The sequence below is a fragment of the Microcystis aeruginosa NIES-2549 genome (genome assembly GCF_000981785.2).
GTDB classification, from domain to species: Bacteria; Cyanobacteriota; Cyanobacteriia; order Cyanobacteriales; family Microcystaceae; genus Microcystis; species Microcystis aeruginosa_C.
On the sequence record NZ_CP011304.1, the window covers coordinates 2,244,968 to 2,302,638 of the forward strand.

A 57,671-nucleotide genomic window follows, 5' to 3' on the forward strand; every position below is an offset into this window, starting at 1 on the left:
TTGTCGATTTAGGCTCAGAAGACCCAAAAGAATCGTATATTGATTATTTAGTGGATAAGTATCGGTGAAACGAGTCCTATTCGATAGTGATGTATTGCTAGATGTTTTGGGTAAGCGTGAACCACATTTTCCCGCATCTGTACAAGCATTAAATACAGTTAAGACAGGTAAAACTCAAGGATATATTTCCGGTCATGCCGTCACTAATATTGATTATATTTTGTCTAGAGAAAATGGAAGAGAAAGCTCAAGAAAGTTGGTGATAAGTCTTCTAGAGAATTTGCAAGTTGCTAGGGTGACAGATGCAATAATTAGGCAAGCATTGGCAAGTCAGATGAAAGATTTTGAAGATGCCGTTACCAGTGCCGTTGCTGAATCAGAAAAGCTAGAGATAATCATAACGCGAAACCTAAGAGATTTTGCAGTTTCCCCTGTTCCCGCAATGCTACCAGTAGATTTTTTATCGATTCTTTAACTAATGCTTCGGTAAACGTAAACCATCCGATCGCATGGGGATTAAAATCTGAGTTAAACTGCGTAATTGTTCGGCCGTTCCCATACAAATTAATAAATCCCCGGCCATTAATTCCGTATCGCCAGTCGGTCCCCCGATTAGCGTACCATCAGCGCGACGTATAGCCAAAACTAAGGCCCCCGATCGAGATCTTAAATGTGCTTGACTAAGACTTAAACCGACACAGGGACAAGTCCTCGGATCGATTAAAAATTCTTCCATATAAAATGATCGATCGGTTCCAGTTAAAATCCCATCGACAAAATCCATCACCTGGGGTCGTAGGGCCGCGGCCGCTAATCTTCTACCGCCGGTAATATAGGGAGATACCACCGCATCGGCCCCGGCCCGTTGTAATTTTTGTACTGCTTCCTCGGTACTAGCCCTAGCAATGGCGCGGATTTTCGGATTAAGAGTTTTAGCAGACAAAACTGTATATAAATTCTCCGCATCGGAAGTTAAAGCGGCCACAATACAAATAGCGCGTTCGACTCCTGCCATTTGTAAAGATTTATCTAAGGTAGCATCTCCTTGAACAACAATATAATTTAATTCTTTGGCCCGATTTACCTGTAGGGGGTCTGTATCAATGACTACAAAAGGAATATTTTCGGCGTAAAATTCGATCGCCACCTGTCTGCCGGTGCGACCCAAACCACAGATGATATAGTGTTCCGATAGTCGATCGATCAAGCGTTTCTCCTGTCTCTGTTTGAGTCCCTCTTGAAAATAGCCTTGAATTAAAGCTTCGGTCAAGCGATTAACAATATAACCGATGCTGACTACTCCCATGATAATCAAAACCATTGTAAACAGTCGTCCCCGTTCACCTAGGGGATTAATTTCGCCAAAACCGACGGTAGCGAGGGTACTAATCGTCATATAGGCCGAATCTAGCCAACTCCAACCCTCGATCAGATGATACCAAAGCGTACCCAGCAAAAACACCACGATCAGGGCAAAAATTCCCCCGATTAATTCCTGACGCAGACGACGATATTTATCTTCACTGATAGACAAGCAAAATTCACCCCTAACACTGTCTAGTAAATTACAATAAAATCAGTTTTTAATCTAAATAACCCGTCCTTCTCAGACGGATTTGATTATAATTTCCCCTATGTCTAATCGCGCAGGAGTTCCCCAGTGAGTCCAGAAACCCTTTTAGAACCAACCCTAGTTGATCCCACTCCCAATTTAAACCCGAATCAACCCTTCGATCCAGATAGTTTTAACAGCTATGTGATGAATACCTATGGTCGCTTTCCCATTGCGATTGCCAAGGGGTTGGGGTGTCGTCTCTGGGATACTTCCGGCAAACAATACCTTGATTTTGTCGCGGGAATTGCCACCTGTACCCTCGGTCACGCACACCCCGCTTTAATTGAAGTGGTTAGCCAGCAAATCCAAAAACTCCATCATGTCTCGAATTTATACTATATTCCCGAACAAGGGGAACTAGCTAAATGGATTGTCGATCATTCCTGCGCTGATAAAGTTTTTTTCTGTAATTCTGGTGCCGAAGCGAACGAAGCGGCAATTAAATTAGTGCGTAAATATGCCCATACGGTGCTAGATTTCCTGGAACAGCCGGTTATTTTAACCGCTCACGCTAGTTTTCACGGTCGCACTTTAGCTACCATCACCGCAACTGGTCAACCGAAGTATCAAAAAGACTTTGAACCCCTGATGCCGGGGTTTGCTTATATTCCCTATAATGATATCGAAGCGGTGGAAAATGCGATCGCTGATCTCGATGAGGGTAATCGTCGTGTGGCCGCGATTATGTTGGAACCCTTGCAGGGTGAAGGGGGAGTACGTCCGGGAGCTATCGAATATTTCCAACGTTTACGGCAAATTTGCGACGAAAATAACATTTTGCTTGTCTTTGATGAAGTACAGGTGGGAGTGGGAAGAACCGGCAAACTCTGGGGTTATGAGAATTTAGGGGTAGAACCGGATATTTTCACTTCTGCTAAGGGTTTAGCGGGGGGTATTCCCATCGGTGCGATGATGTGCAGAAAGTTCTGTGATGTGTTTGAACCGGGTAGTCATGCGAGTACCTTTGGGGGTAATCCGTTCGCTTGTGCCTCAGCTTTAACAGTATTACAAACCATTGAACGGGATCACATTCTCGAAAATGTCCAGCACCGAGGGGAACAATTACGCAGCCGTTTACGCGCGATTGCTTCTCAATATCCCCATCTATTTGTCGATGTGCGCGGTTGGGGTTTAATTAATGGTATGGAAATTAATTCAGAAAGTGAGTTAGTTTCATCTACTATTGTTAATGCAGCCTTGGCCGAGGGTTTATTAATTGCTCCCGCAGGTCCGAAGGTTCTCCGTTTTGTACCTCCTTTAATTGTCTCGGAAACAGAAGTAGATGAGGCTATGGATAAGCTAGAAGCAGCCATCGCTAAAGTGGTTTAATTTCAGTTATCAGTTATCAGTTATCAGATGTAAGTTTTAAGTTGACAGTTCCCAGTTATGAGTCAATTCTTTTTGAGCTTTATCACCCTAACTGTCACTTTTTCAATGATTACTGGTTACTGTTTACTGATAACTGATTTATGTGGCATCCTGACGCTTATCAAGCTTTAATTGCCGAGAATTATCCCCAAGTTGCGGCAATCTACGAGGAACTAATCGATAACAATCCCGAAAATATTTCTGACTATTGGTACTTGGGAGTTGCCTATCTTCTGCAAAATTTAGAAGCAGAGGCACAGGTGATGTGGCAAAATGTTTTAAGAGGAGGTAATCCGGAAGAAGTTAAGCAATGGCAAGCAGAATTAGAAGCAGTTTTAGACGCAGAAGCGCGACGACAACAAAGAAAAGGTGATCTGGCAGCTGTAGAATATTTTCGCTATCATCTACAGGAAATTGTTCCCAAGTCAATTAATAATTTATTAGCTTTATTTGACTTGGCTTTAGATTTAGAAATATTCGCTCCAGGAGAACTACTTAATTATCCTATTCAAGAGAATCTCAGATATAATCCTGATCGAGAATTGCTTTTAAATGTAGTTCTCAAAAGTCTTTTATATCCCCATGAATTAACTTTAGATTTAGCTCAAGCAAGTTTACCTTACCTAGGGGAATTAGCCGATAGTTTTATCCCGCAAGCTTTTCAGATATCAGCACGAGTCACCAACGAGCAACAAAGTCCCGCTTTTGGAGTGGAAATTATTAAACTTTGTCTGCAATTAAGACCTAATGATCTGAGTCTTTTGGAACAATTGGTTAACCTCTATATTTTAGCAGAAGACTTTGATAATTCTTTAATAACTGCCTATCAATTGCGAGAAATTTGTCTAACCCCAACCCTAAAGTTATACAGTAATTATCTAATTTTGTTAATACTTTTGCGCTGGGGAGTTTGGCAAGAAATTGATCATATCTATCAAGAATATCAGAATTTATTACAGGAATTAACCCGTCAGAAAAATATCACTTTAGAACCGATTATTAAAACTAGCTTTCTCAATATTTCTAGTCCCCTACCCTACCTAGGCGATCGAGCCTTAGCCAACCGACAATTAACTAATCGCATCGCCGAAATTTTCCTTGATAATAATAGTTTAAAAACTCCTTTAGTTACAAGCAAAAAAGCTTCAGGAAAACTAACGATTGGTTATCTTGCTAGTACCTTAAAACATCATTCTGTCGGTTGGTTAAGTCGTTGGTTAATTCGCCATCATGATCGAGAAAAATTGCAAATAGCCATCTATACTATTAACCAAGAAGAAGATGAAATTACCCGTCAATGGTTCCGGGATAGCCGAGATATTATCCGTCATTTTCCCCACGCTCAAAATCCCCTAGAAGTTGCCCAACAAATTCAACAGGATCAGATAGATATTCTAGTAGATTTAGATAGTTTAACCCATAATCTCACCAATCAGATTATGGCCCTGAAACCCGCAGCAAAACAAGTGACTTGGTTAGGTTGGGATGCTTCTGGATTAGCAACTATAGATTACTATATCGCCGATCCCTACGTTTTACCCCAGCAAGCGGAGGAATATTATCGAGAAAAAATCTATCGTTTACCAGAGACATATTTAGCAGTGGATGGTTTTGAAATCGGCACTCCCAATCTCCGTCGAGAAGATTTAGAAATTCCCCCCGATGCTACCATCTATTTTTCCGTACAAAGTGGCATGAAACGCCATCCTGATACTATTAAACTTCAGATGAAAATTCTCGCACAAGTGCCTAATAGTTATTTTCTGATTAAGGGAGTCGGTAAGACTGAAAAAATTCAAGAATTATTTACTGAAATAGCGATTCGGGAGGGAGTTAATCCCCAAAGATTGCGATTTTTACCGAGAGATATAGATGAATATACCCATCGCGCTAATTTACAGATTGCCGATGTGGTATTAGATACCTATCCCTACAATGGTGCTACCACCACCTTAGAAGTTTTATGGCAAGGAATCCCTTTAGTTACACTGGTAGGAGAACAATTTTCCGCCCGCAATAGTTATACTTTTATGATTAATGCTGGTATTGAAGCCGGAATTGGATGGAATGAGGTAGAATATATCCACTGGGGAGTAAAATTAGGACTTGATCGCTCCCTTCGTCAAGACATCAGCCATCAACTGTTAGGAAATCGTGACACAGCCCCCCTCTGGCAAGGGAAAAAATTCGCCCAAAATATGGAAAATGCCTATTTAAAAATCTGGCAGGGAAATTGACAATGAGAAAGTTATTCGCAATCAATAAAGTATCGAATCGGGGCAGGAAAAATTCAGCGTCGGGGAGTTTAAAAAGATTAGAGGATTTAATAGAACTCTTGCCAATTAATTAGGGTTTGCTGAAAAAGTTTGTTGCTGGGGTTAGGCTTCGGCCGTGAGCTCAGCGTTCGACTGAGCTCACGCCGAAGTCCGAACGGAGTCGGTCGTCGGGAGTCGAATGAAAGTGCAAGGATTTTGAGTCCCTCGGATCGATTTCTCAACGTTTATTTCTTGCACTTTTTTGACTAAAAAAGTCCCAAAAGTGTTTTCTAGTAATGCTTCCATTAATATTCAGCAAACCCTAATTACTCACCTGCAGAAATGAGATGCTCCCTCTGAACAAGCTTGATGAATTAGGAAGTTATCATTATTGCTTGTATATTTTTGCACATCCTCTGGCTAAAAAGTAGAGCGAGAGGTCAATTCATCCGGAGTCTTGCTGCTTTCTTGGGGGGATGTTGTTCTCGGCTTTAGTCATACTATATCTAACAATTTTCTCAATATATGATGCTTTCTGGAAATCTTACATACAACAGAATTTATTGATTTATTCTACAGATGGTTTGATGGGAAACGTAAATCAACTAAGCTTTTTCAGAAAAATTAACATATTTCTTGGGATGTTAAGGAGAGTGCAAGATACACAGATATTATTTTTACTAACAGCAATTGTCTTGATATTAGGAGTACCATTTCTGATATTAAAGCGTGTTTCCTTAAGCCAAAATCAAGAAAAGTACCAGACATTTTGCTTTGTCTATTACAGTTTATTTATTTGGGCAGCATCGAGTTATTCAATTATCAGACCGGGGAACGGGTTTACTCATTATTTGCTGTTTCTAATCATACCTAGTGGATTTCTCATCGGTGTTTTTATAGGTGAACTGGCACAAGTCTTACAAGTGTCAAAATTAACCCGTTCAAACTTAAATTTCTCTCTTTTAACAGGTGTAATTTTTATTACAGTTGCTAGTAGTTTTTTACAATTTGCCACAACGATAACATCAGATAATGTTTACCTTAATAATCGCCGAAGATTTGCTAGAAATTATCTTAGTCCGATTGCAAAAACTATTCTCAAGTATGCTTCTCCTGGTGAATCTATGGCGGTCTGGGGATGGGCATCAGAGCTATATGTTGACACGGGTTTGGTACCGGCGATAAGAGATAGTGTTTCTCTTTGGCAAATCAAACCAGGTTCACTGCAAGAATATTTTCTGCAAAGATACGCGGAGGATTTCATTAATTCTAATGCTAAGTTATTTGTTGATGCTGTAGCTCCAAGAATGTTTTTCTTTACCGATAGACAAACTCAGGGACACGAAGTTTTTCCTGAAATTGCTAGGGTTATCAATGAAAATTATCGGCTAGTTGATGAAGTTCAAGGAGTTCGTATTTATCTTAAAAAATAATCCTACGCTGCCTTACCTCTTGTTCTTGGTCAAGCAATCACTGGCAACCTAGAAAAGGGTAAGCGCATCTCAAACGCTGTTGACAATCGGCCAATTTTATGAGCCGATTGCTGTGTAGTCATTTCAAATGATACCAGTCAATCAGAATAGTTACGAACTCGACCTATTTGCTCGATTTCTCCTCAAATATGTCTGAATCGTGGGTAGGCGACGAAGAAAAACATGGGGCAATTAAAATCATTTCTATTCAGGGAAGTTTCTTAACTAGAAAGACTTTTAGTCTTTAGATAATATTAGGTCTAGATATCCTGTTCACCGATTACTGACCTAGGAAATTAACTTGGCACGACTACTTAATTTCTACGGGTTCTAAATTGTCGGCAGGAGTAAAACCAAAGAGACGGGAATAAAAATAAAATTCTGCATCTAATGCTCGTTTTATCGATTCAGCTTGACGAAATCCATGTTGTTCTCCCGCAAAGGGAACGTAAGCGACGGGTAAACCTTTTGCTTTTAGAGCTTCTACCATCATTTCCGCTTGATTGGGTGGAACCACCCGATCTTCTAAACCTTGGAAAAAGATCACCGGACAGGATAACTGAGCGGTAAAATGAATAGGCGAGCGCTGATAGTAAATTTCCTTTTCTTCGGGATAACGTCCCACCAATTTATCTAAATATCTCGACTCGAATTTATGGGTATCGGTGGCTAAAACCTCTAAATCACTAACTCCGTAATAACTAGCTCCTGCTTTAAAAGTATCATGAAAAGTTAGGGCTGCTAAAGTTGTATAACCACCGGCACTGCCTCCAGAAATTGCCAATCTTTCCCCATCGACTAATCCCTGATTAACCAAATATTTTGCCCCGTTGATGCAGTCTTCCACATCGACAATTCCCCAATTTCCCTGCAAACGCTGACGATATTGACGACCATAACCCGTACTACCGCCATAATTGACATCTAGATAGCCAAAACCGCGACTGGTCCAGTATTGCACCCGCAGACTTAAACTAGAGGTGGCCGCAGCCGTCGGTCCACCGTGACTTTTGACTAAAAGGGGCGGTAATTCGCCATTGGGGGCGGTATAATCGGGGTTTTTGGGCGGATAATACCAAGCATAGGCCGTTAGTCCCTGACTGGTGGGAAAAGCGAGCATTTCCGGAATCGAGAAATAATCGCTAGAAATAGTTAAATTACTGGAAGATTTGAGAATTTCTCTCGTTCCTGTGGCTAAATCCATTGAGACAACCGCCGTTACTTCCCTGAAAGAACCGCCAATAAAAACTATTTTGTTATCGCTAACTTGTAGGGAAGAAATGTTAGTATCAGCAGTAATAATTTCTCGAAATTCCCGATTAACAGTATCGATACTTCCTAAATACCAACGACCATTTTTTGTATAGCTACAAATAATCTGGGATTCCCCAGCAAAACCGTAGTTAGATAAACCAAAAACCCAATGAGGATAGGCAAATTCAGCCTCGATGGGTTCGAGAACTTGTTCTATTTGTTCATCGTATTTAAAGCAATAAAAGTTCCAGAAATCATTGCGATCGCTGGTAAAATATAACTGTTGATCGGCAGACCAGCGCGGTTCACACACCGACTCATTTTCACCACCAGCAATGACCCGAATATTACTCAAATAAAGATTATTAATATCCGCCACCCAGAGAAAAGAACTATCCCAAGGCATATTAGGATGATTCCAACTAATCCAAGCTAATCGAGAACCGTCGGCAGTTAAGCGAGGAGAGGTATAAAAATCATCGCCAGATACTAAAGTTTCTATTTCTCCTGTATCCACATCGATGCTGACAATACTATTAACCGGTTCCCGATCTTTTTGGCTATGATCTTCACAAACACAGATTAAACGATTGCGAAATTCATCGAGAATTAAATCCGCATAACGACAGGAATTTTCTGGGGTCAGAGGTTGGGGTAAACTCTCAGCAGTTTGGCGATAAATTCTTTGGTCGGCAAAATTACAAAAATAGATAATTCCAGCAACAATTAGATAGGAACCTCCCCCGTATTCATGGACACGAGTTCGCACATTAAAAGGTGCTGGGGTGATTTCTGTGGTTGTGCCGTCGGGGTTTAATTTAACTAAAACATTTCGCCCCTTTTCCTGTGGTCTGCCTTCTAACCAATAAATATCTTCTCCATCTAGAGTTACACCGCCAAGACTAATCGATGCTGCCACAATTAGATCGGAGGTAATCGGTGATTTCCAGGAACCGTAAGCTGATATTTGATGAGACATTTTCTCCTAGAGCAGTGATCCTAATGGTGAACTAACTTGATCAGAAAGGCTGATAAATTAAGAAAATTTCGAGTAAACAGGACAAAGTAGGGATTGGCTGCATCCCTACCTAACTCTCTGTTTTCCTGCAATCGGAGCGGCGGGATTCGAACCCACGACCCCTACTACCCCAAAGTAGTGCGCTACCAAGCTGCGCTACGCCCCGATATTGAACCTTAACCATCATAGCGATAATCGCGGCATTTTGCAAGCTTTTTTTTTCTTCCTTTCTCCCCCATCCCCGGAATTAGTGGCCGGCTATCTAGCTAGGGTTTGCGGCAAAAAGTTGTTCGTGGGGACAGGGTGTGGGGTGTGGGGTGTGGGGTGTGGGGTGTAGGGTGTAGAGTTTTACCAGTTTTGAGGTGGCCAATTACCTAATTTTCAGGGAAAAAGTGCCTAAATTTCCCCCCGATCACTCCCATATCTGGGACTTTTTGATTGACAAAAAGTCTAAAGGTCTTACCCAATAAGGTTTTTAGATTTATTCAGCAAGTCCTAGCTAATTGGGGAATACGTCCTTTTAGTCCCGTCATTAATTGCAGGGCAAACAATTTCAACGGGGGGAAACCGCGCATCATTGCCAATCCGAGACGACGGATGACAACGATAGGCGGCCAGTTATTGGAGAACAGGCGATCTAGAAAATCCGTGAAGCCTAAAATCGCTAAATTCTCCGATCTACGCCATTTTTCGTAGGATTTTAGGGTAGAAAGCGCTCCTATATCTTCTTGCTTTTCTACTGCTTCCTTTAATACCTGCGCTAAAGCGGCTGCGTCGCGAATGCCTAAATTTAAACCTTGACCACCGACGGGATGACAACAGTGAGCAGCATCACCAATTAAAGCCAGTCGGGGTTTAACATAAGTATCACTCTGCATTAACTGTACGGGAAAGAGAGCGCGGGAGCTAACTAATTCCAGTTTTCCCAGTAATCCCCCCGTATATGCCTCTAATTTGTCAAGAAATTCCCCTTCGGGCATTTCTTGCAGTTTTTTCGCTTCCCCATGGGGATTTGTCCAAACGATCTGACAGCGATTACCCTGGAGCGGTAAAATGCCCATCGGACCGGTGGGCCAAAATCTTTCAAAGGCGGTATCGTTGCGATCGAGTTGATGTTTAATGGTGAAAGCGACACAGGATTGCCAATACTTCCAACCTTTGGTTTTAATTTGCGCCCCTTGTCGGATAGCGGATCTGGCCCCATCGGCCCCGATGACTAATTTTGTGGTGATTTTTCGGGTTTGACCGGCTTCTTCCAGGGTGACAGTGGCTGTTTCTGCTCCGTACTCCACTTCTAAGACTTTAGCAGGGGATAACCAGTCAATGCGATCGCAATCTTGGCTGGCCTTGTGCAGGGCGGTTAAAATCACTTGATGTTCGCCCACATAGCCCAAATAATCGGTTTTTAGCTCATCGACCACAAAGGGGACAAAAATCGGGTAATCGGCATCAGAAAGGCGAATATGACGAAATTTACCGATACTGGGCGAGATTTTATCCCAGATACCCAAGCCTGTAAAAATCCGGCTCGACATCAGCGAGAGGGCATAAGCTTGACGACGGGAGGCGGCCACCTCTAGGGGACGTTCCTCGATCATAGCGATATTTAATCCTGTATTTTTTAAAGCCACCGCTAGGGTGGTCCCGACTATACCGCCCCCGACAATGATTAAATCGTAGCTGTCCCGTCCTAACATATAAATATTTTTCTCAAAGATCATCAGTGACTACAATGATCTATTCTGACACGATTTTCGGGGTTGCTGTCGGGTTTGATCGTCTTCACCCCACCTAGCCATTGATAGACTTTCAAGGGTTTTGTCCTTTGCCGAGAGTTTCGGGTTAGGGTTAAGTAAGTGTTTTGGCTCTCTGGCAAGAGCGCCCCTCGTCAACTAGGAAATCACCATGGAACTTTATCAACGAATAGCCGATTTTTATGACTCCTCTAGTGGACTATGGGAAAGGATTTGGGGCGAACATATGCACCATGGTTACTACGGTCGCGGCGGCAAGATTAAACTCGATCGCCGTCAGGCACAAATTGATTTAATAGAAGAATTATTAACTTGGGGTGCTGTCACCGGTGCTAATCAGATTCTCGATGTAGGTTGTGGTATTGGTGGCAGTAGCCTTTATCTGGCCGAAAAATTTCACAGTCAAGCGGTGGGGATTACCCTTTCCCCGGTACAAGCCGCTAGAGCCAGCCAAAGAGCGCAAGAGTTCAATTTAGAAGAACAAGTCAGTTTTTGTGTGGCTGATGCCCTAAAAACCCCTTTTCCTGACGATAATTTTGATCTGGTCTGGTCATTGGAAAGTGGCGAACATATGCCCGATAAAAGGCAATTTCTGCGGGAATGTTATCGGGTTTTGCAGCCCGGGGGGACTTTTTTGATGGCTACTTGGTGTCATCGTCCCACCACTTCCCTGGCCGGTAATTTAACGGAAGGGGAGATTAAACTATTAAACGAGATTTATCAGGTTTATTGTCTGCCCTATGTGATTTCTTTGCCAGAATACGCCGATATTGCCCGTGAAGTTGGCTTTCGAGACCTAAAAACCGATGATTGGTCCCTATCGGTGGCGGCCTTTTGGGATGTGGTGATTGATTCGGCCTTAACCACAGATGCGATCGCTGGTTTGTTAGCAAGCGGTTACACTACTATCCAAGGAGCTTTATCTTTAGGGTTAATGCGGCGCGGTTACGAGTCGGGTTTAATTCGTTTTGGCCTACTGCAAGGGAAAAAATAAAGGCTGATCTCTCCATTTCTTTTTAACAAAACTTAACAATTATTGGCAAAATTTTGCTTGCTTTTCTGGGGAGATTTTGAGATAATATTTTTAAAAGATTTTATTCATAATGGAAATATTGACAATCATCTAAATTGGCACAGATTCCCATTATAAGAAAAGCATAACGCAAACCGCCGCCTAAGTCAAGCCCTTTCCCATACTTATGGGTGCGAATTTCCAGAAATCAAAAAAAGGCTTTGGTGGGGGGCAGTGATCAGGTAGAACCTGAAAGGAGCGTTCCCAGGTAGAACCTGGGAACGAGATAAAAGTCGAATTAAATCCTGTTTTTGTTCGGCGGTGATCCCTTCTGCGCTGATCTCTCCATTTCTTTTTAACAAAACTTAACAATTATTGGCAAAATTTTGCTTGCTTTTCTGGGGAGATTTTGAGATAATATTTTTAAAAGATTTTATTCATAATGGAAATATTGACAATCACTAAAATTTGCACAGATTCCCATTATAAGAAAAGCATAGCGCAAACCGCCGCCTAAGTCAAGCCCTTTCCCATACTTATGGGTGCGAATTTCCAGAAATCAAAAAAAAGGCTTTGGTGGGGGGCAGTGATCAGGTAGAACTGGGGAACGAGATAATCTTCAAGCAAGATTCTGTATTTCTAAAATTCTACACTTAGGTTTTCCTAAAATGGCTCAGGGCAGATTTGAACTGCCGACCTTGGGCTTATGAGTCCCCTGCTCTGACCAACTGAGCTACTAAGCCGTTCTTTACACAGCTATCAATCATAACACACAGTCACCCAATTGCACAAGAGCAAAAAAGGGAAGATTTTTTCTTCCCTTTTTTGCCCTCTTTAACGTCTGCCTGGCAAGAAAGCCATGGGATTAACTGCGCCCTGGCCGGAGGGGTGAACCTCGAAATGTAGATGGGGGCCGGTGCTAAAACCGGTGCTACCCATCTGGGCGATTGGCTCGCCTTGCTCAACAGTTTGGCCGCGACGCACCAACAGACGGCTGTTATGGGCATAGAGAGTGACGCTACCATCGGGGTGACGCAGTTTCACCAGATTGCCATAACCGCCAGAATTCCAACCGGAGGAGATTACTTCACCGGCAGCCGCCGCCACAACTGGCGTACCCACTGGACCGGCGATATCGATGCCGCGATGAGGTCTGCCCCAGCGCCAACCGAAACCGGAGGTTAACACACCCCTGGTGGGCCAGATAAAGCCGGTAAAAATAGGGGCGGGATTAGGTAAATGCTCATCAGGATTAGCGAGGGGAGGAAGGGAAGGTTCTACGGTTTCGCCGACGGGGATTCGTAGGCGGTCATTATATTCTTCCACATTAGTAGGAGCCGAACCGATAATCTGGGGGGGGTTGCTTTGGTTAGAACGAGAACGAAGGGCGGTCCATTGGGGATTAGCGGTTATTTGCCGATCCTCGACAGTTTCTGGGGGATTATCGACGGGAATAGCGATACTTTTCTGGGTTTCCGAAAGGTTAGTTTCCCGCAGATTAGCCACCTCTTGGCGCAATCTTTCCCGATAGCTGCCGGTGATATTTTCGGGGAATTCTTCCGTCTCCGTGGTGACAGTTTCCGCGGGCGGATTTTGTCGATTGCTGGGGTTAAAGGACAACCTAGGGCGCTCGCCGACTAAGGGGGTAAGATTTTGATTAACTCTAGCGTTGGCAGAGCGGTCGGGAACCACTAGGGTTTGATTGACTTTAATCCGGTTGGGGTTGTCAATGCCGTTTTCCCTAGCTAATTCGGCGGGGGTGATGCCGAGAGCGCGAGCGATCGTGTTTAAGGTATCCCCGGGCCGAACCCGATAAACTTGGTTTTCTGGGGGAACTATGACCCTAGGATTGGGAACGGCGGGAATTTCAGTCACAGGAGCCGGATTTCGTAGGGCAACGCTGGGAATTTCCGGTCTGCTAGTCAAGGGAGGATTAAGGGGAATTGTGGCTATCGGGCGATCGCTTTCAGGGGTGGGAACGGGAATCGGGATCACCTGGCTAGTTGGTTGGGGGGATTCTTCGGGAGCGATAACGGGAATCTCGACGCTAGTTGGCGAATTATCGGGAACGAGAGCGGTGGTTTCAGTGACGATTACCGTTTCCCCAGAATGGGACTGATGGGGGGTTTCCTCGGTCCGTAAGGCGGCCAAACTTTCTTGGAGACGTTGACGGGTTTGACGGAGACTAGCAGAGGAACTATCCAACTGCTCAGGAGTTGCTGCCGGGGCTGCCGGGGGCAACTGCTCAGGAGTGGGTATTTTTAAAGTTTGTCCGATAATCAAATCGGAATGGGGGGAGAGATTATTGCGGGTAGCGATCGCTGTGGGGGTGGTTTGATAGGTGTCGGCTAAACTCCACAGGGATTCTCCCGGTTTTACCTGATGCTCAACCACTGATGTGGCGATGAATTTGACGGTAGCCAGTGCTTGGGATGGGATTATTTGCGGTTCTTTTAGTTCTTTACCCCCATCTTTGGCTTTTGGGGACAGATCGATCAATTCCCATTCTAAGGGTACAGAATTGGCGGCCTGGGCTGATTCCGAGGTGGAGTTGAGAATGCTAGGTACTCCCAGGGAGAGTGCTAATCCCAGTAGAGCAACTGAGTAACGGACTCGGTTAGACTCAGCGGTGTAATTCTGTTCTGGGGTAGCGGATGTCATGGTGTTGTGGATAAAAGTCTCTTTCAAACAGACCTCCTGTGGTGTAAAGAGTTAGCTAGAGCCAGTCGATTAGGTCGATGATTCTAGCTTTCAGCATTAGCCTTGAGGCTAGAGTAGAAGCTAGGCAACTCTCTTTTTAGTCAAAATACCTAAAGGTGACTTTTAGGAGAGATTAACTTAGATTTTGAAATCATGCAAGTCTCCCTCTGACCATTAGCGCCGGGATCACGGCAAGTTGGTGACATTTTGAATGTCTAGATTGACGATGCTCTATCTCAGATGTTCCAAGCTGATCAGCATTTTTCGTCCTGCCAATTTTTGCCAGTTTTTTGATAGAAAATTTTTATCTGTTTTGCCGTTTAGAAAGAAATTATTGATGATTCGCTGCTCGCAAGGAGCAATGATGGCTATTGGGGGGGGCAATAATTAGGGTTTGCGGCAAAAAGTTTTTCGTGGGGGTAGGGTGTGGGGTGTGGGGTGTGGGGTTTTACCGATTTTCAGGTGGTCAATTACCTAATTTTCAGGGAAAAAGTCAAAATTTCGCCCCGATCACTCCAATGGCTGGCATTTTTTGATCTCAAAAAAGTCTAAAAGTCTTATCCCACAAGGTTTTTAGATTTAATCAGCCAACCCTAATTAAAAAGAATACACGGCTGTTTTGATATTTTGGTAGTTATCATCTAGGTCTGATTCTAGGAGAATAATCGCAGTAATTCTTCTAGTCATCTCGCTGACTTCCTGCACTTCTGCGATAGTTAATCCCCGTCCTAATAATTTTTCCTCGCGATAACTTAGCCATTTTTTAATGACTTGATAACCCCCGATGGTATATTCCCACACCCGGACTGGTATATTTTGCCAATAGGCTCGATCGTTGAGATAAATATCATAGGTGGTTGTTCCTAATAATTTTCGCATTTCTGGACTAATTACGCTCATTTCTGCGGTTGTATATTGTCTGGCGATCGCTTTTCCTTTACCCGGCATTGTCACGCCATTTTTCCCCCCGTGTCCCCAACCGACGTTAATAATTAAATCCCCCTTATCTGGGTTTAAATTTCCCCCATCAGTGCAGGAAATCAAGGCGATTTTTTGCAGTGCAGGGGTCGGTTTTTTGGTGACTCCTATAACGGGTTTTTCTGTGTCTAAAAGAGATGCGATCACTTGTCCTAGTTCGGCAGATTTAATTAATAATTCTTGGCTATTGGGAAGGGGAATCCTTGGGAAGTCTTGACGAATACCGTCGGCATTTTCCCCAAGATACAAGGGGGAGTACCCAATCGCTAACGAGTGCAGCCAAATTAAGGAAGCATTCTCGATATTTTCATCAAGATTATTAATACCCAGTTCATTTAAGTATTGACGAGATTTTTCTGAAAGATTGGCTTTTATTGAAGGAATATTCAAGTTACTGGAATCGAATAATTTTCCTTGAGTATTATCTTCTGTCTTCACCTTCTCTGAATTTTGACGTAATCGTATAGGAAAGTGATAAGCATGACCTCTAATAAAGTCAAAGTCTCCTAAACAGTTAGTAAAATAAAATGGTATTCCTTCGGGAGAGGCAACACCAGCAGGACGACTGACTAAAAAGGAATTACCTTGAAATTGATGAATAAATAGCGAAGGTCTAGACTCATTCCAAAGCGGTCTAATTTGAGTATAATAACACCACTTAACCTCATAGGGTCTGAGCAGATAAGGTAACAGCATTTGAGGATTAAATTTTTCGCGTAACTTTAAGACTTTATCTCTTGCTTTTTTGGCATCAAATCGAGCTGCATCTTTAGTTAAACCTGTATTAAGTGATGCTAATTCTTCCCATGAAACATTTTGATCAAAGTATTTACTTATCCTTTCCGAAAGAATAGTTTTATCACTATCAATAAAACTATAGCCTCGATTCTCTTTATAACCTGTAATTGGAGCTTCATCAGATAAATCTGTTAACTTTGGCCATGCTAAATAGTGAGAAGAAACATCGGAGGGACGGAAAGAATAACGATTAGATTGTTCTGGGTTAGAGACTTGATACAAAGAATCAAAATCTTGATTATTTAAACTATCTAATAACTGTTCTCGTTTAGCAACTCCCCAGAAATGGCGAAAATAGACATCAACATTTTTATTCCTTACTTCCTTTCTTACCATTAGTCCGATAGTTGTCCCGACTCGAATTCCTTCCTTATTGTATTGAGTAGAAAAAACACTAGGATCGGGATTACCTTCAGGGGTTAACTTTCCTGTTTCGCGACTATCCCCATTGAGACAATCAAACCAAAGACGATCAAATTCTTGTAAAAATCTTTGTCGCATCACCACAAAAGAAGGATCACCGAGATAGGAAAAATTAGAAATATAACAAACAACCCCTTTACCAGTATTTTCTGAAATACATCTTTCCGCTAAACGAAAAAAGCGCACATATAACTCATCCAGATTAAACTTTTTAATCCCCCAATCGGAGATTAAACCCTGTTTATACAATTCCACTAAACCTGCTTCTTCTGCGGGACTGGTTCCAGCAAAAGCATTGTAGGGAGGATTACCGAGAATAACTAAAATCGGTTTACCGCGCTTAACTTCATCAGCTGCCTCTCGTTCCTTATTTAACTCTGGAAAACTCAATTGTAGCTGTTGAATTTTCTGTTTACTTTCCTCATCGGGAGGTTGCCAACCAGTTAAAGCATTAGTCAGATAAATCCCCACCCGTTCACTATCTTCTATTAAAGGTACACCCAAACTTTGCAGGAATAAACCTAATTGTAGATGAGCGACGACAAAAGGAGCGGTTAAAATCTCGAAACCGAAAATTCTTTCTATGGCTGCCTTTTTCACCAAAGCCATGGCTAAAGCACCCGCCCCATTTTCCTGTAAAGTATCGGTAATATAGCGCAAAACCTCGACTAAATAAGCACCAGTGCCACAGCAAGGATCGAGAATATAAACATCGGGATTAGCTAAACCGTCCTCGATATTTAATTCTTCTCGCAAAACTCGATCGACTCGCGCTACCATATAGCGAACAATTTCCGGAGGAGTGTACCAAACTCCCAATTCTTTGCGTAAATCGGGATCAAAAGCTTGCAAAAATGGTTCATAGAAATACTGTACCGCTTGTCCCTCATCGAATTGACGAAAAAATTCCTCTCGTCGCACTCGATTTAAAGCTGCACCGGTCCAATTCAAGACTTCTACTAATCCCAAAGATTTTAACTTACTCGGTGCGGCGATCTGCTCAAATAGGATCGCTAACATGGGAACATGGAGATGGTGGGCTGCGGATTTCCAATCGAACTTATCCTCTTTATCCTCGCGATTGAGGTTTTGCTTGTGCCATAATACCCAAGCGGAGAATAAACCATAAAAGAGGGTTTGCACGAGGGTAGAACGAAAAAATTTATTCCCCTGTTCCCGTTCAAATTTGATACCTAGGGCATTTTCTAAAGCTTGACGAATATTGGCCAGAGCAGGAAGATCGGAATGATGTTCTAAGCGTGCTTTTGCGTCCCGCGCATAGGAAGCAAGAAACCAAGCAACATCGGCCGGTGAGGTGATAGGAGCCGCCTGTAAAAGCACTCTCTTTAGGTATTCTAAGAGGCTATCACCGTGTTCAGCGGCAAATTTGGATGGATTTGAGGTTTTTAGCCAAAACTCGGCTTCTGACGGGGCTAAACTATAGGCTTCTAATTCTACCGGTTGACCTTGGCTATTGCGACCGATGAGCAGAAAATCGCGATAATTGCTGACTAATACTTGACCGTATTTTTGCCAGTATTTTTGTACTTGTTCGCTGGCGGCGATTTTTTTGATATCTTCTTTGGTTCCCTTAATCTCGATCGCACCTCTTTCGGGAAAAATCGCCGTAAAAGGTTCTAATTCTTGATTTTTGGGGAATTGATCGACGTTAAAAAGTCCCCCGTCCGGCAATCCCGCACCCTGATTTCTGAGGTTGATAATGCAGCGTACTCGCGGTTTTAGGGTTTTACCGATTTCGTTGAGGAGAGTTTCAAGAGTGCCGTAGTAAGAGGTTTCTTTTACTGCTGCTTGGGAGGAGTGGATTTCTTGCAGGTTGCGAAAATAATTAACGAGGGGATTCATGAGTAATAAAGTAATAGGACAAAATTAACTTCTTGGTTAGGATAGGCAAAAGGCAAAAGTATGTGTAATTAATTGTGTCTAGCTACTTAAAAAGTGTAGTCTAGATAGGGTTGGCCGAAAAAGTTTTTCGTGGGGACGGATTGTGGGGTGTCGGTCGTCGATACCCAATTAGGTTACACTTCATCTTAAGAAAGGCTGTCACCAGCGATGGTATATTTTGGCCATAGTATAGCTCGCTAGTTTAGATTTGTTCAATTGGAGAAATAAGATTAGATAAAATTTCGTTCCATTTTAATTTATGAATAGTTTGTAATTCCGAATCTATTTCAATTAGATGGGAATAGCTATTGACAAATTCTTCTGGAGATGATATCAGTCTCAGATAATATTTAATTGTCGGTATAATACCATTGGTGATTATTTGACAACCATGGTTGTTTTTGATAGTTTGAATCTCAGACATGATTAACTCCACTTCTGTGGGTTTAACATCAAACGATGATAGGATATAATATCTTCTCGGATTAAATTTAATAATTTTATCTTTGGCAATTCGGAGAATTTGTAAATCAATGTACTTACCATGCTTAATTTCAATAACTTCTACTAATTGTTTATTTTTATCAAAAATCTCAATATCTCCTGCACTACCAGAAGTTAGATCAGAAGCTGTGTGACTGCCTAGAGGTTTTAATGTGCAGGATTTGTATCTTTCTACTTCTATAATTAACCTTTGATAAATTGCATATAGTGCTAAAACAGGTAATTTGGAAGCTCCGCGAGTTTGATAATTGAAACTAAAATGATTTTCTAGGCAACTGCTCAAAGTGTTGATATCAAAAGGTTCAGGATTATCTATCTTCAAAATTTTAATCTTTTGAGTCTGGATAATCTGATTAACTTGATGAAGTAAAAGCGTTAAAATAACTTCAGCTTGTTGAGGATTAGTTTCAATAAAATCAATTAAACCCAGAAAAGCATCTTTGGTTTTTTGATTACTAATTTTACCTTGATAATCTAAAGTATAGGGAAAGGGTTGTTCTAAAGAACGAGTTAGCCAGCCACTTTCTGCCATAGCTGGTAATCCCAATTGTTTCAAGGTGGGAGTAATATACTGAGTATCAATAGTTCTTCCTGAAAATCCTCCAGGTAAATTAGTTTGATGGTATCTAATATCTTGATTAGGATAGAGAATTTTATGAACTAATAAAGTTATTAAAACCGTATAAACTCCCTTTTTTTTTGAGCAATTAGTAGCAATTTGTTGGATATAGTTTTGATAGGGTTGAGGGAGCAGTGGTTGCCGATCATCTAAATTTAAGGATTGGTCATAAATGTCTAATAACTTTTCTTTATGGTTCATAAAATCTAATCCGATAATTTCCAATTGAATATTCTGACGAGAAAAAGAAAACTCCTTTAAGGATACTCTAGAATTGTTTTCAAAAATATGTTTCTTAATGGCAATAGCCAACTCTTGAATCATGGGAATACAAACCGAATTACCCACCTGTTTATAAGACTCAGCTAAGTTAGGATGAATTTGAAAACTATCGGGAAACTTCATCAGTCGATAGCATTCTTGTATAGTTAATTTACGCACCTGATCTTGTTCGGGTATATAAATAAAAAAACGTCCAGATGTTTCCTGAGATGGTATAGTAGGATGTACTCCATCGATCGAATAAATTCGGTTAGGTTGATGATGAACCCGGGATAAATGTTCTGTATTTGGTCTGATACCTTTTTTCCAGATAGTTTTATTGCGATAACCGACAAAAATTAATCCTGATGGTTGTAAGGTAGGATTATCAATGAGAGTATATTCTTTTTTATCTAAGTATTCAAAATTGCCTTGAGGAGACAGAAAATCGCGTAACTTAGGTATTGGTGAAGTATATTTTAATGAGTTGAAATTAAATTTTTTATTTTGGGTAGCAATAATAATAATTCTTTCTCGATTTTGCGGCACACCAAAATCCTTGGCATTTAAGAGCTTATAATCAACTAAATAACCCAGTTCTTCCAAAGAATGCAAAATAATATCTAAGTTTTTGCCTTTGTCGAGGTGAATTAGGTGTTTAACATTTTCCAGAAGAATTATTTTCGGCTTTTTTAATTCTACTATTTCGCAGATGTGAAAAAATAGAGTTCCCCTTGTATCTCTAAATCCGGCTCGTTTTCCAGAAATGCTAAAGGGTTGACAGGGAAATCCTGCTGTCAACACTTCAAAATCAGGCAGGTCATGGATAGCAATTTTTCTAATATCTTGATCGGGAATTTCTTGAAAATTATTGAAATATACTTTTCGACAGTTTTCGTCTATTTCACAAGAATATACACAGTCATAACCAACGCTCTCGAAAGCTAATCTAAATCCTCCAATACCAGCAAAAAGATCGATAAATCTGAGTTTTTCGTTTGTCATTGCCAAATTATGACATCAAAGAAATTAATCAATGGGTGCGTTAACCAAGAGTAACGCACCCCGAGGAAATTACACCGAAGTTAAGGTTTTCTCCGCGCTAATTTGCGCTTCGGGACTATCCGCTTCCGAGGGAGGGACTACTTGCCAGAATTGACCGAGATAGCTATCCCAATTAGCTAAAATTAACTTACCTTTGGGGCTATTAGTGCGTTCTACATGGGCCTCAATTAAAGATTTTAACTGTTCCGCACCGGCAGCCGTGGCAACCCGTTGAATCTTGACAATTTCGGGGTTGAGTTTCTCCGGTAGGGACGGATCGAGGATATAAGCTAATCCTCCCGTCATCCCGGCGCCGACGTTGCGACCGACGGAACCAAGCACGACAATTACCCCCCCGGTCATATATTCACAGAGGTGATCCCCGGCCCCTTCGATAACCGCTTTCGCGGTGGAATTGCGGACAGCAAAGCGTTCACCAGCGCGACCATTAGCGTATAACACCCCACCGGTGGCCCCGTAGAGACAGGTATTACCGATAATAGCGTTATCTTCGGGCTGATAATTGGCGTTTTGGGGCGGTAAGATGACAATTTCGCCGCCGTAGATGCCTTTACCCACATAATCGTTAGCTTCTCCCTCTAAATGGAGATTGACACCGGGTAAATTAAAGGCTCCGAAACTTTGACCGGCCGCACCCTGGAAATTGAGCTTAATTTCGCCTTCAAAGCCGTCATTCCCGTATTTTTGGGCAATTACCCCCGCAATTCTCGCCCCGACAGAGCGATCGGTATTGACAATCCTGTAGGTTTTGCTGACGGTTCCCTGTTGCTCGATCGCTTGTTTAATCTCGCTATCGGCTAGAATATCGTCATCGAGAACAGCACCGTTACTATGTACTTCCTCGTGCTGCAACCAAGAGCGATCGCCACGGCCATCGGGTAAATTCAATAAACAATCAAGATTGAGGGATTCTGTCTTAGTTAAACGAGCATCGGAGCGCACTTTTAACAGATCTGCTCGGCCAATCACCTCATTTAAACTGTGATAGCCTAATTTCGCTAATAATTGCCGCGTTTCCTCAGCCACCAAAGTAAAGAAATTGACCACATGAGCGGGAATTCCTGGAAAACGAGCGCGGAGACGTTCCTGCTGGGTAGCGACTCCCACAGGGCAATTATTCGTGTGACAGACGCGGGCCATGATACACCCCTCGGCAATCATGGAAATGGAACCAAAACCGAATTCCTCCGCACCCATCACGGCAGCCATGAGGATATCCCAACCGGTTTTCAGTCCCCCATCTGCACGCAAAATCACCCGATGACGCAGTTGATTTTCCATTAACATCCGATGCACTTCCGTTACTCCCAATTCCCAGGGACTACCCGCGTGTTTGATCGAACTTAGGGGTGATGCACCTGTACCACCATCGTGGCCAGAAATCTGGATAATATCAGCGTTAGCTTTGGCAACTCCGGCCGCAATTGTGCCGATACCGATCTCGGCCACTAATTTGACGGAAACTTTGGCCCGGGGGTTAATTTGGTGTAAATCGTAGATTAATTGTGCTAAATCTTCGATCGAGTAGATATCGTGGTGAGGAGGGGGAGAAATCAAGGTAACACCAGGTTTTGATCGCCGTAACATGGCAATATAGGGACTAACTTTTTTCCCGGGTAATTGACCTCCTTCTCCCGGTTTTGCTCCCTGGGCCATTTTAATCTCTAGCTGTTTTCCACTCATTAAGTATTCGGGAGTGACTCCAAAACGTCCCGAAGCTATCTGTTTAATGGCAGAATTAGCTGTATCACCGTTTTTTAAGCCGTTTAGGTGGGGCATGGTCACGGAATGTCCCTCGGCATCCACATCGCTTAAGCTGGTGTAACGGATCGGATCTTCTCCCCCTTCTCCAGAATTGGACTTACCTCCGATGCGATTCATGGCGATCGCTAGGGTTTCGTGTGCTTCCCGGCCCAAGGCACCGAGGGACATTCCCCCTGTGCAGAAGCGTTGCAGGATACTTTCGATCGATTCTACTGCTTCGAGGGGAATTGAGGCTCGATCGCTGTTAAATTCTAATAAGTCGCGCAATGCAGTAACGGGTCTTTCCTGCAAGATTTGACGATAGGTTTCGTAATGGTCATATCCTTCCCCTTGGGAGTGAGCGGCCACGGCTTTATGGAGTGCTTTCGCCATTTCCGGGGAATTCATGTGGTATTCTCCCCCCGGACGGTAGTTGACAAAACCGTAGTTTTCTAGTTTTTTAGCGGTAAGATTGGGGAAAGCTTTACTGTGGAATGCGATCGCTTCTTGGGCCACCTCAGCAATGCTTAAACCCCCGACGCGACTGGTAGTACCGTTAAAAGCTAGTTTAACTAAATCTGCCGACAGACCGATCGCCTCGAAAATTTGCGCCCCATGGTAGGAAGATAGGAGAGAAATACCCATTTTCGAGAGGATTTTCAGTAATCCTGCTTCTACGGATTTGCGGTAGTTAATTAGGGCTTTTTCGAGGCTAATAGCTTCTAATTTGCCGTTTTCCATCAATTTCTGGGTTTTTGGCTCGATCCACCACTGGGCGATCGTTTCTAGGGCCAGATAGGGACAAACTGCGGAAGCGCCATAACCAATTAGACAAGCGAAGTGATGGGTACTCCAACACTGGGCCGTGTCGATCACGATCGAAGCTTTTAAACGCAAGTGTGAGCGAATCAGGTGATGATGGACGGCACCAACAGCTAATAAGGGGGGAATATAGCTAGTTTTTTCGTCAATAGGAGCAGTTCTGTCACTGAGAATTAAAATTTCTGCTCCCGATTCTACTTTCTTGGCGGCCTCAGCGCACAAATTAGCGATCGCGGTTTCTAATCCCCCCGGTCCGGTGGTCAGATCATAAAGGGTAGAAAGTTCGGCTGTTTTGTAGCTAGAGGTTTTAACTTTGGCTAATTCCGCATTATTGAGCAGGGGAGAGTCTAATTTCAGTAAATGTGCGTCATCAACCCCTAATTTAAGGATATTGCCCCGTCGTCCCAGATACATAGTCAAGGACATGACTAAACTTTCGCGTAAAGGATCGATGGGGGGGTTAGTAACTTGGGCAAAACGTTGTTTAAAGTAATCGTAGAGAAGATGGGGTTTACTGGAGAGGACTGCTAGGGGAGTGTCATCACCCATACAGAAAGTCGGTTCTTTTCCCTGTTCTGCCATGGGAACGATAATCATATCCACATCTTCGGCAGTATAACCAAAAGCGGTTTGCAGGGGAAGGAGATGACTAGGAGCGGGAATGTCTATCGCTGTTTCTTTGTCAATCAAGGTGCGTTGGGATTTCACCCATTCACCGTAGGGATTAGCTCGGGCAATTTCCTGTTTAATCTGCCAATTACGCTTAATTTCGCCTTTTTCTAGGTCCACTGCGAGCATTTGACCGGGGCCGAGACGACCTTTTTCCATAATGGTGGTTTCATCGAGGGGAATAGTTCCCGCTTCCGAGGAAACGACGATATAACCGTTGTTAGTAATGCTATAACGGGCCGGTCGCAAACCGTTGCGATCCAAACAAGCGCCGACGATTCCCCCGTCACTGAATACCAGTAAAGCCGGACCGTCCCAGGGTTCCTGTAAACCGCTATAGTATTCGTAGAAGTCGATAATTTCGGGATAATCCTGTAAATCCGGCTGATTATTGTAGGCCTCCGGCACTAGGATCATAGCCGCTTCTAGGGGACTGCGACCGGTTCTCACCAATAATTCTAGGGCGCTATCGAGGTTATAGGAGTCGCTGTTAGCGGGGTTAACAATGGGGGTCAGGGATTGTAATTCTTCGTGGGTCCAACCTTGGGTTTCTAAAGCGGGTTCCCGGGCCGACATCCAGTTAATATTGCCCAAAAGGGTGTTAATTTCGCCGTTATGACCCAATAAGCGCATCGGTTGAGCGAGGGGCCATTTGGGTTGGGTATTGGTGCTAAAACGTCGGTGATAAATAGCGAATTGACTGCTATAGGCGGGATTTTGCAGGTCTAGATAGAATTCTCGCAGGATTTCGCCCCGTACCATGCCTTTATAGACAATGGTGCGACAGGAAAAGGAACAGAAATAGAAATCATCGGCCAGTTGCTTACCGACTTCAGAACGGGCAATATAGAGTAGGCGATCGAATTGAGAACCGGCTAAATCGGGGGAAGTCACCAGAATTTGCTCGACGTAGGGTTGATTTTCCCTTGCTTGTCTTCCGAGGACTTGGGGATGGACGGGAACAGCACGCCAACCTAAAATCTTAATATTATATTTATTGACAATTTCCTCGATGTGTGCCTTAGCCTCGGCTCGTTCCCGGTCCGCTTGGGGAAGAAAGACCATACCCACCCCTAGACGCTCAGATTCTGGCATATTTAAGCCATTTTCGGCGAACCAAGGAGCGAGGACATCTCTGGGGATAGCGGTCATCATACCGGAACCGTCCCCGGAATCCTGATCGGCGCTGCAGCCTCCCCGGTGTTCCAAACAACCTAAGGCTAAAAGGGCCTGTTCAATCAGTTGATGGCTACCAGAACCGCGCACATCGGCAATAAAACCGACTCCGCAAGCGTCCCGTTCCTCTACGAGCCATCGGGGACCCCAATAGGGATCGATTTGGTGTATATTGTCGGTTTTTAGGTTATTTTGTTGTGCCATAGAAGTTATCCTTAGGGTCGTTGTCTAGAAGGGTGGGATAGTTGGTCTGCTGAAAGGGTCAATCTAGAATAGAATTTTTTTTGATCTTGCCGTTTCGATTGTCGCTGATTTTTCCTAATTTTTGCCTGTTGCCATCTTTGTCTTGGCCGGTCTGAGGAATCACAGGTGATCTACCATGATATAGTAGCTCTCAGGAATTGTCATCAAAAATCCCCTGGATGGGGTGAAACATCCTGTTAGGTGCTTATTTTCGCAGAATATTCTCAGATTATAAATATTATTGGAGCAATGGGGTCAAATTCAGGACAAGACTTTCGCTAAAGAGGTGGGTAAATCGGCCAATTTTTCCACCACTGTCACCCCAGCTTCTTGAAAATGACGTAAGCTATCTTTTCTGGTATTCTTAGCGGCAACAGAGTAGGAAAGTTGGTTAGAAATAATTGTTTCTGTATCACCGAAATTGGTTTCAATGGCTGTATTTAACCCCACAAGATAGGCAATCACTGGTTTTTCGATCGCCGAGGCAATATATTTGGCCGCCTCGATTTCGGACTTTCCTCCCACCTGACTGACGAGGAGAATCGCCTCGGTATTTTCATCTTCCTCAAAAACCTGCAACCATTGGGACAAATTGGAGCCAATAATGCCGTCAGTACCCAAATTTACCGCCATAGATTCACCATACCCCGCCGCTGTTAAAGTTTTCGCCACTTCATCCCCTATGCGATCGCCACGCGTGATCAGACCGATTGTCCCCGATTGATAAAAACTGGGTTCACAAATACCCAACCAAAGATAATTGGGAATAATTACACCCTGGCTGCCGGGGCCGAGAATTAATGTTCCGGTGGTACTAGCTATCTTTAATAATTCCACCAGATCCAAGGGGGGAACTCCGGGGGTGACGATAATTAATTGGGTAATTGCTGCTGCGATCGCTTCTAAAGCCGCATCTAGGACTTGATTGGGGGGGACTAAAATTAAACTGGTCTTGATTTCTCCGGCTTCAGCAACGGCCTCGGCCACTAGATCAAACACTGGTATCTCTGCGATTATCTCACCACCGTGGCCACTAGCCACCCCCGCTACTAAACAGGTTCCCTGAGCTTTCAATCGTGCCGCATAATATTTGCCTAGGGGTCGATCGATCCCTTGCATAATTATCTGATCTTTATCTGTCCATTTCATATATTAAGTGTTGGGAGTTGTTTCAGTAAACAGTAAACAGTAATCAGTAAACAGTAAACAGTAATCAGTGAGACACTGTTGATGGGAGTTTTTTTCAGTGGTCAGTAAACAGTAAACAGTAATCAGGTTCTGAAGGCAAGAGTCACTCATGCAAGAGGCAAAAGAAAGAATCTGGCAATTCTCTCACCTAAAAAGAAGGTTAGAAACTAGGCACATCAAAGCTTTTAGCTTAACCAATTAGGTTTTAGATTCGGCCCTTGTGAACTGAAAACTCACATCTGATGACTGATGACTGATGACTGATCTACTTTAGTCGTTCATAATCTGAGATTTAAGTAGGTAGGCACAATTATTTGTAGGATGGGTTAGCGGTAGCGTAACATAATCGGGCGTTGGGTTTCATGCTTCAACCCAACCTACGTTCATTTTATATTTAATTCCACCCACCTACTTATTAAACTTCTGAAATCCTAGAGTGAGCAAGGAATCCAGTTCTTTTTTATGTTTCAGATGGGCATCATTCAGACATTCATAAATAGTTGAAGAAAAGTCGGAAAAGTTTTCATAATATTTACCATATAAACATTTCTTTTTGACAAATTTCCACAGGCTTTCAATTAAATTTAGATTAGGCAATAAGACGGCAGATAGAGTAATTCTATTGACAAAGAAAGAGCCAATTATTCAACAATTTTACATTTTTGATAGCGGGCATTATCTAATACTAGAGTGATTTGAGGAAAAAATGCAAGTTATAGCCGTGCAAAGTATAGCTCAAGAGAGCATAGGCTATGATCGCAATCACAATATTAACATCAAATATGTTTGCTCCACCAGATGAAGCAGGGCTAATGAATAAGGTGGAAAATGGCTCAATGAAAGGTGCAGATAGATGATTAATCAACTGAGCAAATTGATTTTGTGGGTTCGCACCAAACAAACGCAGCAAGAACCTCATTACCAGTGGTATTTGCACTATTCCTGCCAGCACGAAAATGCTATTAATTATCCAATTTAAGGTATTACTTCGTCTGGCAGATCGCAGGCGTTTCTCTTCTTGATCAAGTCGAAAAGCCTCTTCATCATGTAGCAGTTCTTGTCGCCGCTCAAGATTGGTTTCATCATCCCGATCGTGATTCATTCTTAGACCTCAGAGTCAATATTTTTCTGATTTATAGCAGTTCTCACATCTGTGTGGCACACTTAAACCTTTGCTGATTAAGCTTTTCAATATCGATAATGTACCTCGTGCGAACAGGAAACGCTATAAATAAATTCTCCAATCAGTGGCGGGTACAAGCCACCACTGATTGTTCCCTCCGACCTACTCCCTTTCAACTTCTGCCTCCTTTTTAGGATTGCTATCCTTTAACTCTATTGATCGAGAGAAAACGGGCTTGCGAGTTTTCAAGTTAAAGCGGAATCCTTGAGGTAAGATGTGCAACCTGACTCCACACACTGCCATCGCTTCATCTTTGAGCAGTTCGTCTAAATTATCATAAGTTGCTTCTGATTCATCGACAACTGTTATAGCCCCACGCCCCACCACTTTAAATTCGTCACCGTCCACAATTACTGCTGTATCTTCGTCAATGCCAAAGCCTAAGTTAGCTGGCTGCTGTAAGAGAGCGGAAATCAGGCGACCTAGCCGTCCGCGCTGGGCAAAATGCTGATCGATCACCACTGAGTGCAGAAATCCCATTCCCGGACCCATATCTATCGCGTCCATGCGTGGGTTGGTTTCGGAGTCTCCTTCAATAATCATCAGATCGGGCATTATGGCAGCACCGGCACTTGTCCCACCTACCACCATTCCCTCCCGATTGCGTTGGTGAAGTAAGGTATCTAGCTGAGTTCCCTTGATGTGTTCAATGATTAGGGCTTGATCTCCCCCGGTAAAAAACGCTCCTGTGGCTTCCTCAATGATTTTCAGGTTTTCTGGATCGTCGGCATCTTCCCTGTGAATGGTATCGAGGACACGCACATCCTCGACACCGAGTCGCTCAAACACTCGGGTATAGGCTTCTCCAGCCGAACGAGGCTCACTTGTTGCCGCCGTTAACACGGCAATTTTAGCTTTAGTCCCGCCAGCACAGCGAACAAACTCTCGCAAGATTTGACAATCTCCTTCTTTGTCTTCTGCTCCACCAATGATGATTAATTGCCCGCGCTCTTTTGTAGATTCCATACAAAAACTCCTTGTTAAACTAAACAGCACAACAACATAAATTTAAATTATGATCGTTCACACCTCCCCTACCCAATACCGTTCGGTTGAGCCAACCAGCCACCACCCCTCTCTTATCTCCCCTTTCAGGGGAGATAAGAGAGGGGTGGGAATGAATAATTACCGTCGCCTCATAAACAAGTTGTAGACAACGCCAATCAGCACCAAAACCAAAAGCAGGTGGATTAAGCCGCCGCCAATGTTAACGGAGAATCCTAACAACCAGAGGATGAAAAGTATAACAACGGCAGTCCAAACGAGATCGAACATATTTCCCCCCTTGATTTAGAGAAAAGTGATGGAAATTCAGTCATCGATACTTAATTGAGGATATCTTGAACCTGATCTTTCACATCTTCTACTGCATTGCGAACTTGGCTTTCGACTTGTTTAGCTTTTCCAGCAACTTGATCTTGGCGGTTGCCAGTAGCTTTACCTATCGCTTCTTGAGCTTTGCCTTCAATGTTTTTTGTGACTGCTTTTGCCCTCCCTTTTAACTTCATCTGGTCTTTTATATCTTCTGCTGCGTTACGAGCCTGACTTTCGACTTGCTTGGCTTTTCCCATCATCTGATCTTTGGGATCGCCTGTCATGTTGCCAATCGCTTCTTGAGCTTTGCCTTCAATATTTTTCGTAACTGCCTTGGCTCGATTCATGCTGGCGATTTGAGTCTGCGGTTGGGTGGGTAAAGTTGCAGCCCAACTATTTGTAGTTCCAAAATCAAAAGCTATAGTAATTGCCAGCATTATAGTTAAAATAATGGTGACAAAAAAGCGACGAATCTGTTGAAGTGACATCATTTTAAATCCAAAAAAAAAATTGATGAATCGATTATATATGGATGATGAACAACTACTGTCTAGACCCTTTCGAGAAAGATTTTTCTAGTCTTTGACGGTGTAAGTTTACCGAGGGAGAGATCTTCGACTTCTTTGAGAAGCTAGGTATCTGGTGATATTGGGTTTATTTACGCCGCCTCGTCCTAGTGTTTCACCTGTCTCGAAAGAAACCATTTTTTGAGGAAGACTTCCGATGAAAGCCTGGTTTCAATCATTTGTCTGAATGGCGGTTGCTGTGACAAACGACCTACTAATCAATGATTTTTTTGACTTCATCTTTCACATCTTCGATAGTGTGACGAACTTTTGCCTCTGCCTGTTTTTCCTTGCCCTCTGCTTGAGCTTTGGGATCGCCAGTTAGATCTCCTACTGCTTCTTGAACTTTACCTTCGATATTTTTGGCGGTTGCCTCGGTTCTATCTTTTAAGCTCATGATGCTCTCCTTATTGAATTTGTTGGATTTGAGAACTGCTTACCTAAGTTGAGCTAACAATTCTGCTTCTGGCATTACTGTAACGGGTGGTTGTTTGATTTACTGTATGAATTGATTGAGTCTGTATGAATTGCTTGAATACGACACAAAATGTAACGGGCGATGCACGAGTTAAACTCCATCGACTTTACCCGTCAGACGCTCATCAAACTTCTGCTCATAATCGGGGTCTTGAGTTCCGAGGAGTTTGTCCCAGAACGTGAAATATAGACCGTAATGTACGGTGTACTTGCGATGATGAATGGAATGATGGGCAGGACCAATAAACCACCGACCCAACCAATGATGGGGAAATGAGGAAGGCAAGCGATCGATCCCAAGATGATTTAACACTGCCCAGATCGTCATCGTGGTGAGTGCCGCAATTAACGTGATGAAATGCAGGGGAAGGACAAAGACAATGCCGACCAGGAAGAGAGACTGAACGATCGCCTCTAGTGGGTCAAAGGCAAACGAAGTCCACGGGGTAGGATAGCGCGAGCGATGATGCCCCTGGTGTAACCACCGAAAGAGTGACGGGTGGTGAAACAAGCGATGGGTGAAATAGAAATAGGCATCCTGGAGAACCAACACAGCGCCATAACTAACCCCTAAATAACACAGCCCATACTGTTGAGGGTGGCTGTATAAGCGGGTAATGCCCCAACTGTATCCTGTTATGATGAAAGCCGCCGCCAGCGCAAACACCCCCGCCGAAAGAACCGAGAGCGTGATATCTTGTTGAATCGATCGCCAAGAGGGAGACCAATGCCGCAGGTTGTGATTGACAAAGGACTGACTCAAGGGCGAATAGAAGAACAAATAGGTTCCCCCAGCCACGAGAAAGTATCGCGCCAGGATGATCCCAAAGAAAGCGAACCCGTAAAATCCAAATGAGTGGTCTATCAATTTAATCTCCTTGCCATTCCCGATCTTCCAAGTCCTTTTGAGGTAACAGCAACGTGGCTTCAATTTCTTGCCGGATTGCGGCTGTTATTTCGCAGTTACTATTCAAACAATCGATCAGGAGTTGATTGGCCTCATAGTAGCGTTGGAGCAGCTGCTGTTGCTCAGTCGTAAACTGCCAGGGGTGATGAATATTGCGATAATTGGCGATCGCACCCCGCAACTGTTCCACCCAGGCAGAATAGTTTTTCTGCCACCAGTGCTGAAGCCGTTCCAGGTTTTGACTCGGAGGTGGCAGTTGGTCTCTCAATTGTTGCAAAGACTTATAAAATCCAGCATCCAGAACCATCACCAGAATGTTGTTGAGTGCCTCGCTACAAGCATTGACGTATGCAAAATCCTGACTGTGGTCGATGGCAAACTCTACCAGCAAGTTCTCCAACGCCGCATCTAAAAACATCCCCTGATCGAGCGTGCTGGCTAAGGCAAAGCGATCTGCCGTATGCGGGCTTTGGGCAAGGGCAAGGTAAAATGCGCGTGCGGTCGCCACTTTGGTTTCGTCTGGGAGCTGCTGGGATTTTTGGCTGGCCCAACTCAAAAACTCTTGCAGATAGGAGTCTTGCGCGACTAAGGCATCAATTTGTTGCTTCATCAACTGCACCAGCGCATCTGCACTTCGCAACATGGCAGCCGTTAACAAGAAGACTTCGCGCCAGTGGGAATCGGTGATGTGACTCACCAACCCTCCCAGTGCTTGTTCTAATGCCTGCAAATTATGGCTGGCAACTATTTTTCGAGCCGTGAAGTATTCTTGAAATGCCAGATAAGAAAATGAAAAAATGCCTCGCGCCCTTTCTGTGAGGATTCCATGCTGTGCCTCGATCGCTTTCAGCATGGCTTCGCTTTCGAGTTGGAGTTCCTCTGCTTCCAGGGTTGCACCTGGCAAATTCCGCAAATAGTCGCCAATGTATTGCTCAATCGTGCGTTGCTCAAAAAAATACTGCCCCTGTTCAAAAGTCACTGCTGCAAGCTGGCTCAACAGCTTCAATTTTTGGGGCAATAAAAACCCCCGGTAAACCTGATCGCGTTCGACTCCTCGAGCTTCATCCCATTTACCCAGCAGCAAATCCAGCCCTTGTTTATAAAACTCAGCCCGCTTGCTCGGAAATTTCCCTTGACCCTGAAACACCCAGCAGGCGAGATGCAGAAACAGAGGTGTCACCACCAGTTGCCGAAATTGCCAGTTTTCCGGCAAGTCCAACTTCTCCATAAACTGAGCCGACTGCTCCTGCCCCGCTTGAGCAGTCGTTTTGCTCAGTGCCACAAACCACTTTTGCGCGAAGGTGCTGATTTGTGCCTGGGTAAAGGGGGCAATTTCTACATCAGTGAAACCTCGAATCTGGAGTTTTTGGGCAGCGGTGCGACAGGTTACTACAAATCGATTGCGATGATACTTTTCTGAGAATTGGCGAATTTCTCTCAGAACTGCTGTAATGTCCTGGTTGAGAACTTCATCCATGCCATCGAGCAACAGCAGGACTCTGCCCGCTTGCAGTAAGGTTTCCAGCACAGACGGGTTGGAAATTCCCGAGGTGAGCAATGCCTGACGGATGTAGTTGAACAGGCTAAATTCACCCCTGGGACTGGACTCCTCGGCAAATTCTCTCAATAAGATAAAAATCGGCACTTGATTCGCCGCAAACTCGCCTTGGTTGCACTGAATCGCCAGATGTTGCAAAAAGGTCGTTTTGCCAACCCCCGGCCTGCCCAAAACTCTAAGCTTTGAGTAAGTTTCAACAGCCTGCATTCCGGGTATTTGCTTCTGCTCAACCTCTCCCAAGCCGACGCGATCGAATTCAGCGGGACCCAAGTTTTGCCAATCGGCAATCTCCACCCACTGTTGACTGGCAATTTCCGCCAAAATATTGACATCCACATAGATGTCATCAATGCTGACTGGATGGCTGATGTCTAGTAACTGCAAGATGCCGCACTGGTTTTGGATGGTGTCCAGGCGTTGCGCTCGCACCTCTTGCACCAGAGCATCAATATTAGTTTTCGCCAGTTCTCCGGGTTCAGGAAATTCTGCGGGCGGAGCGAGGGCAATCTCCCGCCAATCCAAATCCAGAATCGAACAAATTTCCAGGAAAACCTGGCGATCAACGGGTTTTCCTGTGAAAAACCGCCAAATCGGCTGGCGGGTCTTTAAGTTCACTTCCCCTGCTAGATTTTCCTGAGTCCACCCCTTGAGCGCAAAGGCTCGTTTAGCCTGTTTAATTCCCGAAGGGGAAGCCTGGAGCGATCTCTTGACCATACAATCCAATCCTCCCTATCGAGTCAGAATCAGTTCTGGTTGGGACGACCAGAAACTTCTAAGGGATCGTAGCCTAGTTGTTGAGTAATCCGTTCTCTGGCTAAGGCCCGGTACTCCCAAAAATGTTCTCCCGCCGCGCACAGACCTAAATAGAGATTGAGAACTTGGGGCTTTTTTTGCCAAATCGTCCATAATTGCCGCCAAAACTGTCCCCGAATGTTCCCTCGGCGGATACCCTGATGCCAGATTAACTGGGTAATTAGCCGTAACCCCTTACCCACGGGAAATTGCATGGTTTGCTTGTGTTTTGACTGCAAACCCAGACCGAGACATTGTTGGAAACAGCGTCGGAGATAGTGGCTGGGTTCGTACAGCGTCCAGAAGCCTTCGACATACTCTCTGGCAATTTCGGCAATCGGGCGGGTGGGGATAAAATTCATCAAGCTATTCTGATCTCCCGTCGGATGGATGCTGTCACCCTCAACTAAACGCTGTTCTTGCTGGAGACGATGCCAAAGAGCCGTATTCGGCAAAGATTGGAGAATTCCTAACATGGGCTGAGGAATACTGGTTTCTTCCACAAAGGCTTGAATCCTTTCCCCCGCACCAGAGCGCTCTCCATCAAACCCCAAGATAAATCCAGCATAGATTAGCAAACCGGCTGCATTAATCTTACGACAGGCTTCCACCAGTGGATTGCGAGTATTTTGCAGTTTGCGCGTCACTTGCAGACTATCTTGGTCAGGAGTTTCAATCCCCAGAAAGACAGAATAAAACCCCGCCTCAGCCATCAGGCTTAACAATTCATCATCCTCTGCCAAATTGACCGAGGCTTCAGTAATAAAGGTGAAGGGATAGTCGTGCTGCTTCATCCAGGGAATCAAGTCTCTGAGAAAGCGTTTGACGTTGCGCTGATTGCCAATAAAGTTGTCATCGACGATGAACAACGAACCGCGCCAGCCTAGGTCGTAGAGAGTCTGCAATTCTGCTAAAGTCTGACTCGGCTCTTTAGTACGAGGTTTGCGCCCGTAGAGGGAAATAATGTCGCAAAATTCGCAGTTAAAAGGACAGCCGCGAGAGAACTGCACTGCCATCATTAAGTAATCGTCTCGCTGAAGTAGGTCAAAGCGGGGGATGGGGCTGAGGGTCACGTCTGGCTTGTCCCCAGAGCGGAAAATTCCCTGGCTTTGACCTTGAGCGATCGCCTCCAAAAACAGGGGAACGGTTAACTCTCCCTCATCCAAAATGAGATAGTTCGCTCCAGAATCCAGGGCATCCTGGGGGACAGAGGTGGGGTAGGGACCGCCAACGGCGACTTTTTTGCCTAACTGCACGGCTTTTTGAATCAGAGCTTGAAAATCTGGCTTCTGGACTAACATGGCAGAGAGGATAACCAACTCACACCACTCCCAATCGGCTTCTGTTTCAGGATTGACGTTGCGATCATAAAATCGAATCTCCCAGTTTTGGGGGAGGAGGGCGGCGACAGTAATGATGCCGAGGGGTGGAATGGTGGCTTTCAGTCCCGCGATTTCCATAAAGCGATCGTAAGACCAGAAAGACTGGGGAAACTCAGGGTAGAGTAACAGGGCTTTCATCGAAAAACTGGGTCTGAAACCCCGCCCTTTAGCGATAGCGGAGGGCGGCTTTATATAAGTTAGCGAGAAACAATTAAACCGTTAGAACGACGAATTAACTGAATCTTACTAACAGTTATCTGTCCCAATCGTTGACCATTGGCATCGCTTACAGATAGCTGTTTTTCGGTATCTCCACTCACATAACCAATTCCTTTGGGAGAAGAAATTAAATCTCCTTTACGGAACCCATGTCTTGTGGTAGAGCCACATTTACGTCGTTTACCACCTTACAACTATGTCTGCTTCTTTATTGGAGGGGAATATACCGATGATCGAGTGAATATTTGTCATGAATTTCCTGTTTTTAGTACATAATTAGATTATATCTAACATTCCGCAGATCAGATTCCACTTCATAAATATCCCTCTTTGGGAGTATCTCATTTATGCAAGTGAGTAATTATATTTATCCATAAAACTGGTTTCTAGCAAGGCTTTCAAAATAGCTTGACATAAAAACCTGATTTAGGGGTTACAAAGGTGAGATGCTCCCTCCCTCTTAGCAATGCCATCGTTAGCATGACTTTCTGGTGATTGTTCTGCTTTATTTTTGGACTTTTCTAGTCGCAAATATTTTCTGAGATTAGAGGTTTGCCAACCAAAGCGAGTATGGACTGTTGCCAATTGAGATAGTTGCTCAATCGCCCATTTCTCTCCGACCATAACTGGCGAGAAACCTTTTCCAGACTTAGCTCCTTTTCTACTGGAAGTTAGATCAATATCGGTTTTGACATACTCAAAGTAAATGTCAGTAATTGGATAGATTTTGGTTAGTTCAGAAACGTCTCGACTTCGCTCGACGTTGACGATTAGCTCTGATTGAGGGAGCTAATTTTCCTTGTCTTCTATTTGAAAATCGTTTTTGTCGATGCGCTCTTAGATTAAGGGGAAGTTGGCGGTTAATCCGTCTTTTTCTACGTCCTCTTCGCATTAAGCAGCGATTGTCTACGCGCTCTCTTACTCGCTTAAAAGGAAGTTCTAAGTGAGCCTTCCAAAGAGTAAAAAGGGAGGATTGAACGCCAATTCCAGAGAATAATTTACCCCGGTCAATACCAATAGCAATCGGTTGGGTTTTGCTATCGGAAGGTTCAGTGGTTAGCTGGACATAGAAAATATCTAGGGTCTGCTGAAAAAGTTTTTCGTGGGGGCAGGGTGTGGGGTGTGGGGTGTGGGGTGTAGGGTTTTACCGATTTTGAGGTAGTCAGTTACCTAATTTTCAGGAAAAAAGTCCAGGAATTTTACCCCCGATCACTCCAATGGTAGGCACTTTTTGAGGGGAAAAAAGTCTAAAAGCCTTATCCAACAAGGTTTTTAGATTTATTCAGCCAGCCCTATCTAAGTCGTTGAATTTACCGATAGCTTTTCCTTCCTTAATCCACCGTCTGGCCCGACTGGGTTTGGTGGGCATCAACGGTTTTCCGTCTTTTGAGATAACAGGAACTCTTGCCATGGAGATAATCCTTAAGAGTGAAGTTAAAGTCCCTTACCGCAACACAATCAAGATGTCTTGTCTAACAACGCTTTACCAATAAAGCTGAGAGGTAATCCGAACTAGGGAAGTATTCGGAAGTCTGTGCCAGATTGTGTCTCGATGCGGTAGTCTCTACTTGCGTCGCCTAAATTGGTCTAGGCAAGCCCCGTCCCTTTTAGGGCGGGGTTAGTGACGAATCAAATTATCTCAAACCCAGTCAACGCTTCGACATTTTGTCGGAAAGCGATTAAGGCATGATTAGCTTGATAGTTACTAATTCTGTACGCAAATATTGCATCTAGAATTAGCTTTGTACGCTTTGACCCGTACTGGGTTAACTACGAACCTCTCTATCGGATTCCCGCTAAAGGCGGCCTCTCCGACTACCTTTCTTCCAATATTTAAGGAACCATTAATATCTGCTCCATAGAAATAACCCGACGAGCTTCTGAATAGTCCTCTTTTAATTCTCTTGCCTAAATAGCTTTTTTGCTTTTGAATAGACTCTAAGTCTAAGAAACTACATTTAGAGGTATAGCTTTCATTAGTTGTTTTGACCTCTATTCCTACTAAATTTGCTTTATAGGTAAGTTGTTCGATCAACCTTGAATGAGGAATATTTACGAATGACTGGTTATTTCTATCTCCAATATTAATGTTTTGTTTCCAGCCTTGATTATGACCAATAACTAAAAGGTTAATTTGATGAGCTAGTAATTTATCAATAATATATTTACTAGCGGTGTGGAGGTAATAATCCACCTTGCAATTACGCTTTAAAGTTAAACCTTGTATTCTTTTACTGGTCTTCTGTAGACTGGGTAATTCCGATTTGAGTTTAGCTAGTGTCTTGTTGTACTTTTGATTGCAGGATTTTAAGGCTTTTCCACATACTAAAGTTGGCTGAAATTCGGGAATATTAGAGGTAACAGCAGCTAGGTTATTTAAGCCTAAATCGATAAAAGCATATCTTTCTCCCTCTTGACTTGATGAGGATGGTTGTTCATAGACAATCTCTAAACAATAAGCACCCAATTTAGGAATAATCCTGACCTCTAATACTTCCTTTAAATTAGTTTTAAATTCTAAATTAGTCCCTGATAGCTTGATTAAACCTTGCTTCAACGCTTTTTTAGAAATGGCTTGATAGTTATAAGTTAAAACGTTTCTACCTTTTTCCTTGTCTTTGTATCTTGGCAACTTAGGCTCTCCTGTAAATTTATCTGGCGATTTTTTGTATTGTTCTTTCGCTTTTTGGTAGGATTTAAAGGTTTTTTCTACTTGCTTTAATACTAACTGACTTACTTTGGCGGGTAAGGCTTGATAATCTGGACTCATTTTTAAGGCATGATGTAACTCAGTCATTGTTAAAAATGGTTGATGTGAAAAGAAAACTTGACGGTTTAAATAAACAGCACAATTATACAGATTCTTCGATAAAAATCCTAATTTATCAATTACTGAATAATTTTTGTGATTAAATTTAATTAGATGTTTTTGAACTAATTTCATCATTCTCCTCAAGGCATTTAATTAAACATTCTGTCTTTCTATTTCGTCGTCTTAATGAGTATAATCGAGCGCAAAATGAGGTAATTATGCTCACGAAGTCTTCCATTAAATCGTCTTTTCTTTCTTCTGCTAGATTAACGACCTCTATATCTCTATTTGTTTGATTTAAAAGAACTTTCAGATAATTAAACCCTACTCTGCTTAAACGATCTTTATGTTCTACGACAATCAAATTATAATCAGTTTGTTCTAGAAGTTTTAATAATAGCTTTCGATGATCATTGACTCCACTTCCTACTTCTTTAACTACTCGAACAATTTGATAGCCTTTCGCAATACAATAAGCTTCCAATCTTTTTGCCTGAGTCTCTAAGTTAGATTGATTTTCTGAACTAGAAACTCGCGCATAAATAGCTACTTTATTTTCACCGCAAGAACGGTCATCTTCAAAAATAATAATTGTTCCTGTAGGAAGACGTTCTCCTTGTAACTGCCCTCGATTCCACATTCTCCAAGCAGTGTCATAACTGATCCCTTTTTTCTTAGCATAATCTGATAGTTTTATATGAACTGCAATGTAAACTTGCACTAACCATATTAGCAGTTGTTTGCAGTCATTTGCATATACTTTTTACAAAACTTTACAATACCTGACTGGGGTACGCTCAAGAGATGGCGATCGCCTCTGTTGTCGGTATCAAAATATTCTCGGAAATCGGCTTGGCATCGGGTAAGTAGTCCATAAAAAGCCTCATCTGATTCATTTGTACCTGACCAAAAATAGTGGCAAAAGAAACATCGGCTGCATCTCGTCCTGTGCCAACGCGAATTAGCCCGCTCTGAGGCACAAGGCGGGTAGGATCGAAAAGATACCAGCGACCCCCTAGATAAGCCTCAAACCAGGCATGAAAATCGGGGGGATTTAAACCATAGGCGTAGCCGGAAACAAAGCGTGCTGGAATATTCAAAGCCCGACAAAAAGCAATACCTAAATGGGCAAAATCACGACAAACGCCTACCCGTTCTATCGCTGTATCGCAAGCAGAAGTTAAAGAATCACTGCTACCAGAGAGATACAAAACATTGTCATAAATCCAGTTACAGATAGCTGTCACCCTGGAATAACCAGGGACTAAATGGCCAAATTCAGCCGCGACAAAGCGCAATAATCGATCTGACTGACAGTAACGACTCGGATAAAGATAGTACAAGATATCGAGGGGTAAATCGGCCGGCTTTACTTCAAAAATCGTACTGGGGTCTGAATAATAAGGAGATAAGCCAACGGTTGCTCGATAGGAAATTTGCAAATTGCCAGGAGGGGCATTGAGTCGAAAGTATCGGTTTCCACTGACAGAAGTGATGTATTCCTCAATCGACCGTTGAGAGTTAGAATGGAGGTCTTCCTGAACAATAATCTGATGGTTGTTGCTGACAATAGCAACATTAAGAATTAGAGTGCTTGCTTGCTCAATGCTGTAGGTTAATTCACAGCCAAGCTCATACTTTAGCATATCGTTTTTCCCTGTCCTTTCAATACGAGCAGATGCTGGAGCCGAAGCCGATTGTAACGCTGCACCCACAAACAAGGCAGGTTGAAAGCTGTTCCCACGGCGAGGTTTACCAGCACACCCCAGCCAGGAGTCCAGAGCATCGTCACTAACCAAAACAGCCAGATGGCGATGTGAACGTATTCCGCGCGACGGGTTTCAGCCAAAAAACGGGACATTACGGCACAGTCCCCACCGCCAACGGATGTTTTGCGAAAACCTCCTGGGAAGAAATCCCCTGCTTCTGGCAACCGATCCTTCCATCGCTTGATCCGCAGTACCCGATTGTACCATTGTCTATCTTCCCCCCAGATTCGTGGCCGGGTCAGGCAGGTGTCCGTTTCTAGGAATTTCAGGGGAAGTCGATGACCGACAAAACCGATCAAAAGCGACCAGACTGTCCAACCGACCACACACAGCCCGACAATTACCCCATCCGGTAACTGTAGTATAGACAATCTCATTCATTCACCTTGCCATCGGGTACTTATCCTTCGTCCTTTCCATTCGATTTGACCACGTTCGAGATTCAGAATTGCCAGCAGGAACACTGCAATGAAGAAGGCAACCGGAATGGGGAAGAAAAAGACGATTGCTCCGAATGAACCCACTGGCCATACAATTATGGCTAACTGTATGGCGAAGGCAAGATAAAGCAGTACGTTATATAGTAAGGATGAATTCCCGACAATCGGCCAGCCGAATAGGGATGCGGGCAGACACCAAGCCGCCCAGAACAGCCCTGAAAGCCAGAACACAACTGCCAGCATCCGCAGCCAAGAGACTTCCCCTGCTGCCGTTGCAAAGTTTTTGTCGAAACCAACAACCAAGTCCCGCAGCCCGCCGGGGTACATCCGATAGTCCAGTTGGCCATGACCAATGTATGCACTCACTGGCAGTCCCGCACTCTCATAAATATGAGCCATGAACCAGTCTTCTACAACATATCCTGCCACAGCGTCGTGGCCGCCGACCCGCTCATAGTCATCCTTGCTGGTAGCCATAGCCGGTCCAAAAGCCACACCACCTCTTGCTCCCAGTTTGACGGCCATCAAGCCGACGAGATTGAACAGAACCGCTAACAGTTCGTAGGGGCGTTCAGTGCGGTGATAGGGCTGAACTGAGACCAGACCACCTAAGTGTTGAACAGTTGCCACCAGCCTGCGGAGCAGCTCCTCGCCTGGCTCAGTGTCGGCATCGAGAAAGACGAGAATATCGCCAGATGAGGCTGCATATCCGGTTTTGAGTGCCCAGTTTTTCCCTGTCCAACCTGTGGGCAAAGGGCTAGTCTGCACTACTTTCACCCCAGCCTGTTCGGCGATCTGTGGGGTAGCATCGGCGGACTGGTCATCGATGACAATGATTTCGTAGGGCTTGAATGTTTGCTGCTTTAAGGCTGTTAGCAAATTAGGGAGGGTACTCTCTTCATTCCTCGCCGGAATCAAGACCGAGACTTTAGGCGAATCGACGACTGAAAGGTCTGGAAGTCGCGGCAACCGCCACATCAATCCCCAGCCTATTAGCCAACGCACCACCAGTGTGATGGACATCAGATCCATAATGATTCAACCTTTCCTTCCGTCTAGAACATCACTCACCTACCGATACGAATTCCCTTGAGAAAACTCAGCAATCCGAACACCTTAAGAATCCACAAAACGAGGGCGATGACAACCACAATGTTCAGGATTTGCTTGATCTTGCTGTCCATCGGAATGTAGTTGTTCACGAGCCACAATAGAACCCCAACCACGATGATAACTACCATAAACTGTACCAGATCCATGACTGACCTCCTTTCTCCGATCTAATGAGTTTCGTCAAGCATTTTATTCTCTTCATTATATATGCTCGTTTATATATGCTCGTTAGGTGGCCCAAGCAATCGCACACAATTCTTGAAGATACGCAATAAATCTACAAGAGATACTTATGTAATAGCAATTAGGAGATAAATATTAAATTTTTCAAGTTAGTATACAGAATATAGTGCGCCTAAATGATATGTAAAATAGAATGCCGACGAGAACTGAAAAGAGCCTTAGCGGTTAAGCTGGCTTTGTCGGGATACGCTTATAGAGCAATTCAAGAAATTCTTGGAGTGACCCCCGGATTCATTGCTAAATGGAAAAAGGAATTTATTTCAGCAGGAATTGAGGGGATTATCTTGAAGTATAAAGGTTCGAGACCCTATCTAAATGCCGAGGAAAAACAAGAATTAATTCAATGGATTATCAACCAGAGTCCCTGGGATATTTGGGAGCTATAAACTTATGTACTAGAAACGTATGAGGTTGTGTTTAAATCGAGACAGAGCTACTACCAATTGCTAAAAGAAGCGAGAATTAGCTGGCAAAAGGCGGAACAAGTAAACCCGAAAAAAGATGCAGAAGAGGTCAAAAAAAAAGAATGAAGAAATCAGTCAATTATTGGAGAGCAAAAAAGAGGAGATTCAGTCGGGAAAGCTAGTGGTGTATTTGCTTGATGAATGTCATCTGGTCTGGAAAGATGTTCTAGGCTATCTCTGGAACTTTATTAAAGAAAGACTAAAAGAAGGTAAAAATCCCTCAGAGTTACCCGAAAGAACTTTGGTGAAAATTGAGAATGAAAAAGAGAGAAAAACTTATTATGGAGCTTTAAATTTAGTGGGCAAAGAATTTATTTTAGCTCCCTACAAAGCTGGGAAGGTCGAGAATACAGTAGATTTCTTGAAAAAACTAATTCAAAGCAACCCTGGGCGAAAAATACTGATTATTTGGGATGGAGCTTCCTATCATTCGGGAGAAGAGATGATCAAATTTCTTACTGAACAAAATCAGGGTTTATGTCCAGAAGATTGGCAGATTACCTGTCATAAATTTGCTCGATACGCTCCGGAAGAAAATCCAGTAGAAGCAATTTGGCTACAGTTAAAAAATTTTTTGAGAAGATTTTATTGGTTGGCAAAAAATTTTCGAGTGGTTAAACGCTTGTTCGAGTTTTTTGCCAAATTTCAATTATTTAATACCAATTCTCCAAAGTCTGACTACAGAAGTTTAATCCCCCTAAATCCCCCTTAAAAAGGGTGACTTAAATTCGATGTGTAGTTTTCATTTAGAGAAATGGTATAATTTTCCTAATCTTAAGAAATACGATGCCTTTTCACAATTCATTTAGGCGCACTATATATTAGCAGAAAATAATCCACGCAAGCCCTGCCAAAAGGCTCACCAGAATTCAAAAAAGCAATTTTCATAAAAAAAGCTTTTTGCTTTGTTGGATTCCACGCTATTTAAGGGGTTAGGCTCATTTAAACTACTAATTTGCTATAACCAGTCTAGGAGAGCCTTATTGTCTTTGAGTAAAAAATGCAAGTTATAGCCGTGCAAATTATAACTGATCACTGATTCTAGGCTAATTTAATTGCCGCAGTGACCACCTCTTCTAAAGACTCTAACCAATGAAAGTTAACATCAGCTAAACTCTGACTGAGATCGATCGCTTTGCTGTCAGCTAGGACGCGAAAAATTATTTGTGGTAGGGTGGGATTGGGAAAAGATCGGGGTTCCAAGGTTTGTCTTTCCTGTCGGGTGGCCCGGATCGTTCTTTCGCCGCTGCCCCGGCTGGGTGATAATGGGCTATAACTGCGGTAGTAATTGCTAATAGTCTCGATCGCTTTTTGGCCAAAGTCGGGATAACTGACAATATCAACGATAACCACTTTTAAATCGGCCAATAGTTGGAATTGTTGCAGACCGGCCTCTATTTGCTCGTTTAATTGCTCTAATTCTAGTCTTTCCTCCAGTATAAGCCATGCCGCCAGTTTTGCCCCTTTGCCTGCCAAGGCATCCCAGACAGTGGACATCAAACCCTGGCCATTGCTGATCACGGCTATTTGGCCAGTTTGATCAATTATCGACCAAGGGGATTGTAATTGGGGGGGGGTCAAAGCGAGCAGATCGGGATGTCTAGCTAAAGCGGCATCATTAACACTTATTTTGCCATCTAAGGCCATCACTTCCCCAGCTTCGTTGATACCCAAGGGATTAATCTCGATAATATCGAGATCTTTGCTGACAAAGAGACTATACATTTTTTCGAGAATTTGACTGATAGACTCGATCAAAGACCCTTTTAAACCCATAGATACGGCTAATTGCCGACAGAGATAGGGGGAAAATCTCGCTTCAATGACCACTTTTTGCATGGTTGCCAGTAAACTGTCCACATCCATCCCCCCTTGACTCGCACCCAGTAAAACTGGTCTTTGCAGATGATAATCGAGTAAAATGGCTAAAAATATCTCTTGTTGCGGATTATACCTGGCTTCTGCTAGGATTACCTCTGGATATTCTCCGGCGATCGGTAAATGAAAGATAGCATGGGCGGCAGCGATCGCATCAATGGTATTAGCGACAAATCTCACTCCTCCTGCTTTTCCCCGGCCTCCCGTGCGTACCTGGGACTTCAGCACGATAGGATAGGGAATGTTTAATCTTTTTAGTCCCCCCGGTTCGTGGATTGGTTGGGAAGGTAAAATGGGGATACCTACTTGAGCAAATATTTCCTTGGCTTGGTATTCGAGTAAATCCATAATTGATTAATTGATAAAGTGGCGATTCTCTCTTTGCTCGTTTCGGTAGCTTGGGGACTTATGAAGATTATTTTAGCAACAGCATCCAGTTCACGGGTGATGAGGGAGAATATTCTTGGCTTACTCGATCGCAAAAATTAAGGTCAATTGTGTGATTATGGGGTTAGAGGCGAGACTTTTTGAGCTATCCACCTCTGTGAGTCTAGCAATCTTTCACTCTCTCTATTTCTATCTTTAGTAGGCTTTACTGCATTTAAACTGAGCATTGGCTGCTTTAGTACAAATGCACATATACCCACACCCTCAGTTTTTTGTCACAATTGTTACATTTTTTCACAGATTTTAATTCGATCGGGTGATTTTTTTTTGATAGGATTGAACCTATAATTCTCCCATAAATAGTTATTGTTCCCCATTAACCGTGCCAAACTAAGAACTGCGGACAAATCAAGAGTTTTGGCGTTTCAATAGACCAAATAAACTAATAACTGGCAATTAGTCGGAAATCTCAGTTATTTTTTGCTAAAATTCTCCTTTTTCCCGCATTTTCTTGCTTGGAAACAAACTTTTTTCCCCTTTCGTCTCTGTCTTTAATTCGCTCCCACTAGGAAACTCAAGGGTAAGATGCTATATTTTCAAAAGCAGGGTCGTCATCATCCTCTGACCCTATTAACAATGCTTTTAAGTGCTTCTTTCGTTGTGGTCTGCCTTTCCTTGACTCCTGCGATCGCACGTCAATTCGCCCCAATTAACCCGATTAAACCGATTGCTTTGGGGAATGATCGATTAATTCCTGCTGGTACGGATATCCCTGTAAAATACGAGCAAGGGGAAAAAATTATTTTAACCAAACAAGAAACTTTTTCTTTATCTCTGACCGTTACCGATAATATCAAAAATTCCCAGGGACAGACAATTATTCCCGATGGTAGTCAGATTATCGGAGAAATTAAACCTGACGGTCAAGGTTCGCGTTTTCTATCCCAAAAAATCTTTTTAAAAACCCCTCAACCCCAAGAAAAATCTATTGATGCTATTTCGGCAGTTTTCACTCGTCTAGAAAGGATAATTAAAGGAGTTAACCCCGATAAAATTATTCAGGGTGCAGTATTAGGAAAATCCGCCGCTTCTGTCCTCGCTTCTTTTACTTCTGACCAACCGGTTAGCGAGGGATTATTACGAGGAGGAGGATTAGAAGTATTAGCCGGCTGGTTATTACGAGGAGAATCGGTGGAATTATTGTCAATTAACCCCAAGGAAGATTTAAAATTAACCCTTCGTTCTGATTTTACCGGTCAGTAACCTAAAAAAAATCTGGTGTGTTAGTTATTTATCTAACACACCAGCTATCTGGACTAAGCGGCGTTTTGCCGATACCATTCAATGGTTTTTCGCAAACCTTCTTTAAATTCCATTTGGGCAACAAAACCGAATTTTTCCCTAGCGCGGGTTGTATCTAAACAGCGTCGCGGTTGACCATTTGGTTTATCTATTTCCCAAACAATTTCGCCATCAAAACCCATTAAATCACAGATTAATTCGACTAAATCTTTGATAGAAATCTCATAATTTGTACCAAGATTAACCGGCTCCGATTCATTATAGAATTGACTGGCCATGACAATGCCTTGCGCTGCATCGGTGGAGTAGAGAAACTCCCGGGTTGGACTACCATCTCCCCAGACAGGAAGTTGTTTGTCTCCCCGTTGTTGTGCCTCATAAACCTTGCGAATTAAAGCAGGAATTACATGGGAACTACCCGGATCAAAATTATCCTCTGGCCCGTATAAATTCACTGGTAGAAGATAAATTCCGTTGAAACCATACTGCAAACGATAGGACTCTAATTGTACCAATAAAGCCTTTTTAGCGATACCGTATGGCGCATTGGTTTCTTCGGGATATCCTGACCATAAATCGTCTTCATGGAAAGGTACTGGAGTAAATTTTGGATAGGCACAAATTGTCCCTACACAGACAAATTTTTGCACTCCTGCTAGATAGGCAGCGTGAATTAATTGGGTTCCCATCATCAAATTATCATAGAATAATTCGGCGGGTTTTTCCCGATTGAGACCGATGCCCCCCACATGGGCCGCCAAATGGATAATTAAATCTTCTTGGTCGGCTAAACGTTGACAGTTTTCCCAAACTCTTAAATCACAATCCTTTGACCGAGGAATTGTAATTTTTTCGGGATTTGCCCCCGCTGCAATTAATTGATTAACTACTTGCCGACCTAAAAATCCGGCCCCTCCGGTGACAACGATTCTCTGTTCGCTTAAATTGAGCATATTTTCACCTCTTTAATCCACAGTTGTCATTGAACGATTGCGAAGATAAGCCAAATCTTTTAATAACTGTCCGCTATCACCACCGTTATTAAGATTAATCCCCAAAGCCGCTAAATCCGCATCTACCATTAATTTTACCAGTCCCTCGAACGTCACCGACGGCTGCCAGCCTAATTTCTCCCTGGCTTTTGTGGAATCTCCTATTAATAAATCCACTTCCGCTGGACGCAAATAACGTTCATCAAACTCCACATAATCCTGCCAATTTAAATTAACGTATTGGAAAGAAATATCGAGAAACTCCCGGATAGAATAGGTTTCATTTGTCGCCACTACATAATCATCCGGTTCTTCCTGTTGTAACATTAACCACATCGCCCGCACATAATCCTTAGCATAACCCCAATCCCTTTTAGAATCGAGATTTCCTAAATAGAGTTTTTTCTGTTGTCCAGCAATAATTCGGGCCAAAGCGCGGGTAATTTTGCGCGTGACAAAAGTTTCTCCACGACGGGGGGATTCATGGTTAAATAAAATGCCGTTACAGGCAAATAAGTCGTAGGATTCCCGATAGTTGATTGTTTGCCAGTGGCCATAAACTTTCGCACAAGCGTAGGGACTGCGGGGATAAAATGGCGTGGTTTCTTTTTGGGGAACTTCCATGACTTTCCCGAACATTTCCGAGGAACCTGCTTGATAGAAACGCACTTCGATGCCGGTTCTTTTTTGGTAATCCCGAATCGCTTCTAGTAATCTTAAAACTCCCACCCCCACAGCATCAACGGTGTATTCTGGGGCATCAAAACTAACCCGCACATGGGATTGGGCCCCTAAATTATACACTTCTACCGGTTGCACTTGTTCGAGAATACGCCGCAGGGTCGTCCCGTCGGTGAGGTCGCCATAATGAAGAAATAATTTAGTATCGGGCTGGTGGGGGTCAGTGTAGATATGATCGATGCGATCGGTGTTAAAAGTTGAAGTACGACGGATGATACCGTGGACTTGATAGCCTTTTTCTAGTAACAATTCGCTCAGATAGGAACCATCTTGACCGGTGATGCCGGTAATGAGGGCGCGTTTAGCTTCAGTCATTAGTAATTTACCTAATCGGAAAGAATAAAGACCCTGAAAGGGTCTGACTGCTTATAGCACACTTTAGCCCCTCATGACAAGTTTGGCTAGGTTGACAGGGGACAAAAAGATGAATTGATTTTTTATCCAGGCTGCATAGATTCTAAATTGTTCTGACAATTTTCTCGAAATTTTCTGACCTGAAATTCCTTGACTTTGATTAATTGATAATTATCTTTTCCCATGGCTAGGGAAAATTTGGCCTCGGTGTCATCAAGTAAATTTTGGGGGACAGCTTTCCACTGTTCTTTCGTTTGCCAATGGACAACGATAATTAATTGTTCCTCGATGGTGGGATTAATCCAAAGTTCTTTACCTAAAAAACCCGCTTGTTTTGCTAAAAACTTTGTCCAAATTTCTTGATCTTTTTGGATAAATTTTTCCCGTGCTTCGGGGTTAACTTGAAATTCTAACCACTCAATAACCATAGTAATTATCTCCTATTTTTTGGTTTTCATCAAGAATTCTTCTGTGAGTTTCATAAAAGCTTTGGAACCACTAGAAGAGGGCATGGCTGCTACCGCAGGCACGAACATATCGACAGCTTTAGCTACATTAACATCCATAGGAATTGCATTAGCAAAAATTTGATGGGCTTGAAAATCCTGTTGTACCCGGCGCATGACTTGATTATAGTAGCGACTGAGTAAACCACCGCCAGAAAGAATAAAAACTATACCTAGTAAACTGGGGTTAATCGGTTGGGTTTCTTGATGACTAGCTTTGAGTTTAACTATTCTTCTTTCTAATAGCTGAATGCCGACAATTGATAAAGGTTCGGGACGGGCGGGTAGTAAATAAAAATGACTGCTACATAGACCACTACGAGTTAAAAGATTATAGCCTGGAGCGCAGTCCATAATAATATAATCGTAACGGTCTTGAATGGGATCAATGATTTTTTGAATCAGGATTCTTTCCAGGTTATTCCAAGCATGATCAAAGCCTAAATCTTCCTGTAAAATTGCTTGATGGTGCAGGGTTTCTGAGACGACATATTCATCATAAAGTTCGATATCTCCTGGCAGTAAATCTAAGCCTTGAATTTCACAGACTGAAGGGACGATAATATCATCAATAGTTAATTTATTGTAGGGATTGGGTTTGATAATTGCTTCTAATAAATAGCTTAAAGTGCGTTTTTTGCGACGCAGTTGAGCGAATTCGTGGGGAGACATTAAACTGAGAGTCGCACTGATTTGAGCGTCTAAATCGAGGACAAGGACTCGTTTTTGCTGAAATTTAGCTAAACAGGTGGCAAGATTGACGGTAAGGGTAGTTTTTCCTACTCCTCCTTTCATATTAACGGTGCTGATGACAGTGGCCATTATGGGAGTTCCTTTCTAGTTAACCGATGGAATATCTCGACGTAAAACTTGCCCGTTGGGAGCCATAATCAGAGGAGGTAAACTGGTAATATCGATCGCTTCTTGGGTTTTCATGTCGTAGGTGGTGTAAACTGTTTCCTTTTGATGGGGATTAATATCGACAATTGTTAGGGTTTTTCTGGGTGCTTGTTCACTGTTCAATAATCGTCGCGGTCCACTGCCTAAAGCTCCCGCGTGTAATAATTGTAATTGCCCCCGTTTACCCGGATAGTAAGCGTGAGCATGGCCACTAATATAAGTATGCACCTGATGGCCCTCTAAAAACGCCCTTAATTGCTCGGCATCGGCTAAATAATCCCCCGGTCGATTTCTGCCCACGGCAATACCGTAGAGGGGTAAATGACCGATTACTAGCCGCATCTTAGCATTTTTAGCGTCGGTACTACTCAAGTTTTTTGCTGCCCAATTTAGTTGTTCCCGAGAGATTAAATGAGTGGAGGCATCCCAGACTAGATAGAATATACCATTTTGAGTGAAAGTATAATAAAAAGGAAAGCCAGTTTTATCGATAAAATTTAAACTTGTATTATGTTGGGGGTTTTGCCAATAATCTTGGGCTAATTTTCTCTCTTTAGCATAGATAAATTTTCCTGCGGATAAAGCTCCAGAAGCGTCATGATTACCGATGGTAAAACCAAAAGGTATTTTAGCAGCTCGCAGGGGCGCGGCGATATGGCGATCAAAGGCTGACCACATGGCGTTAATTGCTGCCTCTGTCAAGCTGCTTTTTTGTCCTGCCACCATGTCGCCACCACAGAGTACCAGATCGGGTTTATGATTGATAATTAAAGGGATAGCTCGATCGATTTCGGGATCGTAAGTAGTGGAACCGTATTGACTATTAAGGTCACTAATCACGATTATCTTGACTTTTTTCGCCTTTTCTGCTTGTTTAACGGAAGACTCAGGGGGATTTTTGGAAGTAACGGGCTGTAAAATTTGATGAGCGCAAGCTACCAAGCTAAAACCGCCTAAACTGCCACTGATAAGCAAAAATTTACGGCGTTGCATAGAATATCAATCTCGTCTTTAATTGAGGTCACGTCAGTTAGTGTAGCAATTTTTGTCCCTTCGATCGCTTTTTTGTGGATTATCCCAATTAACCATCAGGAGATAACTTGACAATTCTCTTAACTTCTTTTGCGCCTTGGTTATGCCATCACCGGAGTAATTCCTCCGATGATTTGTTAGTATCTATTCAAGATAATTATGCAAAAAAGCTTTTATTTTTGCGTCAACTTCCCGTTAATACCCATCGAGCCAGTGAACGAGTTATCAAAGCTATTCAAGACAAAAAGCCTGATTTCGTTATTTGTTGTGGCATGGCAGAAAGTCGTTATCGTTTAAGTTTAGAATCTCAGGCTAGGAGTAGCACAAAAAAGTTATTGACATCAATTCCCTTGCCAGATTTAATTAAAACCCTTGACTATAGTTATATCAGCGATAATGCCGGTCAGTTTGTCTGCGAAGAGTTATATTTTCAAGTCTTAAAATATCATCCGAGAGCCTTATTCGTTCATGTGCCGCTTTTAACTGATAAAAATTTTGCTATTATTCAAAGGGATTTTCAGAAAATTATCACCATTAGCCGTTAGATCATATAATTCGAGAGTAAGTTTCAAGGGAAAAAGGAAAAAGGATATACTGGTATTTTGCCTTAATTGCCCTCCTCGACTTGAGAGCGCACCTGAGATTCATAAATCTCTTTACCACGTCGGGCAAATTCTTCTTGGCTGTAGAGGGGTGGTCGTACTATCATTAACCGGTTGCAACTTTTGCCCCTCTATTTTAACCCAAACATTGGGAATCTTCGCTAACATTCCTCAACTGGGCCCACAAGAGCGGCATCGCACTTAAACCCACAGCTGCAATCAATCTGCATGGTGCGTTCCCCAAAAATCGATCGCTGGAGCAGTAAGAGACACTTTAGGGAACGCACCCTACGGCTGTAATTTATTATAAAGCACTAATTTTAACTATACCGCCCACTCTTCCTTCAATTTCTAATTTGTATTCTTCCAATAACCCCATACCAATCAACAACTCTGTCTCTGACGCATTAATTTCCGCTCTTCGGATTTGTCCATCCCAAATTACTGAGCCAGCATACATTTCAAACATTGTTAGACTGCCATCACCGAGAATGGCATCTTGTAAACCTCGAAGAGTTAGCCCTAACTCATTGATGATCGCTCTTGATAGCATTAAATCACCTGTGTAACCTGTATCAATAACTGCTTTTACACTTTTGATATTTTTATAATCCCCTAGAACTGCAATCTGAATAATTGCCTCACGATTAGCATTGACGTTACCTATAATCATTGAAATAAATTTGCCCCAATCAAACCGACTCGATGAACTGCTCGATGTCCGATTCTTACGAACCAAATTTGAGCATCTGGTAATCGGGCTAAAAGTTGATCGGAAGCTGTGAGGCTGTCTTTTGCTACTTCAAAAGCCCCTGTTTCGATATCTATAGCTACAATCTTCCCATGATTGCCTTCCTCGACTTGGGGGCGCACCTGAGATTCATAAATCTCTTTACCACGTCGGGCAAATTCTTCTTGGCTGTAGAGGGGTGGTCGTACTATCATTGGTTTGACCCGGTTGCAACTTTTGCCCCCCCATTTTAACCCAAACATTGGGAATCTTCGCTAACATTCCTCAACTGATCCCACAAGAGCGGCATCGCACTTAAACCCACAGTTTCAATTAATGTGCATGGTGCGTTCCCCAAAATCTATTGGTGGAGCAGTAGGAGCCACATTAGGGAACGCAGCCTACAGCGATGGCGTACTGCTACGCAGTGCCTTCGGCATCCCACTGCATTGGGGTTGTTAGACCGCACAGCGGAAGCAAAACATTAATTGCCCCAAAATCTCGATCGTGATTACTAGAAGCTAATGATGCATTCTACCCATTGGATTGCGATCACCAAACCAAGCTATCAACCAAGTTCGCATCTGCTGAATTTCCAGGCGCTGGCTAGTGGCAATGTTCTCAGCCAAGGACTGGACAGGCTGATGCTTCACCAGATTATGATTCAGGAGCATTTGCGACATCATCACGGCTCCCATATGATGTTCAATCATATCTTGTAAAAAAGTTTGATCTAGGGCATCGCCCTGAAGTTGGCTCAGATCTCGCATCATGGGAACGTAGGAGACGCTAATATTCCCTCCTGGATACCACTGGTTGAGCCAGTTTTTCATCTGAGCAATTTCAGCAGTTTGCACTTGAATAATATTTTGAGCAAACTGCCTCATCTCAGGACGACTAGTGCGTGCCAGAATAACCTGGGCGGTATCGATTGCCTCCTGATGGTGGGGAATCATTTGGGCAAGATAGTTAAACTCGCTACTGACCTGCATATGATGCATCATACCCATGCCGTTGGGAGAAAATTGAGCAGAGGCGGAATCTGGAGAATTTCCGGATGGACGTGTCAGAAGTAAAGTTGAGGTTGCAGCCAGTCCAAGAGCGGCAACAGCCCCCAGCAGGATAATGGCTTTATTTTTCATGAGAAAAACCATGTAAAAACCTCACTATAGTATAGCACTTACGCAAAAGTAACCAGAACTATCTTCACCAAGAAATTAGCAGTCTAACTATGAATTATACGGAAAATTTCCGTATCTCATACTAAATACACATTTTTAAAGAATCTTTCCGCATATTACTCTCCTATAGAGCGATCACAAGAACTTTTCCTAATAAAATTACAAGTAACCGTGTTATGTCGAATTATTATAGGCGTTCTCATGTTTTGAAAATCCCACAGGGTGGCCGATACAAAATTAAGTTATACTTCATCTTTATGAGAAACGCTGCCATACCGGAATCTAATTTTGGGGAGATTGATTACCATATTTAACTTCATTTGTCAAGAAATTCTCTCATTTTTAGGTGCGGCATTGCACTTTAACCCACAGCTGCAATCAATCTGCATGGTGCGTTCCCCAAAAATCGATCAGTGGAGCAGTAGGAGCCACTTTAGGGAACGCACCCTATTTTTTCTGTCAAGCCAACCGACAGGATCAGCGTACTGCTACGCACTGCCTTCGCCATCGCACTTTAACCCACAGCTGCAATCAATCTGCATGGTGCGTTCCCCAAAAATTGATCGCTGGAGCAGTAGGAGCCACTTTAGGGAACGCACCCTACAAGATCATCGGCGATCGCACTGCTGCGCAGTGCCTTCGCCATCGCACTATAGATTTAGCGGTTCCATTGAATGCTTTAGCCGGCGGTCGGGTGCAGTGATTTGTTAGACGCTCGCTTAATTGGCAACCTAACTAATCTATCTTTATGAGCCAGTTGCTTCTGCTTTAAGTCATTAAAAATAGCTCTTAAGTCATATTGAAACGATTGAGCGTATTCTTCTCTATACTTGTGAATTTCATCGAGAATTTCATTTTTATACATGACTAGACCTCTAGGTTATATCCAATAAGCTCATAAGGAGTGCAAATAACTGGCAATATATATCCGAGATCAGAACTAATCTGAGCCAGCTTACGCTGAATTTGGGCATTTGCCATGTGCTTGCAGTTCCATGTTAGCAAATAATCTAAGTTATAGACGGTTGCTAATGCCATATGTAAAGCGTCATTAGATGCCTTTAGTGGCAGATTGCTTTGAGTCAGAAACGCTTGCGAAAGTTCAAACGCATCTTCTGTAAGTTCGAGAAGCATTAGGGATTGTAACAAGTTTAACCGTTGAGCGGCGATTATCGGATCTCCCTTAGCTGCCTCATCTTCAACGATCTCTGATGCGTAAAGCGTCAATGAGCTACTATGTTCGTTCCACCAATCCTGGGTGATCTTGATATTAGCAGCAACGATCAGATTGTCAGTGGGTCTGGCGGTTAAATGCCCAACAATACTTGTTTCAATATAGACGCTTCCATTCACGGCAACCTAGAATATCTTTTCGCTCTCTATCCTACCTTATTTAATCTTGGTTTTGAGGGTGTTGGGTAACAGCCGTCAACCCAACCGACAGGATCAGCGTACTGCTACGCACTGCCTTCGCCATCGCACTTTAACCCACAGCTGCAATCAATCTGCATGGTGCGTTCCCCAAAAATCGATCACTGGAGCAGTAGGAGCCACTTTAGGGAACGCACCCTACAAGATCGGCGATCGCACTGAATTTATTTTTCCCGAAATGGATATATACCCTCCAGACAGATTATATATCGTGATTCTCCTTCGCCATCAACATCCTTGACAGTAGGCAATTTAGGCAACGCAAAACTCCTGAATCCATCACCTCCGTATTTGGTCCCAAATATGGAGTACAGCGCCGGATAGCCAGATATCGGTAGCTTAGATCCGTCACAAAATGCCCAGCCTACCGGCGCAAAATCCCCTGCAAAAAGCAGAATCTGTCCGATCAAAAAATCCATGTTTTCTTCTTTCTCCAAACAGTGTTGACTTTTTTAGGTTGTGATCGTCTTTCTTATTTCAACTCGACCTCATCCCTTGAACCAACTACACAATATACGAAAACTTTCCGTATCTCACGCCAAATACACATTTTTTAATAAATCTTTCCGTATATTCCTCTCCTATAGAGCAATCGCAAGAACTTTTCCTATAAAATTACAAGTAACCGTATTATACCGAATTATTATAGGTGTTCTCAGATGTTTTGAAAATCCCACAGGGTCGCCGATACAAAATTAAGTTATACTTCATCTTTATGAGAAACACTGCCACACCAGAATCGAATTGGGGAGATTGATTACCATATTTAACTTCATTTGTCAAGAAATTCGCTCATTTTTAGGTGCGATCGCTTTTTACACGATTATTCCGGTTCCGATTGCCTGGCCGGATTTTGGCAGAATTGCCCGATGGATTCCCTTAGTGGGCTTATTTTTGGGTTTAATTCTGGTTTTGCTCGATATAACTCTAGCTGGTCTGGGAATGCCCCCCCTAACTCGTGCGGTTGTCCTTGTGGGAGTTTGGGTTTATCTAACGGGAGGACTACACCTTGATGGAGTTAGTGACACGGCCGATGGTTTAGCTGTCACCGACCCCCAGCGTCGTTTATTGGTCATGGCCGATAGTGTTACCGGGGCCTTTGGAGTCATGGCCGTGACCATGGTTTTGCTGCTAAAAATCGCCGCTTTGACTGATTTAAGCGATAATCGAGCCTTAGCTCTAATTTTAGCACCAATTTGGGGACGTTGGGGGCAAGTAATGGCGATCGCTCTTTATCCCTACCTCAAACCCACCGGTAAGGGAGCCTTTCATAAAGTGGCTTTTTGTCTGCCTTGGGACTGTGGGGGAGTAATTTGGGGGTTAATCGCCCTATTTGGCGGTCTAAGCTGGGGAATAATCGCTATTAGTGCCGGAATCGCCCTCGCTCTGCTTACTGGTTACTGCTTATATCGTCGTCTTCGGGGTCACACCGGCGATACCTACGGTGCGGTGGTGGAGTGGACAGAGGCTCTATTCTTGGTTTTTTTGACAATAATTAGCTAATTTTTGCCCTCCACAGCCCGTAAACGGGTTAATTTCAGGGTAAATTTTCCCCCACCGGTTTCTCCGAAAGCTCTCACCCGAATAATATATTTACCCGACTCGGTAATGCGTGCAAAGAGGAGAGCATTAGTGCCACCATCGGGACCATCATCATTTTCTGCTACAGTGGAACCATCGTCGGCCAGGAGAATTAAAACTCCATCAAAATTTTCTGATTTCAGATCGATGGCCACCTGATCGTCCTTGTCCAAATCTACGGTATAATCTCTGGCAAACCCTCCTTCACCCGTAGGAATATCCTTGTCGGTGAGAGTATCGTTAATTTCTTTATTGAGTATGAGGGGGACGGGATTGTAGATTTTTTCTGCTCGCACCGGCAAAGATTGACCGCTTAACCAGAATAAAGTGAACAAGACGCATAAACCAGAATAACGACCAGTCAAAGGGAATCTTATCATAATGGCAGATGTTCGTTTTCTCAATCTCCCTATTCTACAAAAAACTGATAACTATCAGCAGTTCGAGAAAATTAAATTCAGAATCTGGAAAGGGGGAACATCAGGACTGGGGAACTGCGGAAGGGAAAAATATGTGTAATTAATTTTGCTTAGGTAGTTATTCCTTGCTGGCAAAAACAAGTAAAAAAATCCCCCTTTGAGCAAGGGGGAAATAGGGAAGATAAAACCCGTCTAAGGTAATTGATGAAATCATTAATTGACAATATTTAAAAAAGATTAATTAAAAAATGAACTAGAAGTTAAAAACTTAAAGAATGTCCTTCCGTGGGCAAAGAAGCTAAAGAGTGAGTGATATGATGTTCTTGACCGCGATAGGTAACGGCTACCTGTTTCTCAATGGTTTGAACGACATCACGGTTTTTTAAATAGGGAACACCACGATAGCTTAAAATCATCGGACTGGAGGCAACGGAGACAGTGGGATTTTTCTCGTAAACAATGCCGCGATAGGTTAATTTCATAGCTGTCCCTGGAGATAATTGGTGAGCCATTCCTATCTCCATCGGCAGCGAAATTAATTCCAGAAAAGCTCAACTTTTTTCTGGGTAAATATCCTACCAAGAAGACCCTCGATAGCGCATTTCTCGACGCAAGGCATAACGACGGGCAAAATTAGGAACATCGCCCCGATGACCTAATAAAATGACCGTATCGCCTTGCTGTAGAATGGTGGAATTGTCGGGATGGGCGATGACACCACCATCAAATTGACGGATAGCGACGATAATAAAAGCACCCTGTCCCCGCACTTCCATCTGACTGATGGGTTGTCCCAAAAAAGGCGAATCGCTTAAAATTGAGTATTCTTCAAATTGCAGGTCGATATCGGCTAATAATTCGTTAAGATTGCGCCTACCTTCATCTTCCTGTAAAAAATCGATTGCGGCCGGATGGGTGATTAAATGGGCCATTCTCTCTGCTCCAATGGTAGCAGGTAAGACCACTTGATCGGCTCCGGCTAGTTTTAATTTTTTCTCGGTGCTGGGATATTCTCCCCTGGCGATGATGTATAGTTGCGGACTGAGTTCCCTTGCGGTTAAAGTGATGAAGACATTTAAGGCATCATCGGGTAACACAGTCGCTAAAACTCGCGCTTTGTCGATGCCGGCTTTCTGGAGAATACTTTCATCGGTGGCGTTACCATTAAGAGTTATGTAACCTTTTTCCTGAGCTAATCGAATGCGATCGGGGTTATTATCGACGATAATAAAGGATTGGGCTGTTTTTGCCAATTTAGTGGTTAGGATGCGTCCTATGCGCCCAAAACCGCAGATTATGACGTGATTTTCTAAGCATTCCATCTCTTTATTCATCCGGCGATCGCTAAAGGCTCTGTTAATTTCTCCCTCGGTGAGCATCTGAAAAAACCCTCCCACCACATAAACGGCCGAGGTGGTCCCACAGACGATAACTAACATGGTAAAAGCTCTCAGACTAGGAGTGTTAATCGGTTTAACTTCCCCGAAACCTACTCCAAATATGGTGATAATCACCATATAAACGGCATCGAGAAAACTCCAACCGTAGGCCATATAA

54 protein-coding genes, 2 tRNA genes and 3 pseudogenes (2 of these 59 running past the window's edge) are annotated in these 57,671 nt (G+C 43.2%); 16 read left to right on the forward strand and 43 right to left on the reverse strand.

What is annotated here, in order from left to right; translation table 11 throughout:
- Positions 1-68, forward strand: the 3' end of a protein-coding gene (locus tag myaer_RS11065; protein WP_046662127.1) for a hypothetical protein. 694 nt of this gene lie to the left of the window's left edge; only the last 68 of its 762 coding nucleotides appear in the window; the start codon falls outside the window, past its left edge; it ends in the stop codon at positions 66-68.
- Positions 65-475 (forward strand): PIN domain-containing protein, encoded by a 411-nt coding sequence (locus myaer_RS11070; RefSeq protein WP_046662128.1) that lies wholly within the window; start codon positions 65-67, stop codon positions 473-475. Before myaer_RS11065 ends, myaer_RS11070 begins: the two co-directional genes overlap by 4 nt.
- On the opposite strand, the gene myaer_RS11075 is transcribed toward myaer_RS11070, so the two are convergent.
- Positions 476-1,534, reverse strand: coding sequence for a potassium channel family protein (locus myaer_RS11075; RefSeq protein WP_046662129.1), 1,059 nt, complete (start codon positions 1,532-1,534; stop codon positions 476-478).
- A gap of 126 nt (positions 1,535-1,660) precedes the next feature.
- Between myaer_RS11075 and myaer_RS11080 the strand changes: the two genes are divergently transcribed.
- From myaer_RS11080 to myaer_RS11090, 3 genes are all read left to right on the forward strand, one after another.
- Positions 1,661-2,944 carry an aspartate aminotransferase family protein gene (locus myaer_RS11080; RefSeq protein ID WP_046662130.1) on the forward strand — a complete coding sequence of 428 codons (1,284 nt, stop codon included), beginning with the start codon at positions 1,661-1,663 and terminating at the stop codon, positions 2,942-2,944.
- A 140-nt stretch (positions 2,945-3,084) separates the two neighbouring features.
- The gene (locus tag myaer_RS11085; RefSeq protein WP_046662131.1) at positions 3,085-5,220 is read left to right on the forward strand and encodes a hypothetical protein; all 2,136 of its coding nucleotides are present in this window, start codon (positions 3,085-3,087) and stop codon (positions 5,218-5,220) included.
- Between the two features lie 671 nt (positions 5,221-5,891).
- A complete protein-coding gene (locus myaer_RS11090; RefSeq protein ID WP_149039028.1) occupies positions 5,892-6,671 on the forward strand; it encodes a hypothetical protein in 780 nt (259 codons plus the stop codon).
- Positions 6,672-7,020: 349 nt separating this feature from the next.
- Here myaer_RS11090 and myaer_RS11095 read toward each other — a convergent pair whose 3' ends face one another.
- On the reverse strand, positions 7,021-8,943 hold the full coding sequence (locus myaer_RS11095; protein ID WP_046662133.1) for a S9 family peptidase: 1,923 nt from the start codon (positions 8,941-8,943) through the stop codon (positions 7,021-7,023).
- A gap of 131 nt (positions 8,944-9,074) precedes the next feature.
- Positions 9,075-9,148, reverse strand: a tRNA-Pro gene (locus myaer_RS11100).
- 3 nt (positions 9,149-9,151) lie between these two features.
- Between myaer_RS11100 and myaer_RS21330 the strand changes: the two genes are divergently transcribed.
- Positions 9,152-9,319 carry a hypothetical protein gene (locus myaer_RS21330; protein WP_158524797.1) on the forward strand — a complete coding sequence of 56 codons (168 nt, stop codon included), beginning with the start codon at positions 9,152-9,154 and terminating at the stop codon, positions 9,317-9,319.
- Between the two features lie 148 nt (positions 9,320-9,467).
- Here the strand turns inward: myaer_RS21330 and myaer_RS11105 are convergent, their stop codons facing one another.
- Positions 9,468-10,679, reverse strand: a complete 1,212-nt coding sequence (locus myaer_RS11105; protein ID WP_046662134.1) for an FAD-dependent hydroxylase — start codon at positions 10,677-10,679, stop codon at positions 9,468-9,470.
- Positions 10,680-10,887: 208 nt separating this feature from the next.
- Between myaer_RS11105 and myaer_RS11110 the strand changes: the two genes are divergently transcribed.
- Positions 10,888-11,730: a methyltransferase domain-containing protein gene (locus myaer_RS11110; RefSeq protein WP_046662135.1), complete on the forward strand. Its 843-nt coding sequence runs from the start codon at positions 10,888-10,890 to the stop codon at positions 11,728-11,730.
- A gap of 687 nt (positions 11,731-12,417) precedes the next feature.
- Here myaer_RS11110 and myaer_RS11115 read toward each other — a convergent pair.
- From myaer_RS11115 to myaer_RS11230, 24 genes and pseudogenes are all read right to left on the reverse strand, one after another.
- Positions 12,418-12,491: transfer RNA gene (locus myaer_RS11115), tRNA-Met, on the reverse strand.
- A gap of 91 nt (positions 12,492-12,582) precedes the next feature.
- Positions 12,583-14,409 (reverse strand): peptidoglycan DD-metalloendopeptidase family protein, encoded by a 1,827-nt coding sequence (locus myaer_RS11120; protein ID WP_046662136.1) that lies wholly within the window; start codon positions 14,407-14,409, stop codon positions 12,583-12,585.
- A gap of 636 nt (positions 14,410-15,045) precedes the next feature.
- The gene (locus myaer_RS11125; protein ID WP_046662137.1) at positions 15,046-18,510 is read right to left on the reverse strand and encodes a type ISP restriction/modification enzyme; all 3,465 of its coding nucleotides are present in this window, start codon (positions 18,508-18,510) and stop codon (positions 15,046-15,048) included.
- A 241-nt stretch (positions 18,511-18,751) separates the two neighbouring features.
- Positions 18,752-20,938 (reverse strand): DNA cytosine methyltransferase, encoded by a 2,187-nt coding sequence (locus myaer_RS11130; RefSeq protein WP_046662138.1) that lies wholly within the window; start codon positions 20,936-20,938, stop codon positions 18,752-18,754.
- Between the two features lie 69 nt (positions 20,939-21,007).
- Positions 21,008-25,612, reverse strand: a complete 4,605-nt coding sequence (gltB, locus tag myaer_RS11135; RefSeq protein ID WP_046662139.1) for a glutamate synthase large subunit — start codon at positions 25,610-25,612, stop codon at positions 21,008-21,010.
- 300 nt (positions 25,613-25,912) lie between these two features.
- Positions 25,913-26,800 carry a succinate--CoA ligase subunit alpha gene (locus tag myaer_RS11140; protein WP_046662140.1) on the reverse strand — a complete coding sequence of 296 codons (888 nt, stop codon included), beginning with the start codon at positions 26,798-26,800 and terminating at the stop codon, positions 25,913-25,915.
- Positions 26,801-27,247: 447 nt separating this feature from the next.
- Positions 27,248-27,534 (reverse strand): annotated as a pseudogene (locus tag myaer_RS11145) (transposase); the annotation flags it as partial.
- Complete coding sequence (locus myaer_RS11150) at positions 27,525-27,941, reverse strand: YggT family protein (RefSeq protein ID WP_046662141.1); 417 nt, start codon at positions 27,939-27,941, stop codon at positions 27,525-27,527. The pseudogene myaer_RS11145 and the gene myaer_RS11150, both read right to left, overlap by 10 nt.
- A 183-nt stretch (positions 27,942-28,124) precedes the next feature.
- Positions 28,125-28,988, reverse strand: a complete 864-nt coding sequence (locus myaer_RS11155; RefSeq protein ID WP_046662142.1) for a cyanophycinase — start codon at positions 28,986-28,988, stop codon at positions 28,125-28,127.
- A gap of 159 nt (positions 28,989-29,147) precedes the next feature.
- Positions 29,148-29,297, reverse strand: coding sequence for a lmo0937 family membrane protein (locus myaer_RS11160; protein WP_103672709.1), 150 nt, complete (start codon positions 29,295-29,297; stop codon positions 29,148-29,150).
- 50 nt (positions 29,298-29,347) lie between these two features.
- The gene (locus tag myaer_RS11165; RefSeq protein ID WP_046662143.1) at positions 29,348-29,824 is read right to left on the reverse strand and encodes a CsbD family protein; all 477 of its coding nucleotides are present in this window, start codon (positions 29,822-29,824) and stop codon (positions 29,348-29,350) included.
- 292 nt (positions 29,825-30,116) lie between these two features.
- Complete coding sequence (locus myaer_RS11170) at positions 30,117-30,299, reverse strand: CsbD family protein (RefSeq protein ID WP_002752242.1); 183 nt, start codon at positions 30,297-30,299, stop codon at positions 30,117-30,119.
- Positions 30,300-30,470: 171 nt separating this feature from the next.
- Positions 30,471-31,247 carry a sterol desaturase family protein gene (locus myaer_RS11175; RefSeq protein ID WP_046662144.1) on the reverse strand — a complete coding sequence of 259 codons (777 nt, stop codon included), beginning with the start codon at positions 31,245-31,247 and terminating at the stop codon, positions 30,471-30,473.
- Position 31,248: 1 nt separating this feature from the next.
- Positions 31,249-33,558: an NACHT domain-containing protein gene (locus tag myaer_RS11180; protein ID WP_046662145.1), complete on the reverse strand. Its 2,310-nt coding sequence runs from the start codon at positions 33,556-33,558 to the stop codon at positions 31,249-31,251.
- Between the two features lie 29 nt (positions 33,559-33,587).
- Positions 33,588-35,156 carry a B12-binding domain-containing radical SAM protein gene (locus myaer_RS11185; protein ID WP_046662146.1) on the reverse strand — a complete coding sequence of 523 codons (1,569 nt, stop codon included), beginning with the start codon at positions 35,154-35,156 and terminating at the stop codon, positions 33,588-33,590.
- Positions 35,157-35,215: 59 nt separating this feature from the next.
- Positions 35,216-35,425: pseudogene (locus tag myaer_RS11190) on the reverse strand (hypothetical protein); the annotation flags it as partial.
- 274 nt (positions 35,426-35,699) lie between these two features.
- A pseudogene (locus myaer_RS11195) lies at positions 35,700-36,318 on the reverse strand (RRXRR domain-containing protein); the annotation flags it as partial.
- Between the two features lie 201 nt (positions 36,319-36,519).
- Complete coding sequence (locus myaer_RS11200) at positions 36,520-36,648, reverse strand: RRXRR domain-containing protein (RefSeq protein ID WP_080949749.1); 129 nt, start codon at positions 36,646-36,648, stop codon at positions 36,520-36,522.
- A 294-nt stretch (positions 36,649-36,942) separates the two neighbouring features.
- A complete protein-coding gene (locus myaer_RS11205) occupies positions 36,943-38,181 on the reverse strand; it encodes an RNA-guided endonuclease InsQ/TnpB family protein (protein ID WP_046662148.1) in 1,239 nt (412 codons plus the stop codon).
- Positions 38,153-38,746 (reverse strand): IS607 family transposase, encoded by a 594-nt coding sequence (locus myaer_RS11210; protein ID WP_046663713.1) that lies wholly within the window; start codon positions 38,744-38,746, stop codon positions 38,153-38,155. Before myaer_RS11210 ends, myaer_RS11205 begins: the two co-directional genes overlap by 29 nt.
- Positions 38,747-38,846: 100 nt before the next feature.
- On the reverse strand, positions 38,847-39,695 hold the full coding sequence (locus myaer_RS11215) for a transglutaminase-like domain-containing protein (RefSeq protein ID WP_046662149.1): 849 nt from the start codon (positions 39,693-39,695) through the stop codon (positions 38,847-38,849).
- A complete protein-coding gene (locus tag myaer_RS11220; RefSeq protein ID WP_016515449.1) occupies positions 39,689-40,195 on the reverse strand; it encodes a hypothetical protein in 507 nt (168 codons plus the stop codon). Before myaer_RS11220 ends, myaer_RS11215 begins: the two co-directional genes overlap by 7 nt.
- Positions 40,196-41,290: a glycosyltransferase gene (locus myaer_RS11225; RefSeq protein WP_046662150.1), complete on the reverse strand. Its 1,095-nt coding sequence runs from the start codon at positions 41,288-41,290 to the stop codon at positions 40,196-40,198. It abuts the gene before it with no gap.
- A gap of 35 nt (positions 41,291-41,325) precedes the next feature.
- On the reverse strand, positions 41,326-41,517 hold the full coding sequence (locus tag myaer_RS11230; protein ID WP_016515447.1) for a Thivi_2564 family membrane protein: 192 nt from the start codon (positions 41,515-41,517) through the stop codon (positions 41,326-41,328).
- A 213-nt stretch (positions 41,518-41,730) separates the two neighbouring features.
- On the opposite strand from myaer_RS11230, the gene myaer_RS11235 reads away from it, so the two are divergent.
- From myaer_RS11235 to myaer_RS11245, 3 genes are read left to right on the forward strand one after another with little or no spacing between them, the layout of a single operon-like run.
- Complete coding sequence (locus myaer_RS11235) at positions 41,731-42,000, forward strand: helix-turn-helix domain-containing protein (protein ID WP_080949750.1); 270 nt, start codon at positions 41,731-41,733, stop codon at positions 41,998-42,000.
- A 27-nt stretch (positions 42,001-42,027) separates the two neighbouring features.
- Entirely contained in the window at positions 42,028-42,144 is a 117-nt protein-coding gene (locus tag myaer_RS22675) for a winged helix-turn-helix domain-containing protein (protein ID WP_080949751.1), read from the forward strand.
- Complete coding sequence (locus myaer_RS11245) at positions 42,116-42,790, forward strand: transposase (protein ID WP_103672710.1); 675 nt, start codon at positions 42,116-42,118, stop codon at positions 42,788-42,790. Before myaer_RS22675 ends, myaer_RS11245 begins: the two co-directional genes overlap by 29 nt.
- Before the next feature lie 329 nt (positions 42,791-43,119).
- Here the strand turns inward: myaer_RS11245 and myaer_RS11250 are convergent, their stop codons facing one another.
- Positions 43,120-44,304 (reverse strand): ATP-grasp domain-containing protein, encoded by a 1,185-nt coding sequence (locus tag myaer_RS11250; RefSeq protein ID WP_046662151.1) that lies wholly within the window; start codon positions 44,302-44,304, stop codon positions 43,120-43,122.
- Between the two features lie 624 nt (positions 44,305-44,928).
- Here myaer_RS11250 and myaer_RS11255 point away from each other — a divergent pair.
- Entirely contained in the window at positions 44,929-45,606 is a 678-nt protein-coding gene (locus myaer_RS11255; protein ID WP_046662152.1) for a hypothetical protein, read from the forward strand.
- Between the two features lie 53 nt (positions 45,607-45,659).
- On the opposite strand, the gene myaer_RS11260 is transcribed toward myaer_RS11255, so the two are convergent.
- The 5 genes from myaer_RS11260 to myaer_RS11280 all read right to left on the reverse strand — a co-directional run bounded on the left by myaer_RS11260 (position 45,660) and on the right by myaer_RS11280 (position 50,131).
- Positions 45,660-46,598, reverse strand: a complete 939-nt coding sequence (locus myaer_RS11260; protein WP_046662153.1) for a GDP-L-fucose synthase family protein — start codon at positions 46,596-46,598, stop codon at positions 45,660-45,662.
- Positions 46,599-46,610: 12 nt separating this feature from the next.
- Positions 46,611-47,693 carry a GDP-mannose 4,6-dehydratase gene (gmd, locus tag myaer_RS11265; protein WP_046662154.1) on the reverse strand — a complete coding sequence of 361 codons (1,083 nt, stop codon included), beginning with the start codon at positions 47,691-47,693 and terminating at the stop codon, positions 46,611-46,613.
- A 122-nt stretch (positions 47,694-47,815) separates the two neighbouring features.
- Positions 47,816-48,160 (reverse strand): TIGR03792 family protein, encoded by a 345-nt coding sequence (locus myaer_RS11270; RefSeq protein WP_046662155.1) that lies wholly within the window; start codon positions 48,158-48,160, stop codon positions 47,816-47,818.
- A 12-nt stretch (positions 48,161-48,172) separates the two neighbouring features.
- Positions 48,173-49,060, reverse strand: a complete 888-nt coding sequence (locus myaer_RS11275; protein WP_046662156.1) for a ParA family protein — start codon at positions 49,058-49,060, stop codon at positions 48,173-48,175.
- A 15-nt stretch (positions 49,061-49,075) separates the two neighbouring features.
- Positions 49,076-50,131, reverse strand: a complete 1,056-nt coding sequence (locus myaer_RS11280; RefSeq protein ID WP_046662157.1) for a metallophosphoesterase family protein — start codon at positions 50,129-50,131, stop codon at positions 49,076-49,078.
- Between the two features lie 107 nt (positions 50,132-50,238).
- Here myaer_RS11280 and myaer_RS11285 point away from each other — a divergent pair, with 107 nt between their 5' ends.
- Positions 50,239-50,715 (forward strand): peptidase C15, encoded by a 477-nt coding sequence (locus tag myaer_RS11285; RefSeq protein WP_046662158.1) that lies wholly within the window; start codon positions 50,239-50,241, stop codon positions 50,713-50,715.
- Positions 50,716-51,076: 361 nt separating this feature from the next.
- Here the strand turns inward: myaer_RS11285 and myaer_RS11290 are convergent, their stop codons facing one another.
- From myaer_RS11290 to myaer_RS11300, 3 genes are all read right to left on the reverse strand, one after another.
- A complete protein-coding gene (locus myaer_RS11290) occupies positions 51,077-51,445 on the reverse strand; it encodes an aspartyl protease (protein ID WP_046662159.1) in 369 nt (122 codons plus the stop codon).
- Positions 51,442-51,717, reverse strand: coding sequence for a hypothetical protein (locus myaer_RS11295; protein ID WP_046663717.1), 276 nt, complete (start codon positions 51,715-51,717; stop codon positions 51,442-51,444). Before myaer_RS11295 ends, myaer_RS11290 begins: the two co-directional genes overlap by 4 nt.
- Positions 51,718-52,023: 306 nt before the next feature.
- Entirely contained in the window at positions 52,024-52,656 is a 633-nt protein-coding gene (locus tag myaer_RS11300; RefSeq protein ID WP_046662160.1) for a DUF305 domain-containing protein, read from the reverse strand.
- A gap of 373 nt (positions 52,657-53,029) precedes the next feature.
- Here myaer_RS11300 and myaer_RS21450 point away from each other — a divergent pair, with 373 nt between their 5' ends.
- The gene (locus myaer_RS21450; RefSeq protein WP_162496109.1) at positions 53,030-53,386 is read left to right on the forward strand and encodes a hypothetical protein; all 357 of its coding nucleotides are present in this window, start codon (positions 53,030-53,032) and stop codon (positions 53,384-53,386) included.
- On the opposite strand, the gene myaer_RS11305 is transcribed toward myaer_RS21450, so the two are convergent.
- Entirely contained in the window at positions 53,363-53,548 is a 186-nt protein-coding gene (locus myaer_RS11305; protein ID WP_002757942.1) for a hypothetical protein, read from the reverse strand. The two genes, myaer_RS21450 and myaer_RS11305, sit on opposite strands and share 24 nt — an antisense overlap.
- A gap of 2 nt (positions 53,549-53,550) precedes the next feature.
- Positions 53,551-54,036 carry a type II toxin-antitoxin system VapC family toxin gene (locus myaer_RS11310; RefSeq protein WP_046662161.1) on the reverse strand — a complete coding sequence of 162 codons (486 nt, stop codon included), beginning with the start codon at positions 54,034-54,036 and terminating at the stop codon, positions 53,551-53,553.
- Positions 54,037-54,094: 58 nt separating this feature from the next.
- On the opposite strand from myaer_RS11310, the gene myaer_RS11315 reads away from it, so the two are divergent.
- Positions 54,095-54,355 carry a hypothetical protein gene (locus myaer_RS11315; RefSeq protein ID WP_149039029.1) on the forward strand — a complete coding sequence of 87 codons (261 nt, stop codon included), beginning with the start codon at positions 54,095-54,097 and terminating at the stop codon, positions 54,353-54,355.
- On the opposite strand, the gene myaer_RS22680 is transcribed toward myaer_RS11315, so the two are convergent.
- Positions 54,279-54,533, reverse strand: a complete 255-nt coding sequence (locus myaer_RS22680; RefSeq protein ID WP_046662162.1) for a phage tail protein — start codon at positions 54,531-54,533, stop codon at positions 54,279-54,281. The two genes, myaer_RS11315 and myaer_RS22680, sit on opposite strands and share 77 nt — an antisense overlap.
- 325 nt (positions 54,534-54,858) lie before the next feature.
- On the opposite strand from myaer_RS22680, the gene cobS reads away from it, so the two are divergent.
- On the forward strand, positions 54,859-55,617 hold the full coding sequence (cobS, locus tag myaer_RS11325; protein ID WP_046662163.1) for an adenosylcobinamide-GDP ribazoletransferase: 759 nt from the start codon (positions 54,859-54,861) through the stop codon (positions 55,615-55,617).
- On the opposite strand, the gene myaer_RS11330 is transcribed toward cobS, so the two are convergent.
- Entirely contained in the window at positions 55,614-56,075 is a 462-nt protein-coding gene (locus tag myaer_RS11330; RefSeq protein ID WP_046662164.1) for a PPC domain-containing protein, read from the reverse strand. The two genes, cobS and myaer_RS11330, sit on opposite strands and share 4 nt — an antisense overlap.
- A 1-nt stretch (position 56,076) precedes the next feature.
- Between myaer_RS11330 and myaer_RS21335 the strand changes: the two genes are divergently transcribed.
- Positions 56,077-56,214, forward strand: a complete 138-nt coding sequence (locus myaer_RS21335; protein WP_158524798.1) for a hypothetical protein — start codon at positions 56,077-56,079, stop codon at positions 56,212-56,214.
- Positions 56,215-56,374: 160 nt separating this feature from the next.
- On the opposite strand, the gene myaer_RS11335 is transcribed toward myaer_RS21335, so the two are convergent.
- Together myaer_RS11335 and myaer_RS11340 are read right to left on the reverse strand one after the other, a co-directional pair.
- Positions 56,375-56,596, reverse strand: a complete 222-nt coding sequence (locus myaer_RS11335; protein ID WP_046663718.1) for a DUF4278 domain-containing protein — start codon at positions 56,594-56,596, stop codon at positions 56,375-56,377.
- A gap of 93 nt (positions 56,597-56,689) precedes the next feature.
- Positions 56,690-57,671: the 3' portion of a potassium channel family protein gene (locus myaer_RS11340; protein ID WP_046662165.1), read on the reverse strand. 74 nt of this gene lie beyond the right edge of the window; 982 of the gene's 1,056 nt are visible here — the last part of the coding sequence; the start codon falls outside the window, past its right edge; it ends in the stop codon at positions 56,690-56,692.

Coding starts and splice junctions, on each gene's coding strand:
- myaer_RS11200 (WP_080949749.1), bottom strand. CDS start 36,648: ATGGCAAGAGTTCCTGTTATCTCAAAAGACGGAAAACCGTTGATGCCC.
- myaer_RS11170 (WP_002752242.1), bottom strand. CDS start 30,299: ATGAGCTTAAAAGATAGAACCGAGGCAACCGCCAAAAATATCGAAGGT.
- myaer_RS11250 (WP_046662151.1), bottom strand. CDS start 44,304: ATGGATTTACTCGAATACCAAGCCAAGGAAATATTTGCTCAAGTAGGT.
- myaer_RS11280 (WP_046662157.1), bottom strand. CDS start 50,131: ATGCAACGCCGTAAATTTTTGCTTATCAGTGGCAGTTTAGGCGGTTTT.
- myaer_RS11255 (WP_046662152.1), top strand. CDS start 44,929: ATGCTATATTTTCAAAAGCAGGGTCGTCATCATCCTCTGACCCTATTA.
- myaer_RS11335 (WP_046663718.1), bottom strand. CDS start 56,596: ATGAAATTAACCTATCGCGGCATTGTTTACGAGAAAAATCCCACTGTC.
- myaer_RS11270 (WP_046662155.1), bottom strand. CDS start 48,160: ATGGTTATTGAGTGGTTAGAATTTCAAGTTAACCCCGAAGCACGGGAA.
- myaer_RS11275 (WP_046662156.1), bottom strand. CDS start 49,060: ATGGCCACTGTCATCAGCACCGTTAATATGAAAGGAGGAGTAGGAAAA.
- gmd (WP_046662154.1), bottom strand. CDS start 47,693: ATGACTGAAGCTAAACGCGCCCTCATTACCGGCATCACCGGTCAAGAT.
- myaer_RS11165 (WP_046662143.1), bottom strand. CDS start 29,824: ATGTCACTTCAACAGATTCGTCGCTTTTTTGTCACCATTATTTTAACT.
- myaer_RS11215 (WP_046662149.1), bottom strand. CDS start 39,695: ATGCTAAAGTATGAGCTTGGCTGTGAATTAACCTACAGCATTGAGCAA.
- myaer_RS11300 (WP_046662160.1), bottom strand. CDS start 52,656: ATGGTTTTTCTCATGAAAAATAAAGCCATTATCCTGCTGGGGGCTGTT.
- myaer_RS11140 (WP_046662140.1), bottom strand. CDS start 26,800: ATGAAATGGACAGATAAAGATCAGATAATTATGCAAGGGATCGATCGA.
- myaer_RS11105 (WP_046662134.1), bottom strand. CDS start 10,679: ATGTTAGGACGGGACAGCTACGATTTAATCATTGTCGGGGGCGGTATA.
- myaer_RS11125 (WP_046662137.1), bottom strand. CDS start 18,510: ATGAATCCCCTCGTTAATTATTTTCGCAACCTGCAAGAAATCCACTCC.
- myaer_RS11260 (WP_046662153.1), bottom strand. CDS start 46,598: ATGCTCAATTTAAGCGAACAGAGAATCGTTGTCACCGGAGGGGCCGGA.
- myaer_RS11150 (WP_046662141.1), bottom strand. CDS start 27,941: ATGAATCACGATCGGGATGATGAAACCAATCTTGAGCGGCGACAAGAA.
- myaer_RS11230 (WP_016515447.1), bottom strand. CDS start 41,517: ATGGATCTGGTACAGTTTATGGTAGTTATCATCGTGGTTGGGGTTCTA.
- myaer_RS11095 (WP_046662133.1), bottom strand. CDS start 8,943: ATGTCTCATCAAATATCAGCTTACGGTTCCTGGAAATCACCGATTACC.
- myaer_RS11120 (WP_046662136.1), bottom strand. CDS start 14,409: ATGACATCCGCTACCCCAGAACAGAATTACACCGCTGAGTCTAACCGA.
- myaer_RS11235 (WP_080949750.1), top strand. CDS start 41,731: ATGATATGTAAAATAGAATGCCGACGAGAACTGAAAAGAGCCTTAGCG.
- myaer_RS22680 (WP_046662162.1), bottom strand. CDS start 54,533: ATGGATTTTTTGATCGGACAGATTCTGCTTTTTGCAGGGGATTTTGCG.
- myaer_RS11130 (WP_046662138.1), bottom strand. CDS start 20,938: ATGACAAACGAAAAACTCAGATTTATCGATCTTTTTGCTGGTATTGGA.
- myaer_RS11085 (WP_046662131.1), top strand. CDS start 3,085: ATGTGGCATCCTGACGCTTATCAAGCTTTAATTGCCGAGAATTATCCC.
- myaer_RS11290 (WP_046662159.1), bottom strand. CDS start 51,445: ATGATTATAGGTAACGTCAATGCTAATCGTGAGGCAATTATTCAGATT.
- myaer_RS11185 (WP_046662146.1), bottom strand. CDS start 35,156: ATGAAAGCCCTGTTACTCTACCCTGAGTTTCCCCAGTCTTTCTGGTCT.
- myaer_RS11305 (WP_002757942.1), bottom strand. CDS start 53,548: ATGTATAAAAATGAAATTCTCGATGAAATTCACAAGTATAGAGAAGAA.
- myaer_RS11225 (WP_046662150.1), bottom strand. CDS start 41,290: ATGGATCTGATGTCCATCACACTGGTGGTGCGTTGGCTAATAGGCTGG.
- myaer_RS11220 (WP_016515449.1), bottom strand. CDS start 40,195: ATGAGATTGTCTATACTACAGTTACCGGATGGGGTAATTGTCGGGCTG.
- myaer_RS11330 (WP_046662164.1), bottom strand. CDS start 56,075: ATGATAAGATTCCCTTTGACTGGTCGTTATTCTGGTTTATGCGTCTTG.
- myaer_RS11245 (WP_103672710.1), top strand. CDS start 42,116: ATGCAGAAGAGGTCAAAAAAAAAGAATGAAGAAATCAGTCAATTATTG.
- myaer_RS11180 (WP_046662145.1), bottom strand. CDS start 33,558: ATGGTCAAGAGATCGCTCCAGGCTTCCCCTTCGGGAATTAAACAGGCT.
- myaer_RS11110 (WP_046662135.1), top strand. CDS start 10,888: ATGGAACTTTATCAACGAATAGCCGATTTTTATGACTCCTCTAGTGGA.
- myaer_RS11160 (WP_103672709.1), bottom strand. CDS start 29,297: ATGTTCGATCTCGTTTGGACTGCCGTTGTTATACTTTTCATCCTCTGG.
- myaer_RS11295 (WP_046663717.1), bottom strand. CDS start 51,717: ATGATAGTACGACCACCCCTCTACAGCCAAGAAGAATTTGCCCGACGT.
- gltB (WP_046662139.1), bottom strand. CDS start 25,612: ATGGCACAACAAAATAACCTAAAAACCGACAATATACACCAAATCGAT.
- myaer_RS11205 (WP_046662148.1), bottom strand. CDS start 38,181: ATGAAATTAGTTCAAAAACATCTAATTAAATTTAATCACAAAAATTAT.
- myaer_RS21335 (WP_158524798.1), top strand. CDS start 56,077: ATGGCAGATGTTCGTTTTCTCAATCTCCCTATTCTACAAAAAACTGAT.
- myaer_RS11155 (WP_046662142.1), bottom strand. CDS start 28,988: ATGGAATCTACAAAAGAGCGCGGGCAATTAATCATCATTGGTGGAGCA.